50 protein-coding genes and 2 riboswitches (1 of these 52 running past the window's edge) are annotated in these 57671 nt (G+C 34.6%); of the genes, 39 read left to right on the top strand and 11 right to left on the bottom strand.

From position 1 onward, the window contains the following. The 7 genes from NEH74_RS03390 to NEH74_RS03360 all read left to right on the top strand — a co-directional run. Positions 1–56, top strand: the end of a protein-coding gene (locus tag NEH74_RS03390) for a hypothetical protein (protein WP_262941087.1). It extends 1240 nt beyond the left edge of the window; only the last 56 of its 1296 coding nucleotides appear in the window; its start codon lies off the left edge, out of view; the stop codon is at positions 54–56. Continuing rightward, positions 40–702: a DUF6320 domain-containing protein gene (locus NEH74_RS03385; RefSeq protein WP_055306032.1), complete on the top strand. Its 663-nt coding sequence runs from the start codon at positions 40–42 to the stop codon at positions 700–702. Before NEH74_RS03390 ends, NEH74_RS03385 begins: the two co-directional genes overlap by 17 nt. Before the next feature lie 105 nt (positions 703–807). Continuing rightward, a riboswitch (SAM riboswitch) is annotated at positions 808–910 on the top strand. Between the two features lie 84 nt (positions 911–994). Beyond that, positions 995–1096, top strand: a riboswitch (SAM riboswitch). 94 nt (positions 1097–1190) lie between these two features. Continuing rightward, complete coding sequence (locus NEH74_RS03380; protein ID WP_055306031.1) at positions 1191–2234, top strand: methionine ABC transporter ATP-binding protein; 1044 nt, start codon at positions 1191–1193, stop codon at positions 2232–2234. Further along, on the top strand, positions 2218–2898 hold the full coding sequence (locus NEH74_RS03375; protein WP_055275658.1) for a methionine ABC transporter permease: 681 nt from the start codon (positions 2218–2220) through the stop codon (positions 2896–2898). The genes NEH74_RS03380 and NEH74_RS03375 overlap by 17 nt, the downstream gene beginning before the upstream one ends. Before the next feature lie 34 nt (positions 2899–2932). Beyond that, a complete protein-coding gene (locus tag NEH74_RS03370; RefSeq protein WP_055306034.1) occupies positions 2933–3748 on the top strand; it encodes a MetQ/NlpA family ABC transporter substrate-binding protein in 816 nt (271 codons plus the stop codon). Positions 3749–3768: 20 nt separating this feature from the next. Beyond that, a complete protein-coding gene (locus NEH74_RS03365) occupies positions 3769–4956 on the top strand; it encodes a M20 family metallopeptidase (protein WP_055306030.1) in 1188 nt (395 codons plus the stop codon). A gap of 137 nt (positions 4957–5093) precedes the next feature. Next, a complete protein-coding gene (locus tag NEH74_RS03360; RefSeq protein ID WP_055243423.1) occupies positions 5094–5546 on the top strand; it encodes a zinc ribbon domain-containing protein in 453 nt (150 codons plus the stop codon). 126 nt (positions 5547–5672) lie between these two features. On the opposite strand, the gene aspD is transcribed toward NEH74_RS03360, so the two are convergent. Both aspD and aspT read right to left on the bottom strand, forming a co-directional pair. Continuing rightward, positions 5673–7316, bottom strand: coding sequence for an aspartate 4-decarboxylase (aspD, locus tag NEH74_RS03355; protein WP_055305510.1), 1644 nt, complete (start codon positions 7314–7316; stop codon positions 5673–5675). A 37-nt stretch (positions 7317–7353) separates the two neighbouring features. Further along, positions 7354–9039, bottom strand: a complete 1686-nt coding sequence (aspT, locus tag NEH74_RS03350) for an aspartate-alanine antiporter (RefSeq protein ID WP_055305509.1) — start codon at positions 9037–9039, stop codon at positions 7354–7356. Positions 9040–9203: 164 nt separating this feature from the next. Between aspT and amrA the strand changes: the two genes are divergently transcribed. The 3 genes from amrA (at position 9204) to NEH74_RS03335 (ending at position 12093) form a co-directional block, all read left to right on the top strand. After that, positions 9204–10607 carry an AmmeMemoRadiSam system protein A gene (gene amrA, locus NEH74_RS03345; RefSeq protein ID WP_237257923.1) on the top strand — a complete coding sequence of 468 codons (1404 nt, stop codon included), beginning with the start codon at positions 9204–9206 and terminating at the stop codon, positions 10605–10607. After that, positions 10607–11593, top strand: a complete 987-nt coding sequence (amrS, locus tag NEH74_RS03340; RefSeq protein WP_055305508.1) for an AmmeMemoRadiSam system radical SAM enzyme — start codon at positions 10607–10609, stop codon at positions 11591–11593. The genes amrA and amrS overlap by 1 nt, the downstream gene beginning before the upstream one ends. 83 nt (positions 11594–11676) lie before the next feature. Further along, positions 11677–12093 (top strand): DUF2871 domain-containing protein, encoded by a 417-nt coding sequence (locus NEH74_RS03335; RefSeq protein ID WP_055275667.1) that lies wholly within the window; start codon positions 11677–11679, stop codon positions 12091–12093. A 40-nt stretch (positions 12094–12133) separates the two neighbouring features. Here the strand turns inward: NEH74_RS03335 and NEH74_RS03330 are convergent, their stop codons facing one another. The 3 genes from NEH74_RS03330 to NEH74_RS03320 are packed head-to-tail and all read right to left on the bottom strand — an operon-like array spanning position 12134 to position 14978. Further along, positions 12134–13192 carry a YbhN family protein gene (locus tag NEH74_RS03330; RefSeq protein WP_055305507.1) on the bottom strand — a complete coding sequence of 353 codons (1059 nt, stop codon included), beginning with the start codon at positions 13190–13192 and terminating at the stop codon, positions 12134–12136. After that, positions 13192–13878 (bottom strand): polysaccharide deacetylase family protein, encoded by a 687-nt coding sequence (locus tag NEH74_RS03325; RefSeq protein ID WP_055275671.1) that lies wholly within the window; start codon positions 13876–13878, stop codon positions 13192–13194. Before NEH74_RS03325 ends, NEH74_RS03330 begins: the two co-directional genes overlap by 1 nt. 5 nt (positions 13879–13883) lie before the next feature. Continuing rightward, positions 13884–14978 (bottom strand): MGDG synthase family glycosyltransferase, encoded by a 1095-nt coding sequence (locus NEH74_RS03320; RefSeq protein ID WP_055305505.1) that lies wholly within the window; start codon positions 14976–14978, stop codon positions 13884–13886. Between the two features lie 285 nt (positions 14979–15263). On the opposite strand from NEH74_RS03320, the gene NEH74_RS03315 reads away from it, so the two are divergent. After that, positions 15264–16487 carry a M20 family metallopeptidase gene (locus NEH74_RS03315; protein ID WP_237252344.1) on the top strand — a complete coding sequence of 408 codons (1224 nt, stop codon included), beginning with the start codon at positions 15264–15266 and terminating at the stop codon, positions 16485–16487. Between the two features lie 143 nt (positions 16488–16630). Next, positions 16631–17566 (top strand): cysteine synthase A, encoded by a 936-nt coding sequence (cysK, locus tag NEH74_RS03310; protein ID WP_055243430.1) that lies wholly within the window; start codon positions 16631–16633, stop codon positions 17564–17566. Positions 17567–17602: 36 nt separating this feature from the next. Here the strand turns inward: cysK and NEH74_RS03305 are convergent, their stop codons facing one another. Together NEH74_RS03305 and NEH74_RS03300 are read right to left on the bottom strand one after the other, a co-directional pair. After that, positions 17603–17911, bottom strand: coding sequence for an Hsp20/alpha crystallin family protein (locus tag NEH74_RS03305; RefSeq protein WP_262941082.1), 309 nt, complete (start codon positions 17909–17911; stop codon positions 17603–17605). After that, positions 17904–18032: a hypothetical protein gene (locus tag NEH74_RS03300; protein ID WP_262941081.1), complete on the bottom strand. Its 129-nt coding sequence runs from the start codon at positions 18030–18032 to the stop codon at positions 17904–17906. The genes NEH74_RS03305 and NEH74_RS03300 overlap by 8 nt, the downstream gene beginning before the upstream one ends. A 131-nt stretch (positions 18033–18163) precedes the next feature. Here NEH74_RS03300 and NEH74_RS03295 point away from each other — a divergent pair, with 131 nt between their 5' ends. The 5 genes from NEH74_RS03295 to NEH74_RS03275 all read left to right on the top strand — a co-directional run bounded on the left by NEH74_RS03295 (position 18164) and on the right by NEH74_RS03275 (position 23364). Next, on the top strand, positions 18164–19153 hold the full coding sequence (locus NEH74_RS03295; protein ID WP_055305504.1) for a LacI family DNA-binding transcriptional regulator: 990 nt from the start codon (positions 18164–18166) through the stop codon (positions 19151–19153). 331 nt (positions 19154–19484) lie between these two features. After that, positions 19485–19670, top strand: a complete 186-nt coding sequence (locus tag NEH74_RS03290; protein WP_237297073.1) for a PTS transporter subunit EIIB — start codon at positions 19485–19487, stop codon at positions 19668–19670. 39 nt (positions 19671–19709) lie between these two features. Further along, complete coding sequence (locus NEH74_RS03285) at positions 19710–20858, top strand: PTS transporter subunit EIIC (protein ID WP_238580562.1); 1149 nt, start codon at positions 19710–19712, stop codon at positions 20856–20858. Between the two features lie 87 nt (positions 20859–20945). Next, the gene (locus tag NEH74_RS03280; RefSeq protein ID WP_055243434.1) at positions 20946–21914 is read left to right on the top strand and encodes a carbohydrate kinase family protein; all 969 of its coding nucleotides are present in this window, start codon (positions 20946–20948) and stop codon (positions 21912–21914) included. Positions 21915–21933: 19 nt separating this feature from the next. Beyond that, the gene (locus tag NEH74_RS03275) at positions 21934–23364 is read left to right on the top strand and encodes a glycoside hydrolase family 32 protein (protein WP_055305503.1); all 1431 of its coding nucleotides are present in this window, start codon (positions 21934–21936) and stop codon (positions 23362–23364) included. Between the two features lie 128 nt (positions 23365–23492). Here the strand turns inward: NEH74_RS03275 and NEH74_RS03270 are convergent, their stop codons facing one another. Continuing rightward, positions 23493–24620: a DEAD/DEAH box helicase gene (locus tag NEH74_RS03270; RefSeq protein ID WP_055275677.1), complete on the bottom strand. Its 1128-nt coding sequence runs from the start codon at positions 24618–24620 to the stop codon at positions 23493–23495. Between the two features lie 545 nt (positions 24621–25165). Here NEH74_RS03270 and NEH74_RS03265 point away from each other — a divergent pair. Then, complete coding sequence (locus NEH74_RS03265) at positions 25166–27106, top strand: diguanylate cyclase (protein WP_055305502.1); 1941 nt, start codon at positions 25166–25168, stop codon at positions 27104–27106. Positions 27107–27340: 234 nt separating this feature from the next. Continuing rightward, entirely contained in the window at positions 27341–29104 is a 1764-nt protein-coding gene (locus NEH74_RS03260; protein WP_055275681.1) for a helicase-related protein, read from the top strand. A 200-nt stretch (positions 29105–29304) separates the two neighbouring features. Here the strand turns inward: NEH74_RS03260 and NEH74_RS03255 are convergent, their stop codons facing one another. Further along, on the bottom strand, positions 29305–29937 hold the full coding sequence (locus NEH74_RS03255; RefSeq protein ID WP_055275683.1) for a YczE/YyaS/YitT family protein: 633 nt from the start codon (positions 29935–29937) through the stop codon (positions 29305–29307). Between the two features lie 293 nt (positions 29938–30230). On the opposite strand from NEH74_RS03255, the gene pulA reads away from it, so the two are divergent. The 3 genes from pulA (at position 30231) to NEH74_RS03240 (ending at position 34899) form a co-directional block, all read left to right on the top strand. Then, entirely contained in the window at positions 30231–32378 is a 2148-nt protein-coding gene (pulA, locus tag NEH74_RS03250; protein WP_262941079.1) for a type I pullulanase, read from the top strand. A 123-nt stretch (positions 32379–32501) separates the two neighbouring features. Then, positions 32502–33980: a coproporphyrinogen dehydrogenase HemZ gene (gene hemZ / locus NEH74_RS03245; protein WP_055275687.1), complete on the top strand. Its 1479-nt coding sequence runs from the start codon at positions 32502–32504 to the stop codon at positions 33978–33980. Further along, positions 33970–34899, top strand: coding sequence for a 3'-5' exoribonuclease YhaM family protein (locus NEH74_RS03240; protein WP_262941078.1), 930 nt, complete (start codon positions 33970–33972; stop codon positions 34897–34899). The genes hemZ and NEH74_RS03240 overlap by 11 nt, the downstream gene beginning before the upstream one ends. Positions 34900–34938: 39 nt before the next feature. On the opposite strand, the gene NEH74_RS03235 is transcribed toward NEH74_RS03240, so the two are convergent. Continuing rightward, on the bottom strand, positions 34939–36462 hold the full coding sequence (locus NEH74_RS03235; RefSeq protein WP_262941077.1) for a peptidylprolyl isomerase: 1524 nt from the start codon (positions 36460–36462) through the stop codon (positions 34939–34941). Between the two features lie 186 nt (positions 36463–36648). Between NEH74_RS03235 and NEH74_RS03230 the strand changes: the two genes are divergently transcribed. From NEH74_RS03230 to NEH74_RS03185, 11 genes are all read left to right on the top strand, one after another. Beyond that, positions 36649–36741 (top strand): YjcZ family sporulation protein, encoded by a 93-nt coding sequence (locus NEH74_RS03230; protein WP_082411206.1) that lies wholly within the window; start codon positions 36649–36651, stop codon positions 36739–36741. 82 nt (positions 36742–36823) lie between these two features. After that, the gene (locus NEH74_RS13680) at positions 36824–36910 is read left to right on the top strand and encodes a YjcZ family sporulation protein (RefSeq protein ID WP_082427822.1); all 87 of its coding nucleotides are present in this window, start codon (positions 36824–36826) and stop codon (positions 36908–36910) included. A gap of 338 nt (positions 36911–37248) precedes the next feature. After that, positions 37249–37725: a complex I 24 kDa subunit family protein gene (locus NEH74_RS03225; RefSeq protein ID WP_055243151.1), complete on the top strand. Its 477-nt coding sequence runs from the start codon at positions 37249–37251 to the stop codon at positions 37723–37725. Positions 37726–38146: 421 nt separating this feature from the next. Then, positions 38147–38473, top strand: a complete 327-nt coding sequence (locus tag NEH74_RS03220; RefSeq protein ID WP_156343909.1) for a hypothetical protein — start codon at positions 38147–38149, stop codon at positions 38471–38473. A 672-nt stretch (positions 38474–39145) separates the two neighbouring features. Further along, a complete protein-coding gene (locus NEH74_RS03215) occupies positions 39146–39691 on the top strand; it encodes an ATP-binding protein (RefSeq protein ID WP_262941076.1) in 546 nt (181 codons plus the stop codon). Between the two features lie 23 nt (positions 39692–39714). Beyond that, positions 39715–40083: a (2Fe-2S) ferredoxin domain-containing protein gene (locus NEH74_RS03210; RefSeq protein WP_262941074.1), complete on the top strand. Its 369-nt coding sequence runs from the start codon at positions 39715–39717 to the stop codon at positions 40081–40083. Between the two features lie 27 nt (positions 40084–40110). Further along, positions 40111–41931: an NADH-quinone oxidoreductase subunit NuoF gene (nuoF, locus tag NEH74_RS03205; protein ID WP_262941073.1), complete on the top strand. Its 1821-nt coding sequence runs from the start codon at positions 40111–40113 to the stop codon at positions 41929–41931. An 11-nt stretch (positions 41932–41942) separates the two neighbouring features. Then, positions 41943–43700, top strand: a complete 1758-nt coding sequence (locus NEH74_RS03200) for an NADH-dependent [FeFe] hydrogenase, group A6 (RefSeq protein WP_262941072.1) — start codon at positions 41943–41945, stop codon at positions 43698–43700. Positions 43701–44214: 514 nt separating this feature from the next. Further along, a complete protein-coding gene (gene nifJ, locus NEH74_RS03195) occupies positions 44215–47790 on the top strand; it encodes a pyruvate:ferredoxin (flavodoxin) oxidoreductase (protein WP_262941071.1) in 3576 nt (1191 codons plus the stop codon). A 326-nt stretch (positions 47791–48116) separates the two neighbouring features. Further along, the gene (locus tag NEH74_RS03190) at positions 48117–49382 is read left to right on the top strand and encodes a glucose-1-phosphate adenylyltransferase (RefSeq protein WP_055305497.1); all 1266 of its coding nucleotides are present in this window, start codon (positions 48117–48119) and stop codon (positions 49380–49382) included. Between the two features lie 3 nt (positions 49383–49385). Then, positions 49386–50777 (top strand): glycogen synthase, encoded by a 1392-nt coding sequence (locus NEH74_RS03185; RefSeq protein WP_055277641.1) that lies wholly within the window; start codon positions 49386–49388, stop codon positions 50775–50777. Between the two features lie 211 nt (positions 50778–50988). Here NEH74_RS03185 and NEH74_RS03180 read toward each other — a convergent pair whose 3' ends face one another. Beyond that, positions 50989–51144: a hypothetical protein gene (locus tag NEH74_RS03180; protein WP_262941070.1), complete on the bottom strand. Its 156-nt coding sequence runs from the start codon at positions 51142–51144 to the stop codon at positions 50989–50991. Between the two features lie 212 nt (positions 51145–51356). Here NEH74_RS03180 and folE point away from each other — a divergent pair, with 212 nt between their 5' ends. From folE to NEH74_RS03150, 6 genes are all read left to right on the top strand, one after another. Beyond that, positions 51357–51920 (top strand): GTP cyclohydrolase I FolE, encoded by a 564-nt coding sequence (folE, locus tag NEH74_RS03175; RefSeq protein WP_055243131.1) that lies wholly within the window; start codon positions 51357–51359, stop codon positions 51918–51920. An 11-nt stretch (positions 51921–51931) separates the two neighbouring features. Then, positions 51932–53083, top strand: coding sequence for a chorismate synthase (gene aroC / locus NEH74_RS03170; RefSeq protein WP_055305496.1), 1152 nt, complete (start codon positions 51932–51934; stop codon positions 53081–53083). After that, a complete protein-coding gene (gene aroB / locus NEH74_RS03165) occupies positions 53083–54162 on the top strand; it encodes a 3-dehydroquinate synthase (protein ID WP_055243127.1) in 1080 nt (359 codons plus the stop codon). Before aroC ends, aroB begins: the two co-directional genes overlap by 1 nt. Next, positions 54153–55424, top strand: coding sequence for a 3-phosphoshikimate 1-carboxyvinyltransferase (gene aroA / locus NEH74_RS03160; RefSeq protein WP_055305495.1), 1272 nt, complete (start codon positions 54153–54155; stop codon positions 55422–55424). Before aroB ends, aroA begins: the two co-directional genes overlap by 10 nt. A gap of 11 nt (positions 55425–55435) precedes the next feature. Next, positions 55436–56686, top strand: coding sequence for a tetratricopeptide repeat protein (locus NEH74_RS03155; RefSeq protein WP_055243123.1), 1251 nt, complete (start codon positions 55436–55438; stop codon positions 56684–56686). A 101-nt stretch (positions 56687–56787) separates the two neighbouring features. Further along, positions 56788–57516 carry a zinc metallopeptidase gene (locus NEH74_RS03150; RefSeq protein ID WP_055243121.1) on the top strand — a complete coding sequence of 243 codons (729 nt, stop codon included), beginning with the start codon at positions 56788–56790 and terminating at the stop codon, positions 57514–57516. Positions 57517–57671 lie beyond the last annotated feature (155 nt).

Raw genomic sequence — 57671 nt, 5'->3', positions numbered from 1 at the left:
GGATTGATATAACAATCTCTTGTAATGAGGAATTTAATCATGAAATATTGTTCTAAATGTCAGATGAAAGTACAAAATCAATTGAATAACTGTCCACTTTGTGGGCAATCACTGGAGTCGGTTGAATTTGAAATTGAACGAGATTATCCAGAGCAATTTGCAAAAAAACGCCGTTTTTCTATTCGAAAATCCATTATTTTTTTAGCGATGATGATTATCTCCTTCTCATTTATCAGTGGGATTTTTCAAGATTTTCAATGGAATTGGGTATTCATTATTACAGCTGCAACACTTTACTTAACTATTAGTGCTATTTTAGGATCACGTGTGAAAAGAAATATTGGTCCAAATATTTTAACACAGGTTATTGGAATATCGGCTTTATCAATCATTATTGATTATTTTTTGGGATATAGTGGGTGGTCTTTAGAGATTATTTTCCCGCTGGGGTTAATGGCTGGAACAACTATAATTACTGTCATGATTCTTCTTAATTCAAAGCGATTTACGGATTTAGTTATTTATCAATTGATGTTTGGATTGATGGGAATTGTGATTTTGGCGATGATTTATTTCCAAGTCATTCTGTTTCGTCAAATTGCTATTATTGGAAGTTATTATACGATCATTACTTGTGTCGGTTTATTCTTCTTTGCAGATCGTCAGATGATTCATGAGTTGAAGAAAAAATTTCATTATTAATTAATATTTTTGATAAAAAATACAAATTATGTAAGAAATGATTTACAAATAGAAAAATAGATGTTATAGTATCCATAAGTTAAATAATTCCAATTGAATCGTGATTCCTTATAAAGAGAAGTGGAGGGACAGGCCCGATGAAGCTTCAGCAACCAGTACAGATGTACAGTGGTGCTAAATCCGACAGAACTATTCTGAGAGATGAGGAGAACAGGTTAGTATGCTGATTTTAAACTAAGGTGTTCTTCTGATTTCTCAGAAGGAATCCTTAGTTTTTTTAATTAAATAATAATCCTTATCGAGAGAAGTGGAGGGACAGGCCCGATGAAGCTTCAGCAACCAGTACAATGTACAAAGGTGCTAAATCCGACAGAGCTATTCTGAAAGATGAGGGAGTGAGTGAGAATTTATTTAGATTTGAACGGACTTCTTTCATCAGCATAAGGAGTCCGTTTTTATTTTGGAAACAGCAAGAAAGGAGAGTCAATATGATTGAACTGAAGAATGTGAGTAAAACTTTTTCGCTAAAGGGGAAGATTGTTGAAGCGGTTAAAGAGGTTAATTTGACAGTAGAAGCTGGTGAAATTTTTGGGATTATTGGATATAGTGGTGCAGGCAAGAGTACTTTAATTCGATGTTTAAATTTTTTAGAAGTTCCAACTGAAGGTGAAGTGATTGTTAATCGTCAAGTGCTAAATCAATTATCGCCCAAAGAATTAAGATTAGCTCGTCACAAAATTGGGATGATTTTTCAGCACTTCAATTTATTAAAGACACGAACTGTTTTTGATAACGTTGCTTATCCGTTAAAAGGTCAAAAAATTAGTAAAGAAGAAAAGAAGGAAAAAGTACTACGTCTTTTGAATTTAGTGGGTCTAGAGGATAAAGCAGATGTGTATCCTTCCCAATTAAGTGGGGGACAAAAGCAACGTGTGGCCATTGCACGAGCATTGGCTAATGATCCTCAAGTTCTATTATGCGACGAGGCAACATCTGCACTTGATCCACAGACGACAAAGTCGATTTTAAAACTTCTTAAAGAAATTAATAAAGAGTTAGGATTAACGATTGTGTTAATTACGCATCAAATGGAAGTGGTTAAAGAGATTTGTCATAAAGTTGCGGTCATGGAGAAGGGCCGTATTATTGAACAAGGAAATATTGTTAGTGTCTTTTCAAATCCACAATCAGAGATTACAAAAGATTTTGTGTCCTCATTATTCCAAGATGAGAAAATCTTTGAGTTATTAGCAGAAAGAGCACCACTAGAAGAACTGAGTCACTTAGAGAAGCTAGTTAAAATCTCATTTGTTGGTCAGCAAACAGGACATGCCTTTATTTCGAAGTTATCAAAGCAATTTAATGTAGAGGCAAGTATTTTATTTGGAAGCATTGAGATTATTCAAAAGACCCCGATTGGTCATTTGATTGTTAGCTTCCATGGTAACAAAGAAGAAATCTTTAGTGCGATTAACTATTTAGAAAACTCAGATATTCAGGTGGAGGTGTTAAAGAATGAATCAGTTGCTTAATCAAATTTGTCCGAATGTCGTAGCGTATTTTCCAGAGTTAATTCAAGCGCTATGGGATACATTATTGATGGTGGTCATCTCGGGATTGTTTGCTGTGTTAATTGGTTTACCCATTGGAGTTGTTTTAGTCGTGACAAGACCGGGACATTTGTTAGAACAAAAAGCAGTTAATCTGATAGTGGGGAAGTTCATTAATGTTTTTCGCTCGATTCCATTTATTATTTTATTAGCATTTATTATGCCATTAACTCGAGCAATTGTCGGAACATCGATTGGATTAAAAGGGGCAATCGTTCCTTTAGTGGTAGGAACTGCGCCATTTGTTGCTAGACAAGTAGAATCAGCCTTATTAAATGTGGATCCTGGTGTGATTGAAGCTGCAAAGGCAATGGGATCAACGCCATTTGAAATTATTTATCGTGTCCTACTTCGAGAAGGGCTAGGTGGAATTATTTATGGACTAACGATTACGACGGTTAGCTTAATTGGATTTTCGGCCATTGCTGGAAATGTCGGTGGTGGAGGTTTAGGAGACTTCGCTATTCGTTATGGGTATCAGTACTATAAGGGAGATATTATGGTAGTAACGGTCATTATTATTATCATTTTAGTTTCAATCGTTCAAAGTGTTGGGGAAGCACTTGAACGAAAGTTCAGTCATTAATGAACAAAGAAAAAAATCAAAGGGAGAGATAGAAATGAAAAAGAAATTATTAAGTATTGTAACAACGATTTGTTTAGGAATTTTATTAGTAGCATGTGGTGGGCAACCTGAAGATGCTGACAATGTCATTAAATTAGGGATCAATGGAGAAGTGAATCAGATTTGGAAAAGCGTTCAATCACGTTTAGCAGATGAAGGGATTGATTTACAATTTGTAACATTTAGTGATTATAATTTACCGAATCAAGCATTAGCTGATGGCGAAATTGATGCAAACTCTTTCCAAACTATTGCGTTTTTCGAACAATTTATTAACGATCATAATTTAGATTTAACATCAATTGGCTATACGGTTTTAGCTCCAATGGGAATCTATTCATCAAAAATTTCTGACTTAAATGAGTTACCAGATGATTCAACTGTTTTAATTCCAAATGATGCATCAAATGGAGGACGCGCCTTATTATTATTACAAGATGCGGGTTTAATTAAATTAGCGGATGAAGTTGGAATTACACCAACTGTAAAGGATATTGTTGAAAATCCTAAGAATCTTGAAGTTGTTGAATTAGTCGCACAACAATTACCACTTTCATTAGCTGATGCAGAAATTGCAGTTATTAATAATGGAGTTGCCGTACAAGCTAACTTATCACCTTTAAATGATTCTATCTATATTGAAAATACAGAAAGTGAGTCTGTTGTAAATTATTATAATATTATTGCGGCTCGTACGGAGGATAAAGATAATCCAACATTAAAAAGATTAGTGGAAGTTTATCAAACAGAGGAAACGAAAAAAGCAATTGAAGAGGAATATAAAGGGGCAAGTATTCCAGTTTTTGAATAAGAGTATAGGGGGAGATTATCATGGAACAAAAAATTATTAAAGTACAAGATTATTTAAATAAACGTCGAGAAGATTTTATTCAGATTAGTCATCAAATTCATGAACGTCCTGAGAGTTCAAACGAAGAATATTTTGCCTGTGAGTTATTAAGTGAGACATTACGCCAAGCCGGATTCGATGTTACTGTGAATGTGGCAGGTCATGAAACAGGATTTGTGGCTCGTAAAGCATCCTCTAAACTAGGTCCGATTATTGGGATTTTAGCTGAATATGATGCTTTAGCTGGACTTGGTCATGGATGCGGACATAATATTATCGGGGCTAGTAGTGTAGCAGCCGGTTGTGCATTAGCTCAAGTGATTGAAGAAACGGGTGGGGAAGTCGTTGTATTTGGAACGCCTGCTGAAGAAGGGGGAGATAACGGAAGTGCAAAAGGATCATTTGTTCGCGAAGGATTATTTAAGGACGTTGATGTTTGTATGATGATTCATCCAGGTAGCAAGACGACTATTACTGGACCTTCTCTTGCTAATCATCCAATTGAGTTTGAATTCTTTGGACGACCAGCTCATGCAGCGGGATGTCCAGAGAAAGGAATTAATGCCTTAGATGCGATGATTGTGTTCTACAATGCAGTAAATGCACTTCGTCAACAATTGACACCAGATGTTCGTATTCATGGAATTATTACACATGGTGGGGATGCACCAAATATTATTCCTGAATATACAAAAGCAAGATTCTATATTCGTGCTAATACGATTCAAGTTTGCGAAGAAGTGACTGAACGTGTGATTAAAGCAGCAGAAGGAGCAGCTTTATCGACGGGATGTGAATTAAAATATACGACTTATCAAAATATTGTGGAAGATTTAATTGTTTATCCAAAGTTTAATGAATTATTTACAAAAGTGGCGACTGACCTTGGACTAGAAGTAGAGGAACTTGATCCGAATGCTTCACGTGGTTCAACAGATGCAGGAAATGTGAGTCAAGTGGTTCCAACGATTCATCCATCACTTAAAATTTGTGAACCTCATGTTGCTGGTCATACTAAAGAGTTCAAAGAGGCGGCGGCTTCTAAAAGAGGTGATCAAGCGGTTTTAGATAGTGCTGAAATTTTAGCACGTATTAGTTTAGAGTTACTGTTAGATTCTCAAAAATTAAAAGAAATTAAAGATGAGTTTGCATTGTTAAAAGCTGAATAGTCAAAGACAAACGCATAGAGCAATCTATGTGTTTTCTTGTTTTTATCATTGTTATTTTGCGGAATAAAACATAAAGTGATGATTAGTGAATATAATGAAGTAATTTAATCAAAGCTGTTGGGATAGGAGGAGAAGAAATGAATTCATTTTTTGAAGGACTTGGAAAGAAAGTTTCTCAAACAGGACAAGATGCGATGAAAAAAACGAAAGAACTAGCTGAGATGACAAAAATTAATTCGCAAATCGCTGAGGAAGAGAAGAAACTGAATAAATTATATATGAAGTTGGGACAACTTTATTATCAGATGCATAAGAATAATCCGGAGTTAGTATATACGGATATTTGCCAAGGAATAGGTGGATGTTTACAGACTATTGATCGATATGAAGTGATGTTAAACGAGTTAAAAGGGATTAAGCGATGTGAGAAGTGTAAAACGGAAATGCCGATTTCATCAACGTTTTGTCAAACGTGTGGAAGTAAATTAAATGATGAACGAGAAACCATTGTTTCGACCATTTGCCCGGAATGCGGAATGGAAAATGGAGGGCATGCAACGACATGTATTAAATGTGGAAAGTTACTATAAGAAAAAGCTGTTGATGTTTAAATCAACAGCTTTTTTATAATTATCTATCTAGAGGGAGATAAGTTTTTACATAATGAAAACCTTTGGTTTATAAAAGCAACTTTAGAAATCAGTTCTGTATAGTGATTACCATTTAAATGCGTTCCAATCTTCTGCGTATTTAGCGAATAATTCATTAATAGCTTTACCGATTTCAGCATATTCTTCATCTTTTAAGTTAGCTAATGAAACACGAATTGACCAAGATGGTCCTTCAAATCCACTACCATTTAATAAGACAATACTGTAACGATCAGCTAATTCAAATAAGAACTCTAATGAATTTCGTTCCTCTTTAAGGTATTCAACGAATTCCTCACCATATTTAAGTTTTGCCCAAACCAGTAAATCAATTTCGTCATAGTATGACGTACTATAAGGATTTTCTTCTAAGGTCAGTTCATCAAGGTAAGTATGTAATAACTGTTTACGACGACGACAAATTTCTTTTGTTTGATTTTTATACGTATCATTTTTATCTAGTAAAGCAAAGATTGAGAAAAATGCCATCTGTACTTGTTGTGGGGTCGATAATCCGGCCGTATGGTTAAGTGCGACTTGACGGCTATCTGCTACAATACGGTCGATAAATGGAATATGATCTGGATCAGTTGTTAAAGCACCATAACGTTCTCTTAAAATATCTTTTGCGTCCTCGGGTAATTGCTCGATTAAATGATTGTAGACATTATCTTTTGCTAAGGCAATGACGCCAAGACGCCAACCTGTTACACCAAAGTATTTTGAGTAAGAATAAACGCCTAGTGTATTGTAAGGCATTGAACACATTAAAGATTGAAACTTATCTGCGAATGTCCCATAAACATCGTCGGTAACAATCATTAAATCTGGATTTTTAGATTCAACAATATGTTTCAAGTAGAACATAGACTCTTCATTGATTGCCACTGAGGGTGGATTACTTGGATTAACGACGCAGGCTAATTTAATTTTAGTATCTGCTAATTTATCTAGCTGTTCTTTAGGATATTGCCACGTATGGCGTCCACTTTCATTAACCTCAGAAGCATAGATTTTAACAATGTCGAAATGATAGCGAGGTAAGTTTGCAATTTCGACATAAGGTGTAAAGATTGGAACAAACAGAGCAATTTTATCACCTGGTGATAAAATACGGTTGGCGATTAATGAATCAAAGATATAGCACATAGCAGCAGTTCCACCTTCAACTGCATATAAATCATGAGTTGCTGTTTTAGGGTCACCTCCCATCTCTTTAATGACATAGTCCTTAACTACTTTTTCAGTATGAATTAGCATACGATCAGGAACTGGATAATTGTCACCAATAATAGCATCTGTTAATTCGAATACCCAACTATCAGGGTCAAAATCATGCTCCTTAATTCCATAGTCAATAATATCTTTTAATAACTCAATACCAGGAGCATTGGAATTATGCTTTGTATATACTAAGAAACGTTCATAAATTCCTGCTTTCTCTGGCATTCCCGCTAAATCTTTATCAGACCATGTTCGTTGGGTTTCTTCCACGGCGAATTGTCCAAAGGTAAAGAATGCCTGACGAGGAGTAGCAGCTGTCCAGTTTGGATTACCACGTCCAGCATTTAACATCATGCGGACACCCTTTTGTTCTGATTTTTTAGCCATTTTAATCAGTTCATCTTTTAATTCGAATGGACTTAAGCTTTCAACTTTCTTAATCATATCTTGAATTTTTCTACGTCTATTTTCTTCGTGTGTTGTCATATAAAACTTCCTTTCAAATGTTCAAGCTATTTTCAAATTAGGAGAAGAAGATAATGACGATGGAACCCCAAACGGTTAATAAAATGTTACCAACCGCGTATGGGACAGTGTATCCAAGTACAGGGGCATTACTTTTCGCCTTTTCACAGATAGCTCCAATAGCAGCAGTTGTTGTTAACGCTCCTGCAGTAGCACCAAGTGTAATGGGTGCCTTGAACTTAAAGACGTATTTCCCTAATAAAATTCCTGCCAATGTTGGAATGATAGTTACAATGACACCAGCTAAAAAGAAACTAATTCCAGATGTTTTTAATCCAGAAACAAAACCAGGTCCAGCATTAATTCCAACGACAGCAACGAATGCTGCTAGCCCTACATTACTTAAGAACCAGGCAGTACTTGAGGGAATACGACCAATGGTTGGACGACGTGAGTGAAGTAGTCCAAAGATTAATCCCATAATCAGTGCCCCACCACTTGTTGATAAACTGATTCCTACTTTTCCAATCATTAAAGCTGGAATCCCGATTAATCCACCAAGTAGAATCCCAAGGCCTACAAAAATCATATCTGTCTCATCAGAATTACGCGCTGGACGACCTAATTGATAAGCCAGTACTTCAACTTCATCTACCGGTCCAGTTAAGGTAAGAACATCATGATTTTGGACGATTGTATCATTTTGGTAAGGTACTTCTTCACCAGTACTTTGAAGTTTAGAAATAAATACTCCTCGAGTAAGTGTATGATGACGAATTTCTTTAATTGATTTACCAATAACCTTATCACTTTTAACGTAAACAGCTAGTGATTCTGTTGGGAAGTTAATTAAGTGATAATCTGAGATTTCTTGTCCAATATCTAATAAGTTAATTTTTTCAACATCTCGTTCTTTAAAGGCGAAAGCGACATGATCATTTTTTTGAATGACCTCATCACCGGCTGGCTTGAACACTTTATTTTCGCGTTTAATTCGAACAAGGAATAAACGAATACTATCTCGTGCCAGTTTTTTTTCAATCGTTGAAACTGATTGTCCAACATATTTGTCACTAATAATATATGCACGATAGTCTAAGTCACCCGCCCGTGAATTTTCTAAGCTATTTTCAAGTTTATCTTTTGAGATATTGTCAAGCTTTTTACTTTCTTCTTCAAGATCAACACCAAGTATTTTTGGTCCAACAGTGGCTAAAATAAAAGCACAACCAATCGTTCCAAAGATATATGTTACGGCATAACCTACAGGCACAAAATCCATCATTGATTTTTTATCACTAGCAGCTATACTTAAGTTTGATATAGCATCTTGTGCAACACCAATAACTGCGGATTGAGTTAAAGCGCCTGCAGCTAAACCAGAGGCCTGACCAGCGTTGTATCCGAGAATTTTTCCGACTATAATCGTAGAAATTAAACCAATGACACAGACGATAACAGAAAAAATTACTTGAGGAATTCCTTCTTTTTTTAATCCTTTAAAAAATTGAGGTCCGGCATTATACCCTAATGCAAATAAGAAAAGAAGGAAAAACACAGACTTAACAGTGTCGTCAATCGTAATATTTAATTGTCCAATAATAACACCTGTAATAAGTACACCAGTGACGGATCCGACTTTAAATGATCCGATTTGAATTTTTCCAACTGCATATCCAATGGCCAATGTTAAAAATAAGGCAAGCTCTGGATGTGATTGGAGAGCATGTACGAACCATGTCATAATAATTACCTCATTTTTTTAAATTTTTTAGCATCACTTTCTTATTTTAAACATTTGTTTTTATCCTATACTTTTTAAAAGTGCACTTTATCTTGCTTAGATAAGAATATGAATAGTAAAAGGATATAAACTACTAAAGATAAAAAAAGAAATGAGGTGGAGATTTGGAAGGTTACTATTTAATGCCGCATCCTCCAATAATTGTTCCCAATATAGGTAAAGGAGAAGAATTAAAGTTATATCAAACAAGTTTAGCTTGTTATGATATTGCACAAGAAATTGCAACTAAAGAACCTGAGACAATTATCATTGTAACTCCGCATGGACCGATGTTTTCAGATGCTATTTCCATTTCCGATGGAGAGGATATTAGTGGTGATTTTAGACGATTTCAATGTTTTGATATAAAGGTGGATGTAAAGCTTGATATGGAATTTAATGAGGTTTTACTTAAACTATCCCAAGATGAACAAGTTCCTGTTGTCTCTGTTGATCGAGAATTATTACGAGCCTATGGACGTCCCTTTGAACTGGATCATGGAACATTGGTTCCTTTATATTTTGTGAATAAATATTATCAAAATTATAAATTAGTTCATATTACTTATGCTCCTTTAAGTGATCGAATGCTTTATAAATTTGGGATGCTTCTTCAACAAGTAGCTCAAAACCTTAATCGTAAATCGATACTGATTGCAAGTGGAGATTTATCTCATAAGTTAAGTACAAGTGGACCTTATGCTTATTCTCCGTACGGAGAACAATTTGATCGTCAGTTTTTAGCCAAGCTTTCATCCTCTCAACCATTAGATATTTTTGAGTTAGATTGTGAAATGATTGAAGAGGCTGCAGAGTGCGGTTTAAGATCGACGAAAATATTAATGGGAGCACTAGATGGAAAAGAGATAAAAGGAGAAGTGCTCGCTTATCAAAGTCCATTTGGTGTCGGCTATGGAGTGGTTAAATTTAACGAAGTCGGTGTTGGAACCAAAGCACTAAAATATATTGGACGGAGGGAGCAAGGTATGACAGAAGTGTTACCGAAAGGAAGTAATCCGTATGTCCGATTAGCTAGAAAATGTTTAGAGGATTATTTCACACAAACTAAGACAATGATTGCGAAGGAAGAATTACCAGAAATTATGGTGGCTCATCGTCACGGCGTCTTTGTCTCCTTAAAGAAAGACGGACAATTACGTGGATGCATTGGAACCATCTTTCCAACAACGGATTGTGTTGCATCAGAAATTATTAGAAATGCGATTGCAGCAGCTACGGAAGATCCGCGATTTATTCCTGTTCGATTTGAAGAATTAAAACAGATTCAAATCTCCGTAGATGTCCTTATGACACCAACATCAGCAAGTATTGAGGAACTCGACCCAAAACGTTATGGTGTGATTGTAAGTAAAGGCATGCGTAAAGGGGTACTTTTACCTAATTTAGAAGGAGTCGAATCGGTAGATGATCAATTAGCGATTGCTTGTCAAAAAGCTGGCATTAATCCCGATGGAGATTTTGATATTGAAAAATTTGAAGTGATTCGTTATAAAGAAGGTGAGCGATAGTGGATTATCCCGTTCCGTTTTTTGAACGAAAACAAGATCGTATTCAATGTTTAATATGTCCACATAAATGTCTGATTTCAGAAGGAAAAACAGGAATATGCCGAGTTCGAACTGTACAAAATAATCAGCTAATGGTTATCAACTATGGCGAAGTTACCTCAGCAGCAGTTGATCCCATTGAGAAAAAGCCACTGTATCACTTTAAACCAGGAAAAAATATTTTATCACTTGGGAGTTTTGGTTGTAATATGACTTGTAGTTTTTGTCAGAACTATGAGATTTCTCAACATCGTCCTAAAACAGACACACTATCGATTGATGAATTAAGCGAGGCCTTAGCTTCGGTTGAGAATAATGCAGGAATAGCTTACACGTATAATGAGCCGCTAATGTGGTATGAATACGTTTATGATACGGCAAAAGAGTTAAAGCGTCGTAATCCTGACACGAGTGTTGTTATTGTCACAAATGGTTACGTTAATGAAGAACCTTTAATGAAATTATTATCCTATGTTGATGCAATGAATATTGATTTAAAGGGGTACTCAAATCGTTACTATCAAAAGATTTGCGGCGCTCAACTAGATCCAGTTCTAGAGACGATTAGACGTGCTAATGACTATATTCATATTGAAATTACCACGTTATTAGTCACAGATGAATTTGATGCTTTAGAAGAAGTAGAACAAATTGCCCAGTTTTTAGCGTCCATTAATCCAGATATCCCGCTACATTTAAGTCGTTATTTCCCCCGTTATAAAATGAAAAATGAAGCTACAAATGTTGATATCATGGCTCAAGCTGTGGCGGTTGCTAAGAAATATCTAAATTATGTCTATATCGGCAACGTTGCGGGTGCTGATACGAACACTTATTGTCCGAATTGTCATGAACGTTTAATTGAACGACATCAATATGAGACACGTTGTTTAATTCATGAGTCAAAATGCCCAACTTGTCACATACCAATTCCCATTAAGCTATGATGTTAAAAGCAATGCATGAAATTTGACTTTAATTAAGAGTCCATGTACAATATCTCCTGTTGAAAAAGAGGAGATGAATGAGAATGAAAAAAATATCAAATACGGCATTTGTTTATACAATTGTTGCATTAGTAGCGGGTGTGGTGTATCGAGAGTATACGAAAGTTGTTGGTTTCTCAGGTAAAACGAATTTATCGTTATTACACACTCATTTATTTACTTTAGGTATGTTATTTTTTTTAGTTGTGTTAGCATTAGAAACAACATTAAAGTTAAGTGAACAAAAAATCTTTAATGGATTTTTTATGACTTATAATGCGGGTTTAATTTTAACATCACTAATGATGGCAGTTCGTGGATTTTTACAAATTCAAGATGCTGAACTTTCTAAAGCAGTTAATGCCTCAGTTTCAGGAATATCTGGTGTTGGTCATATTTTATTAGGAGTAGGACTTATCTTATTCTTTATGAATCTTAGACGTACCATTGCAACAAAATAATCAAAAGACGTATTGAGTGATGGGGCTCAATACGTCTTTTTTATATTGAAATCATAGATTTTGATGGGGGAGTTGTCGATTGCTCTTTTGTTAAAAGGAAATGAACAATCATTGAGATAATTCCACTAATAATTAAAAAGGCATAAAAACTAATTCCACGACATAACAACATCGCTGGGACGATAAGGTTACTTGCAAAGAATAGTTTAAAAGCACTCATAAATGCATTTTCTGAAGCACCAACTGCCCCAGGAAGTGGGATGGATGAAACAGCTAATGAGACTAATGACTGAAGCGAGATAATTTGTAATAAAGTAAAGTCGTTAAGGTGGAATGCTTTATAAACAAAATAGGGCACTAGATAAGTAGAAGTTAATTGAATGGTTGTTGTAAAAACGACACGTAGTAATAAAAGAGGTCGTGTTTTAAGGTAATCTGCTCCTATGGTATACTCTTTTACTAGTGATTCTAGTTTAAATCGTGTCGCGGGTACATCTTTTATGATTCGAATAGCGCCTAACCATTTAGTAACTAAGTAGATTAATTGATAGATAAATTTTTTTGAAAACATCGCTAATAAAATACCAATCGTTAATAAAAGGTTAATTGTTACACTAAACATTAAGAAGTATTGAATTCCATGAAGATTAGTCATAATAAATTCATGGTTCAGAAGGAACATAATTCCAGCGTATGCCATCATGACCATTTGATAGACAACGGTAATAATTAATAAATTTAAGGAAGAATAAGAAAGATTGATGTTAGCTTTGTTCATATAAAACATTTGAGCGGGTTGCCCACCAGAGGAAGAGGGAGTAATTGAACTAAAATAGAAACCGATAAATGCAAATCCTAGACATTTTATGTAGGAAATCTTTTGTCCGAGGGCACGCATAATTGAGAATGTATTCATGGCTTCACACCCAACGAAGATAAACATCATACAAAGGCCTAATATAATATAGAATAAATTAACATCTTTTAATGTTTGAAGTAACGTAGGTAAAGATTGATCTTTAAAAATAAAATAGCTTGTAATTATGATTAGAGAAATCATAAATAAAAGGCTTACTGATGATTTTAGCTTATTATTCATTACTGGCTCCTTTCTAGAGAAATGAATTTCAATCCTTTTATTTTTAATTGTGGGATGGCTAGTTCTAAGGCACCGATGGTATTTAAAGGGGCCCCGTAATCAGCGCCGCAATCATGACTAGAATCATGTAAACAGATTATTGAATTTGAATGACACTGTTTAATCAATCGTTCTTTTAAGAGAGATTTAGATTGATTTTTCCAGTCTTGAATCATGACATTCCAAAGACAAAGTTTTAATTGATGTTTTTTCATGAAGTGATAAGTAAATAAATTCATATGTCCCCAGGGTGGACGATAAAGGTGACACGTTACATTTAATTGATTCATAATGTCGAGGCTTTGTTGAAAGTCTTTTTTTGTATAGAAATAACTATGTAACCATGCATTTTTATGTTCGAGTGAATGAAGACCGATTTCATGTCCTTCATCTATCATACGTTTGATGAGATGAGGATATTTTTTAGCGTTCTTTGCAACAACAAAAAAGATAGCTTTTATATCGTGTTTGTTTAGGAGATCGAGAAGCTTCTCAGTATAGATTTCATCAGGTCCATCATCAAAGGTGAGAAGTATTCCTTGTTGTTGAGTATCGGTGATTGCATTTGAATTAAAGTGTTTATGGTAATAGGTTGGTAAAATTGAGTGGATGATAAACACACTTAGTGGTAATAATAAAAAAATCATTATTGTTAGGCTCCTAACTGACAGTTTTGATAAGACAGGATAATGGTATCAAGTGTCGCATGATTGAGCTGCTGCTTAAGTGACTTCATATTTTGTCGTATTTCATAGAGATTTGTTTCGTCATTTAAAATTTGAGAGAGATAGTGAATATTTATCAGTTGCTGTTTTGATATAATTCGACCGAGTCGATGGTAATTAATGAATTGAGCATTTTTCATTTCTTGTTGTAAAAAAGGTTCGATAATTAACATCGGTAGTTCGGAATGAATCGCTTCAAATATAGTGATTCCCCCTGGTTTAGAGATGATTAAATCAGCTTGTTGCATGTAGTTATAGACTTGATTAGTAAAACCAATGACATCGATGTTTTCATATTTTCCATGTAATTTCTGAAAAAGTTTTTTATTACCTCCTGTAATCAGCGTTGTTTTTATATTTTTTAAGTTATTTAACTCTTTATAGAACTTTTTTGATTTTGGTAATAAACCTAGACCACCACCCATGATTAAAAGGTGTTTATTTTCTTGATGTAACTGAGGTAATACATGATGGGATTTAAAGGCTAATTTGACTGGAATTCCAATTACATGAAGTTTATTTCGAGGAATTCCTTTTTCGATTAATTCTGACTGAAGAGAAGGACTTCCTACTAAGTAACAGTCTGTTTGATCATTAATCCATTCTGAATGACTACTAATATCTGTAATACAAGTAATCAGTGGAATTTGACAACTAGATTTAGTTTTATAATGAGAAACTAACTGAGAACAATAAGGAATGGTTGAAATAATCACTGTTGGTTTTGTAATTAAAAGTAATTGTTGTAGTGATTTATAGAAGTAATCGCCTAATATAGGTTTTGAAGTTTCGTTGCCATTTTCTGTATAGTTATAAAATATATTATAGCATATAGATGCTCGATTGATAAGGAGACTAAAGCTTCGGTAAATGAGTTTTGAGATATGTGGCAGTGTATAGTCGAATATATCGACAATCGTAACATCTGAATTTTCAATGGTAGATTTAAGTTGTTCCTCTATTGAATAGGATGCTGAGTAATGCCCCATTCCAAATTTCCCTGTTAAAATTAGAACTTTCATATTATTTCCTCCTGTTTCCTATAGGTTTATTATAGAAATTAAATCTTTAGATTTGTTCTATAAAAATCTTAAGATTTTTTAAAGATTCTCTGAATAATACGTTAAGAAAATAATGGTATTTTAACTAACAAGGGAGTGTAAGTTTAAACAATAACTGTTTTCTTACCCTGAATAATGAATATATTTGGATTAGGAGTATAACCGTGTCGATTAGGATAAATTAACATAATGTAGTAACAGCTAGAGTTTAGGAAAAATTATGGATCAGAAAAGGGGATTTAGATGATGAATCAAGTAGAAAATTATTTTGAACGAGTGGCAAATGATATTAAAGAAAAAGCGCCATTATATTTGAAGATGAGTCATCAAATTCATGAAAAACCTGAATTAGGCAATGAGGAACAATTTGCGTGTCAATTACTGACTAATTTATTAAAAGAGGAAGGATTTGAGGTTGAGATTGATATTGCTACCCATCCAACAGGTTTTATTGCGCGTAAGAAAAGTCAGAAGGAAGGACCCTCAATTGGAATACTCGTTGAATATGATGCATTAAGAGGCTTAGGGCATGCGTGTGGTCATAATATTATTGCTATGATGAGTATAGGTGCGTCTTTAGCTATTTCTTCAGTCCTTGATGAGTTAGGTGGAAAGGTAGTTGTTTACGGAACACCTGCTGAAGAGGGAGGACCACACGGGAATGCAAAGGAGAGTTATGTACAAGAGCATCTATTTGATGAAGTTGATGTCTGTATGATGATTCATCCGTTTCATACAACAGCCCCTACTCAACCAACCCTTGCGATTGTTAAACCTGAATTTGAGTTTTTTGGTCGTCCTTCTCACGCGGGAGCAGCACCTGAAAAAGGGATTAATGCCTTAGATGCTATGCTTCTATTTTATAGTGGGATTAATGCCATGCGGCAGCAAATGCCACCAAGGGTTTTAATTCATGGAATTATTACAAATGGTGGTGAGGCGCCAAATATTATACCTGCATATACGAAAGCTAGCTTTTATATTCGAGCTCCTAAATCTGATTTATGTGATATTTATAAAGAAAAAATTTTAAAAATTGGTCAAGGTGCTGCATTAGCAACAGGATGTAGGTTTAAATATGATGATTCACTTAACCGAGTGAGGGAAATGTTCATTATCCCAAGTTTCGAAAATCTTTTTATTGAGGAAGCCAATCGATTAGGGTTAGAGGTTAAAACGAAAGATTGTAAAAGCATTGGTTCAACCGATGCAGGAAATGTGAGCCAGGTGGTTCCAACGATTCATCCAACGATTAAAATTTGTAATGATTCTATTACGATTCATACGGAGGAATTTAAACAGGCAGCTAAATCAGAAGCAGGTGATCAAGCTATTATTGATGGCGCAATCATTTTAGCGCGTATTGCAGTTCGCTTATTGACGGATGATGATTGTTTGAAAATGATTAAAGAAGAATTCCAAAAAATAAAAGAAGCTCATTTATCTGAAGTAATTGAAGAGAGGGGTTAAAGAAGCCCTCTTTTTATATGTTCTTCAACTAAGAGATACATAAAGGGGCAAAAATATACATTAATGTATAATTTTTTAATGAACGGAAGAATATTTGAAGCGTACGAATAAATATAATGATTAATATAAAAGGAGGGGAATAGATGAGTTACATTGTGGATAGTTTAGTTGAACTAATCGGGAATACACCTTTATTGCGTTTAAACAAATATAGTCAGCAAGTAGGAGCAAAGGCAGAGTTAATTGCTAAGCTAGAGTATTTTAATCCAGCGGGAAGTGTAAAAGATCGAATTGCTTGTGCCATGATTAAAGCAGCTGAAAGCCAAGGGGTTTTAACGAAAGAATCGATGATTGTTGAACCGACGAGTGGAAATACGGGGATTGGCTTAGCCTTTGTTGCGGCAGCTAAAGGTTATCAATTAACGTTAGTGATGCCAGACACGATGAGTATCGAGCGTCGAAAGTTATTAAAAGCTCTTGGTGCCAACCTTGTTTTAACAGAAGGGGCGAAAGGGATGAAAGGTGCCATTGCTAAAGCTGAGGAACTTTGTCAAGAAATTCCGGGGGCGATAATGCTTCAGCAATTTGAGAACCCGGCTAATCCAGCTATTCATCGTTTGACGACAGCTGTTGAAATTTGGAATGATACAGATGGATTAGTTGATATCTTTGTTGCTGGCGTTGGGACAGGTGGAACAATCACAGGAGTAGGAGAAGTATTAAAGGAATATAACCAAAATGTGAAAGTAGTTGCAGTTGAACCAGCAACTTCACCCGTTTTATCAAAAGGGGTAGCCGGCCCTCATAAAATTCAAGGAATTGGTGCTGGATTTGTTCCGAATGTTTTAAATTGCAATATTATTGATGAGATTATCTCTGTATCAAATGAAGATGCCTTTCAAACATCACGTCTATTAGCGGATGCAGAAGGTTTATTAGTGGGCATTTCTTCTGGAGCAGCGGTCTATGCTGCAACTGAGTTAGCTAAACGTGAAGAAAATGTAGGGAAACGAATTGTTGTGATTTGTCCAGATACAGGTGAACGCTATTTATCAACTGGATTATATAATGAAGACTAATGAAAAGGTGAGCATTTTAGCTCACCTTTAGTATTTTTATAAAATATTAATTAGTCGACGATTGATGACCATTGATTCTTTTTTTGGAAGAACAATGGTAAGTGTATCATTAGTTAAGTTGGCTGTAATTTTATCGGCATCAACGTCGTATAGACTGAAGCTTTGTGAAAAAGAACTACTTTGGTAAGCTTGTCCTGTTTCTTCATTTGCTTGAACAACTTGTTTTACTGTTAGGATTAAATTTTGATTTTCAACAGCTAACTGGATATTTTCCCGTTTTAAATTTGGAAGTGTCAACGTGAAAATATATTCTGTTCCTTGATCATTAAAGGTTGTATTATTCATTGGTGTAAAAGCAGATTTGAAAAGTGTTTAACATCATCGTTTCCATATGATTAAAAATATCAAAAAAATTAACGGGTGCTAATGATTCATTTTTTCCGCCAAAGGGTGTTAAATTTGACATCCTATCTCCTCCTTATCTGAGATAAAAGTTATACAACATATCATATGCGATTGTCATATTTGAGTGTCTATTTTGGAGAGATTGCATGAATGAAATGGGTATGATAAACTGATAATGAGAGGTGTGATACAATGAATATAATTGAAATTGCGAAACTGGCAGGAGTATCAAAGTCAACCGTCTCTAGATATTTAAATGATGGATATGTCAGCGAGGAAGCTAGCGAGAAAATAAAAGAAGTAATTGAACAAACGGGGTTTGTTCCAAGACGACAAGCTCAGGCTATGCGTTCACAAAAAACAAATTTAATTGGTATTATTGTTCCAAAAATTAGTACAGAAACAGCTGCTCATGTCATTGAAGGAATTACTAATGAATTAAGTAACGCTGGGTATGAAGTACTAATCGGAAATACAAGTCAATCGATTGAAAAAGAATTCGATTACTTAAAAGTCTTTAAAAACCAAGTAGACGGAATTATTTTTATGGCTACTGAAATTACACCTAAACATTATGAGTTATTTGAGCAGTTACATATTCCGATTGTTGTTGTTGCTCAAAAAGTAAAGGATTATCCATGTATTGTTCATGATGATTATCATGCATCTAAAGATGCCATTAACTATTTAATTGATAAAGGTCATCGTTCAATAGGATTTATTGGCGTTGGTGAATATGATGTTGCGGTTGGAATTGAGCGTAAAAAAGGGTATTTAGATGCTTTAGAAGAACAGAAAATTGAAGCTCAATCAGAGTATATTCAAATTGGGGATTTTAGTCATGAAAGTGGATTTAACTTGACTAAGCATTTAATGTCGTTACCAAAACCACCAAGTGCAATTTTTGCCGTGACTGATAACTTAGCTATTGGATGTATGGAATATTTAAAAGAAAATGGATATAAGATCCCTGACGATATTGCAGTCATGGGGCTAGGTGATATAAAAATCGCTGCTTATATGACACCAGGGCTTACAACTGTTCATTATCATTTTCAGACGATGGGAGCTAAAAGTGCTAATCTTTTAATGCAGTTAATTCAATCAGGAAAAGAAAGCTCTAAAAATTATGAAAGCAATTTTATTTTTAATTATAGACTTATAGAACGTGATAGTGTATAATAATCTTCGTGATGAAGGTTATTATTTTTTTGAACCTGATGGGAACGTTCCTGCAAAAATCTCATTAAGTAACCATAAAAACCAATTATAAATACAGTCCAAAAAGAAAGCGTTAATTTATTTTTTTAGGACTTTGTGGGAACGTTCCCTCAAAGAAACTCAAAGTAGTAAACATTGAAGTGAGAAAAATGGAAAACAATAATGGCGTTTAGAAGAAATAATAAGTCGTCAGCTCAATGAAACAATGTATCATCTTCAACTATATATTAGTCATCCTAAAATGATTAGTATATTTACTTGTAGACAGGATACTTAGGAAGAGTAAAAAGTTATGACAAACCCAAATTATGCCGAAGTCGCTAAGGTTATTCTTGAAGCAATCGGTGGAAAAGATAATGTTGCTAGTGCTGCGCATTGTGCGACACGCTTACGTTTAGTTTTAAACGATGAGTCAAAAGTAAATAAAGCAGAAATTGAAAAAATGGATATTGTTAAAGGTGTATTTTCAACAGCGTGACAGTTCCAAATTATTATTGGACAAGGAACAGTTAATCGCGTGTATGCTGAATTAGCAGCACTTGCTGGAATTCAAGAGATGAGTACAGCAGATGTTAAAGATGCAGCAATGGAAAAATTAAATCCATTCCAACGCTTCTGTCGTATGCTATCAAACATCTTTGTACCAATTATTCCTGCAATCGTTGCAGCAGGTTTATTAATGGGGATTTTAGGAATCGTTGATAAAGTTGGTTTAGGACACTTAACTGATACTTGGTGGTTTATGTTATTAGATATGTTCTCATCTGCGGCATTTAATTTCTTACCAATCTTAATCGCAATTTCAGCTGCAAAGCAATTCAAATGTAATCCTTACTTAGCAGCCACAATTGGGGGAATTATGATTCACCCTGCATTACAAAATGCTTGGACATCAGGAACTGGTTATGAAACAGTTAATGTATTAGGAATCATTGATATGCCTTTACTTGGATATCAAGGAACAGTATTACCAATTTTAATCGTTATCTTTGTAATGTCATACATTGAAAAATATACACGTAAATATATGCCTAAAATGTTAGATATTTTATTAACGCCATTAATCACTGTATTAGTGACAGGATTCTTAGCGTTAGTTGTTATTGGACCAATTGCTAATACAGTAGGTTCAGCAATTTCAACATTCTTTACATATGCCTTAAATAACTTCGGTATCTTCGCGGGATTATTATTAGGTGGATCTTATTCATCAATCGTAATCACTGGTATTCATCATAGTTTCCATGCTGTTGAGTTAGAGTTAATTGGAAATACCGGATTTAACTCATTATTACCAATTTGGTCAATGGCAAATGTAGCACAAGGTGGGGCAGCATTCGCTGTTTACTTCTTAGCTAAAAATAAAAAAACAAAAGCAATTGCTTTACCATCTGCCATTAGTTGTTTATTTGGTGTAACTGAAGCAGCAATTTTTGGGGTAAACATGAAGTATGGTCGTCCATTCATCGGAGCTGCAATTGGTGGGGCTTTAGGTGGAGCTTACATTGTATTCTCTAAAGTTGTATTTACAGCTGTTGGAGTAACTGGACTTCCAGCCTTAGCAATTTCTGCACCTGGAACAACATTAAACTATTTAATTGCAATGGGAATTGCAGTTGTAGGAGCTTTCATTGCGACATGGATTCTTGGAATTAAAGAAGACTAATTAAATAAATTCATAGATAGAAAATGGATAATGGGGGACTCTCCGTTATTCATTTTTCTGTATTATAGCAAAAAGGAGAACGGTATCATGAAAAAAGTTATTTCAATTGGAGAAGCATTAATCGATTTCATTCCACAACAAAAAGGAGTAGCACTTAAAGATGTAGAAGGATTTCTACGTGTGCCAGGTGGAGCCCCATTAAACGTTGCAGCAGCTGTCGCTAAATTAGGTGGAAAAGCACAAATGTTAACAAAATTAGGGATCGATGGATTTGGAGATGCAATCTTAGAAGAAGTTAAGCCATTAGGTGTAGATGTTTCACGTGTAGGACGTACAAATCAAGCTAATACAGCCTTAGCATTCGTTTCTTTAAAAGAAGATGGAGAGCGTGATTTCTCATTCTATCGTAATCCAAGTGCTGATATGTTATTAAGTGAAGATGAAATTCATGAAGAAGATTTTGAAAATGGATCAATCTTACACTTCTGTTCTGTTAGCTTGATTGATGCACCAATTAAACAAGCTCATAAAAAAGCTATTGAGTATGCAACAAAATATAACGGAATCATCAGCTTTGATCCTAACGTTCGTTTACCATTATGGGAGTCACCAGAAGCTTGCCGTCAAGCTATTTTAGAATTTTTACCTTTATCAAATATTGTTAAAATTAGTGATGAAGAATTAGAATTCATTACTGGAATTAAAGATGAGCAAGAAGCATTAAAATCATTATTCGTTGGAAATGTAGAAGTTGTTATTTATACAAAAGGGACAAATGGATCAGACTTCATCACAAAAGAACGAAAAGTGACTGTTCCATCGTTTACAGTAAAAGCTGAAGATACAACAGGAGCAGGAGATTCATATATCGGATCGTTCTTATATCAAGTTGCTCAAACAGTTAATACGTTAGAAGAGTTAGTTCAATTAGATGAAGTAAAAGTGACTGAAATCATGACATTTAGCGCAGCAACTGCAGCATTAACTGTTTCTAAAAAAGGTGCCATTGCAGCATTACCTACAAAAGAAGCAGTGATTGAAATGATGAATCGATAATTTTTAGGAGGATGTGAGGATGATGACAAAACAACAGTTTATTAACCAAATTGCTGCAGAAAAAGCGAATCAGTTACCCATAGTTAATGGGGATGAGTGGCGTAATAAATTTCATCTCATGGCACCTATTGGTTGGATTAATGATCCAAACGGATTATGTTATTTTAAAGGATTATATCATGTGTTTTATCAATATTCACCCCTAGATGCGAAAGGTGGATTAAAGTTCTGGGGACATTATACATCACCAGATATGGTAAACTGGACAGAGCATGAAGTAGCCTTATTCCCAGACATCGCTTCAGATGTAGATGGGGTTTATTCAGGATCTGCTTTAGTTCATAATGATGAAATGTATTTATTCTATACTGGAAATGTTAAACATAAAGGTGATCATGATTACATTTTAACGGGACGAGAGCAAAATGTAATTATGGTTAAATCGACAGATGGGTTTAATTTCTCTGAAAAGCAAGTTTTATTAACGAATGAAGATTATCCTAAAAATATGGGATTACATGTTCGTGATCCAAAAGTGTGGGAAGAAGATGGAGTCTTCTATATGGTTTTAGGTGCACGTTCAATTGATGATAAAGGATATGTCTTACTGTATAAATCAACAAACTTAACAGATTGGGAATTATTAAGTGTTCCAGCTGGTGGATTAGATGATATGGGATACATGTGGGAGTGTCCAGATACATTCAAATTAGAAGGAAAGGACATCTTCATGTTCTCTCCACAAGGAATGGATGCTAAAGGATTAAAGTATCATAATGTTTATCAAAGTGGATATGCTGTTGGATCATTTGATGAAAATAAACAAATATTATCATTAGGTGCTTTTGATGAATTAGATCGTGGCTTCGACTTTTATGCACCGCAAACTTTTAAAAACCATGATGGACGTATTATTATGTATGGATGGGCTGGTGTACCAGATGCCGTTGAACACAGTAATCCAACTATTGAAAAAGGATGGCAACATTGTTTAACATTACCACGTGAATTAGTTTTAAAAGGTGAAAAATTATATCAAGTGCCAGTAGAAGAGCTAAAAGCACTGCGTAAAGATGAAACAATTATTAAAGAGATTAATTTAGGTCAATCACAAGTATTCAAATTATTTGAAAATAATACATACGAATTAAACCTAGACTTCAAAAATACAACTTCATTTGAATTAGATTTTCGTGAAGATTGTCAATTAACATTTAAAGATGGAATTTTTACATTATCATTAGGTCGAAGTGGATACGGACGTGATTACCGTCGTGTTGAGATTAAAGCTATCTCAAATGTACGTATCTACTCTGATAACTCAATTTTAGAGATTTATTTAAATGAGGGGGCTGAAGTTTTTACTTCACGTATTTATAATAAAAAATTAGATGAAACATTAACTTTATCAGGAACAGGTGACGTTACGTTAACTAAATGGTCATTGTAGTGTTAATGAAGGGGTAATCATTTTAGGTTATCCCTTTTTTGATGAAAGATATGGCGTTATAATTGTTGAAAAGATATAGGATTGAGAAGAAAAGCGATAAATAAAAACACAGCATGGCTGTGTTTTTGTTATTTTGTTTTGCGTAATTCTTCCTTTAATTGACGCTTTGGTAAGTTGCGACGTAGTTTACGTTCAATCATATTAAATTCGAGATTATCTTTTGGTGCGACAAACATACATGTGTATCCATCTTCACCTGCACGACCTGTACGCCCAATACGATGAATATAAATCTCAGGTGTTTCTGGAACATCATAGTTATAAATATGAGTCACACCACTAATATCAAGTCCACGTGAAGCAACATCTGTTGCAATTAAGTATTGTAAATCTGCATCACGGAAGGATTTCAAGATACGTTCACGCTTATTTTGTGCAATATCACTATGAATGACTTGAACGTTAAATCCACGTTTTTTCATTTTAGCAAATAATTCATCGGCGCGACGCTTAGTACGAGCAAAGATAATGGCTAAGAATGGATTATCTTCTTCAAGAACTTGGCAAAGTGTATCTGCCTTCCAACGATCCGTTGTTTCAATTACTTCTTGACGAATCGTATCAATCGTCACCTTCTTAGGTTCAATCGTTACCATTGTTGGTGAGTAAGTATAGTGGTAAGCAAGTTTTTTAACATTTGGTGCCATTGTTGCAGAAAAGCATAGTGTTTGACGATTACGAGGAGTTGCTCTTAAAATTTGATCAACTTCATTTCTAAATCCCATTAATAACATTTGATCTGCTTCATCAATGACGACTGTTTTAACTTTATTTAAATCTATTGTTCCACGTTCAATATGGTCAATTAATCGTCCAGGAGTTGCAATGATTAAATGAATAGTACCTTTTAATTTATTTAGCTGAGAACCGATATTGCGTCCTCCGTAAGCTGCTAACACATTAATAGCTTTTCCTTTAGCTAATTGATTAGCTTCTTCTGTAATTTGTAAAGCTAACTCTCGAGTAGGCGTGATAATTAATGCTTGAGTTGCACAGACATCAGGTGAAATATTTTCAAATAATGGTAATAAGAAAGCTAATGTTTTTCCGGTTCCTGTTTGAGCCTGAGCAATTACATCTTTATAGTCTTTAATTAATGGAATACACTCTTCTTGAATTGAAGTAGGAGTTGTAATTCCTGATTTTTTTAAAACTTGAACCAATGGTTCACTAATCCCTAAATCTTTAAAATTCATAATGACATACCTTTCGTTCTTGTATTCAATTAATCATACCATAGTCTATGCAAAAATACATGAGTAATTAATTTATAGTGATTTATAATTGATATACTGTGTTTACAATTAAGATTGAAGTGACGTAATCCGTTGATTATAGTAATAAAATACTTGGTGATAAAAAGTAAAGGGGGAATTCTTTAGCAAAAGGAAACTAACAAAATATTATTGTTAATAATGCTTTGCAGAAAAAAAGAACATATAGTGTATTTTTGTATTAAAAACTATATGAAAAGTCGATACATTTAATCTGTTATATGTTAGAATTTAACTGACATAGGTAAAAACTGGGAAGGTGATGGAGGCTGAAACTGAATAACGTAAGTCCAAAAGTTAAATGTTTATACGATAAATTTTTTGAAACTGAATCAGATATAGAGAAGGTATTAACATTTGTTGCTGAACAGAGAAGGTGCAATGAAGTCTCTACAAGTGAGATTAAGCAATTAATTTCAATAATGAGAAGTCAGCAATTTAATCTTATTGCGGCTAAGTTGCTTAATATGTTAGGATATTTATTGCTTAATCAAGGGGAGACACAGGCGGCTATTGATTTGTGGGATGAGGCTATATCAATTTTTGAAAAAAATGAAGATGAAGCTGGGATAGTCCAAAGTTACAGTGGTTTAATGTGTGGTTATTTTAACCTTGGCCTATATGATGAGAGTATTGATTTTGGAGTGAAGGGACTAAGACTGGCACAGGAATCAGGGGATGATCAATTATTACTATTAACGTTAGGAAATATTGCATTTAATTATTATGCATTAGAAAAATATGAGGAAGCAAAAGAAGCAGTAAAATTGATAAGATGTTTAAAAGAACCAGTCGTGGAGGGGAATAAAGTATCTTTAGATCAGTTAGAAGCTGGCATTTGTTTAGTCGATAATAATCTTGAGGAAGCTAAGTATTTGATTGATCGTGCTTATGAACGAGTACTTAACCTTAATCATCCGGCATTATTGTCAGAAACTTTACGTATGAGAGGAAAAGTTTATTATCAACTTGGTGATGATAAAGTATATGAGGAAAGCTTTGAAGAATCAATTCATCTAGCACAGGAAGGAAATTTTTTAGAATACCTGGCACAAACGTATTATGAGTGGGGGAAAATCGAGTTAGCGAAGGATAATAAATTAAGAGGAGAGCTATTTCTGTTAGAAGCTGATCATTACGTTAAGCGTCTTGGAAGTCCATTACTATCTGTTAATATATGTAGGGTTTTAATTGAATTTTATAAATCATTAAATATTTTTGAACTTGCCTTGCATTATTATGAAAAATGTTCGGAAGTAGAAAGAAAGGCTCACCTAAAGCGTTCTGAGCTTTGGGAGAAGCGAATTAATCGAGAGAAATATATTAGTGAAGCAAAGATTTTTAAGTCACTCTATGATGAATTAGAAACTATTTCTCATATCGGTCGTTCGTTTACAGAAACATTAAGTTTGGAAAAATTAATCATTCATGTTCATGAACAACTTTCTAAAATGATGGATACGACTGTATTAGCTATTACAGAGGTTAACGAAGAGAAAAATTGCTTAGACTATTTAATATATTTAGAATCAGGTAATCGATTGAACTCTGGATATGTTAGCTTAGACGATGAGAATAGTTTAGGCGTTTATTGTATTAAACAAAAGGAAAATTTAATTATTAATAATTTAGATGAAGAATATGAACTATATCAGTTAAAAAAGGATGAAACGATTTTATTTCAAAAAGGTATTAAATCCATACTTTGTTGTCCTTTAATCATTCGTAATGAACTTAAAGGGTATATTACTGTTCAATCTTATGAAATTAACTCATACACTCAACGCGATTTAACTAAGTTAAGTGTTTTAGCTTCTTATATTATTATTGCTTTAGAAAATGCTAAGTTATATCGTCAAACAGCTTATTTGGCTCGCTATGATGGATTAACAAGTTTATATAATCGAGTAGAGGCACTAAAAAAAGGAGAAAAATTATATCGGCTAGCTAAACATAAAAATCCAATGAGTGTTATCATGATTGATATTGATCATTTTAAACTTATTAATGATACATATGGTCATCAAATAGGTGATCAAGTTATTCAACTATTTAGTAATTTATTGAAGACCAAGCGTAATCGTGATACGGTAATTGGGAGATATGGAGGAGAAGAGTTTATCATCTTTTTAAATCATCGGAATATTGATCAAGCTTGTGAATTTGCAGAACAATTAAGAGAAGAATTGAAGGAGCTTAGTTTTAGATTTAATCAATTAGGAATAAAAGAAGTGACAGCAAGTTTAGGCGTTCACGAGTATCGATTTAATGAAGATTTGTTAGACGATGGAATTTATGCAGCGGATCAAGCAATGTATCATTCAAAAACCAATGGACGTGATCAAGTGACAAGCTACAGGAGATTAATATTAGAAAAATTAGCTCCCTCAAAAGTAAGTGAAAATTAAAGAATTAAAAAACCTGAGATAATCGACCAAGTTGGTGTTATTTAATCAGGTTTTTCTTTTTGGGAAATGATTTTTAAGAGATTAATTTAAGGGTAGAGATTTTTTTATGACTCGTCTGTTTAAAAGGCTATTTTTTATTTGAATGAAATGATATTACGCTAAGATGAAACATACTATTTATTAGAAACCTTAAAGCTTGATGAGCAATATGGCAAAGAGTGAAAGAGGTGTCTTATGAAGAAAATACAAGGGATTGATAAAGAAATTAAAAAACTTAAGGCGCACCTTACTCAACTAAAACTAAATGTTAAGACTAGGTCGATGGGAGTATTATTAAATCAAGAAGCAACTATTCGGAAAAAAATGAAAGTTGTTCAATATTTATTGAATCAACTAGAAGAAACGAATGAGCAACAAATCTATCAAGACTATTTAAGGTTACTAAATGACGCATCAGAACAAATTTTAAATTTATATAATGAGGAGAATGAAACTGAATATCGACTGGAAGAAGTGATTGAGGGATTTGAAGAAGAATACATGCAAAATGGAGTATTATATATTTTACTTAGTCGTTATTTACCAGGATTAATGAATTCTCCTCATTTTGCTATTTTACCGTCACATCCGAAAGATGAGTACCCTATAGCACGTCAGATGAAACGTAAGTTTTATTTACATTTAGGAGAGACGAATACAGGAAAAACCTATCATGCGATGAAGAAACTTGAATTAGGAGAGGATGGAATCTATTTAGCTCCACTTCGTTTATTGGCACTTGAAAATTACGAGAAAATGAACCAAGATGGCGTTAAGTGTCATTTGTTAACAGGAGAAGAGGAGGTACTGATTGAAGGGGCTCATCATATTAGTTGTACGATCGAAAAGTTGGATTTAGAAAAAGAGTATCATGTCGCAGTCATTGATGAGGTTCAATTGATTCAAGATAGTATTAGGGGGGCATCTTGGACACGTGCTATTTTAGGGATTTTAAGTCCAGAAATTCATTTATGTGGCGCACTTAATGTGAAGTCATTATTAATCCAAATGATTACTGAATGTGGGGATGAATACGAGTGTATCGAGTATTTCCGTAATATTCCCTTACAGTTTGAGTCTACTGCTTATCAATTAAATAAACCGATTAAAGGGGATGCTCTGATTGCATTTTCTAAAAAGAAAGTTTTAGAACTATCCAGATATTATCAAGATCGAGGGTTTAAGACGAGTATTATTTATGGAGATTTACCACCAGAAGTACGTCGAATTCAATATCAATCCTTTAGTGAGGGACAAAGTGAGTTACTCATTTCAACTGATGCCATTGGGATGGGAGTTAATTTACCAATTCGAAGAATTGTATTTGTTAGTGCTAAAAAGTTTGATGGGGAAGTCGTTCGTGAATTGACGTCACAAGAGGTAAAACAAATTGCTGGACGAGCAGGACGCAAAGGGATTTATGAAATCGGCTATGTCACAGGCTTAGATGAGCATTTGGCATTTGTAAAAGAAAAGCTAGAATGTAAAGATGAAGTCATTCAGCAGGCTATTATTGGTCCACATGAATCGATGCTTGAAATTAAAGGGATTCCTTTGATTGAGAAACTAATGATTTGGGAAAATCATTATCAAGATATTCACCATTATAAAAAGATGGATATCGAGCGGTATTTGTTTGTATTGACTCAAATTAAACACTATAAGCTCTCGCAATGGGTACAATGGAAAATTATGAAACTACCTGTAAATTTCATGCAAATGGATTTATTGAATTTATTATTACTCTATATCGAGGAACACTTTATCAATGGAAATAGTGAATTAACGAAACCTCGTCTACATGCTGAAGATCTTGAAATACTTGAAATTCACTATCAAGAAGTTAATTTATATTACTCTTTTTCAAAAGTGTTCCATCTCGAATTTGATATAAATTGGGTTTATCGTGAACGCTCTAAGGTTAGTAAAAAATTGAATTATTTATTACTGCGCCTCTAAATGAAAGTTTTTAAATATAATGCAGTAAATATGTTTCTGTATATCCAAAATAAAAAAAAGCAACTTTTTAAAAGTTGCTTTTTTTTACTTATTAGGGATCTTGTGAATAAGCTGATATTAATAAATTAATAGTTAATCTTTTTTCATTAGTATCATCCAAATAATAGCTGGATTACTTATTCAACTGAATATAATTTTAATTAATTTGGAATAATTTTTTCTGCTTTTTTCTCGATAATTGGTAAGAAGTATTGGATACATGGTCCAATTAAAAGTGTTGTGATAATTGTTCCAAGTCCTAAAACTCCTCCTAAAGAGAAACCAACTACAATGAAGATAACGTCCATTGTGATACGAACCCATTTGTATTGCCAGCTTGTTTTATCAACAATAATTAATGGTAATTGGTCAGTTGGAGCAACACTTAATTCAGCTGATTTTAAAATTGAGAATCCAATTGCGATAACAACACAGCTAATAGCTACAATTAATAAACGAACAATTAATGGTAAAGCATCAATACCTACGTTATTTAATAAGTTATTAATTAAATCTAAGAATGGTCCTGCTGTAATAACAGCTAAGAATGTTCCTAAACGGATGTATTCACGAGTGAAGATTAACATACCAATAAATACAATTCCCATAACTAAAATATTAGCTTGGCCAACAGTAATGTGTAATAAATTTGCTAAACCTTGCATAAAGATTGTAAAAGAATCAACCCCAGTATTTGATTTAATAAAGAATGCTACCCCCAACTGGATAATGAAACATCCTACTAAAAAGAACATGATTCGAACGATATAGTTTTTAATATTAAATTTACTCATTATAATCCTCCTATGAGACTGTAAAATAAATAGCCCTTACATTTGAAACTGTATACATAATATAAAAAATATGATAAAAAGTCAACTACTATATGTTATTTTGTCGTATTTATTTTTTTATATTCCATTAAAAGTCAGTTAAACTACTAAATGGAAAAAGCATATAATATAATTAGAATGAAATATTAGGGATTTATTGTATGATAATGATTATTTTATCTAAGAAAAATCAATAATAGTAGGTGAAATACATAGAGAGATCACAAGAAGTTGAAGTGGGGAGGAGGTGTCTGATGTTAATAACACAAGGTAGATATTCATCTTATTTAGATGAATATAATAAAATTACAATACTTGTTCCAAAAAGTTATTATAATGGAGAAATTGCTCCATTTAAGCTTATCAATATGACGACATCAGAGGCTTATGAGTTAAAGGTAGAAGAGAAGTTTGATTTTGGTAACGAGTTAAAATATAGCTTATCTATCCAAGGATTTGTCACAGTAGGAACTGAATATCAAGTCATGGATTGTTATAAAAATACAAGCTATTTATTTTTAGGTTATATTGCGAGAACTGAAGAATTTGATAAACGGTTTTATTATAATGGTGATGATTTGGGGCCAAGTTACAGTAAGAACATGACAAGATTTAAACTATGGGCACCAACTGCTACACAAGTTCAATTAATTTTATATGAAAATGATGTAACCCATTTTAGACGTATGAAGCGACTATCTAAGGGAATATGGGAACTGACTATTTATCAAGATTTAGAAGGGTGTCGTTATCGATATGAGATTGTTAATAATTTAGTACGCCAAGAAACGATTGATCCTTATGCTATAGCTTCTACTGTAAATGCAGAATATAGTGTCGTTGTGGATCCGTTGAAATGTGTTAAAGTTAAACATGAGTTGAGACCTAAACTAAATAAGCCGACTGACGCCATTATTTACGAATTAAGTATTCGAGATTTTACGATTCATCCATCTTCACGAGTTAAAAATCGTGGGAAATTTTTAGGGATAACAGAAGAGATAATAGATGAAAAAACAGGATATCACTATGGTCTGTCTTATTTAAAGGAATTAGGTGTGACACATATTCAATTACTGCCTATTTTCGATTTTGCTGGTGTCGATGAAAACTTTCCAGAGCAATCTTATAACTGGGGATATAACCCAGTCCAGTATAATATTCCAGAAGGAAGCTATGCTTTAAATCCGAAAGATCCTTATTCACGTATTAATGAATTAAGAACGATGGTTAACATCCTACATGAGCATGGGTTTGGTGTGATTATGGATGTGGTTTATAATCATGTTTATGAACGACGGACCTTCCCGTTTGATGCAATGGTTCCAACTTATTTTTATCGTTATGATTATCAAGGAATGCCATCAGATGGAACAGGGTGTGGTAATGATTTGGCAACAGAACGACTCATGGTTCGTAAATATATTTTAGATTCAGTTAAGTTCTGGGTAGAAGAGTATGGAATCGATGGATTTCGCTTTGATTTGATGGGAATTATTGACGTTGATACGATGAATGAAATTCGTCAACTTTGTGAGGAACTTTATCCAAGTATTCTTCTTTATGGTGAGGGGTGGGATATGAATACCCCATTACCACAAGCTCAAAAGGCTGCTAAGTTTAATGCTTTTAAGCTACCACGAATTGGCCATTTTAATGATGCGTTCCGGGATAATATTAAAGGACATACCTTTAATCATCAGGATCGAGGATTAGCGCTTGGAAATTTCGGATATGCGAATGCTGGAAAACAGTTGCTAGCAGGTAGTTCAGGTTTGATCGAAGGCGAAACATATATGTTTTATGATCCTTCTCAAAGTATTAATTATGTCGAGTGTCATGATAATCATACATTATGGGATCGGATGAAATTATCGAATAGTGATGAAAATGATGAAACGCGTGAAAAACGTCAAATCTTAGCGGCAGCGATGGTGATTTTCGCTCAAGGAATTCCGTTTATTCATTGTGGACAGGAATTTTTTAGAAGTAAGAATGGAATTGAAAATAGCTATAATGTCTCAGATGAAATTAATGCTATTCATTGGGATGAAGTTTATGAACATGAAAAGGGTATTAATTTGATTAAAGGCTACATCAAAATCCGTAAAGCTCACGGTGCTTTTCGTTTTTCAAATGCAATTCTTGTAAAAAAACATCTACGCATTTTTCAACATCATCATTCTGTGATAGAATATACATTGAAAAATGTTAAAGACTATGGGTGTTGGGACGAAATCCATATTTTCTTTAATACACAAAATCGTGAAGTAAATATTCCAATCGTCACAAATGATTTTATATTGATTGCTGATGAGCATCAAAGTGGAACGGAAGGTATTAAATCGATTGAAGGTGAATTGAAAATGGCACCGCTCAGTACGATAATTCTAGTGAAATGATTTGATCTTTGAATCAGTCGTCTCTTTCATTTGGTGATGAATGAAAGCAAAAAAGATAAAAGTAGATAGTGAAAACTCCTTAGCACTGCTAAGGAGTTTTTGTTGAGAAATGGAGTGCACATCATGACAGAAGTAGTGAATATTAAAGTAGAAGGCGTTGTTGATGAATTAATTCTCAATTCAATGCAAGTTTTAAACCAAGCATTCTATCAAGCTTCTGCAATCAACCAAGCAGAGGAGTATGCATTAGTGTTTGAATTTCAAGAAGAGGTTGATGGTGACTATCTTGTGGTGACGGGAACCTTGAAAGATGATACGCAGACGATTAAGCGACAATTTGAAGTGAATGAATCAAAGACACGTAAATATGCTTATTTAGCTGTTTATTTATTGTTATTACAACGTGAAACTGGACGTGTTCAATCATGGGGATTATTAAATGGGATGCGCCCAACAAAACTGGTTCATGGAATGAAAAAGCGTGGATTTACCGACCAAGAAATTAAAGATTATATGCAGGAAGAATATTTAGTTTCAGATGAGAAAATTAATTTATTGCTAGAGGTTGCGAATCATCAATTAAAAGTGATTCCTGACCTACATACGATTCAAAATGAAGTGAGTATTTATATTGGGATTCCATTTTGTCCCACACGTTGTGCATACTGTACATTCCCAGCTTATGCTCATGGACCATTCAAAAAGTGGGTAGATCCATTTTTAGAAGCATTACTTGAAGAAATTAAAATCGTGGGTGCTTTTATTAAAGAACGTCAATTAGCTGTCACTTCAATTTATTTTGGAGGAGGAACAGCAACGACGTTAACCGCAGAGCAGTTTGAAAAGTTATTAATTACAGTTTATGAAAACATTGCAAATTCACAAGAGGTTCGTGAAATTACAGTCGAAGCGGGGCGTCCAGATACGATTACACCTGAGAAATTAGAGTTGTTAAAGCGATATAATATTCATCGTATTAGTATTAATCCGCAATCATTCCAACAAAAAACATTAGATGAAATTGGTCGTCACCATACAGTAGAAGATGTCATTGAGAAATATTACATGGCTAAAGAACATGGATTTGATAATATTAATATGGATTTAATTGTCGGACTACCAAATGAAGGAAAAGAAGATTTAGCGTATAGTTTAGAGCAGATTGAAAAGCTACAACCTGAATCATTGACTGTTCATATGTTAGCCTTTAAACGAAGCTCGAAAATTACTCAAAATCGTGGATTGTATACAACAGCCTCAAAAGAGGAATTACAAGAAATGGGGCAAATGACATATGATTTTGCTGCTGCTCATGATTATATCCCTTATTATTTATATCGACAAAAAAATATTTCAGGTAATATGGAGAATATCGGTTATTCAAAGGTGGGACAGGAAAGTATTTATAATATTTTAATCATGGAAGAAGCTCAAAATATTTTAGGACTTGGGGTCGGGGCTTCAAGTAAATATTTAATTGGAACATCGGTTCATAATCCAAAAGATTTAAAAACATATATTGATTCATATGAGACTTATGCACAAAAGAAAGTAGAAACACTCATTGAAAGTTTAGAAATAGGTGATACACATGCAAATTAAAGATTTAAAGGTTAAAGAAGTTTCAACGTTAACAGTTATGATTAAATCAGTCAATGTCGGGCGTACAACAGCTCAAAAGCCTTATTTAAAGTTTGAGTTTGTTGATCAAAGTGGTTCTATTTTCGCGAATAAATGGAGTTTAAAACCTGAAGAGTTAAATGCCTTTGAAGCAGGGCAAGTTGTAACTGTTAAAGGACTAGTACAGCTTTATAATGCTCAGAAGCAAATTAATATTGAGTCTGTCTCATTGGTTGAAGGAGAGGTTGATTATTCTCAGTATGTAGAGTCTTCAAAATTTACAGTAGAGAATTTGAAGTCAGATATTACAGGATTTTTAGATGAAATGAAACCTGGCTATTATAAAGATATTCTTAATTATTTTTTAATAAAATATGAGCAAGAGTTTTATCTTCATCCCGCTGCAAGTCGTATGCATCATGCTTTTATGTCAGGACTCGCCCAACATGTTTATGAAATGTTAAAAATGGGGTCAGCCTATTGTGATTTATATCCGTTAGTTAACCGAGACCTTTTATATGCAGGGGTTATATTACACGATCTTGGAAAATTATTTGAGATGAGCTATGAGCAATGTATTAAAACTGAGTATACACTTGAAGGATTAATGATTGGGCATATTAATATGATGGTATCGATGATTGATGAGGCGTCAAAAGAATTAGGATATGATGGAGAAGAAGTGTTATTCTTAAAACATATGGTAATTGCTCATCATGGAAAATTAGAATGGGGTTCACCAAAAGAGCCAATGATTATCGAAGCTGAACTGTTACATTATCTAGATGTTGTTTCAGCCAAAATGACAGCCATTGAGGTTGCCCTTAGACATTGTGAAGAAGGGCAAATGAGTGACCGTATTCCAATGCTTGATAATCGTCGTTTTTATCATCATAAATAAAAAGAGTTAACGGCTCAACTGAGTCGTTAACTCTTTTTATTATTTTGCAGCTTCTTCTTGAGCAGCTGATTCTTCGATGTTTGCTACGATTGTTTCATAGCGTTTTTGTAAAAATTCATCTGTAAATTTGAAATTAGCTTCTGAACGGAATTTAATTAATAGTGTTTCTAAACGTAATTGAGTATACTCTTGTTTCTTAGCAGTTTGTTCTAACTCTTCCTTCATGTCTTCAAATGATGCTTTTTCATTTTCAGCATATTTATAGATAACGTGGTAACCAAATTTTGTTTTTACAGGTTCCGTAGAGTAGTGTCCGACTTCTAAGGCGTAAGCTGCATTTTCAAACTCAGCAACCATTTCTCCTTGACCGAATGTTCCTAAATCTCCACCATTTTCTTTTGTTCCATCTGTTCCATATTCACCTGCTAATTCCTTGAATGTTGCTTCTTTATCTTCTGCAGCATCTAATTTAGCAATGATTTCTTTTGCAGTTTCTTCATCAGCAACTAAAATGTGGCGAGCGCTAATTTTAGGTAATGTTTCATCATATAATTTTTGTAACATTTCATCCGTAATAGGATATGCTTCAGCTAAAGCTGCATCTTGTAATTGTGCTAATTTGAAGTAATTATAAATTTCTTCATCTGTTTTTAATCCAGCAGATTCCATGGCTTGATAATAGTTAGTTCCGTAAGCAACTTTGAATTGATCAATTAATTCTTTAACTTCTTTTTTATCAACTGGATATTTTTTCTCTAAAATTTGCTCATCAACTAATGAAATTCCATCTGATAATCCATATGCAGGAACTAATTCATCATATAGTTGTTCAACTGTATATTCATGGTCAGTGATTTTAGCGATGATTGAAGAATTTGTTTCTTTTGATTCTTCGTATGTTGTTGAGATTTCCTTATATTGTGTTTCTAAGAAATCATTTGTTAAAACAAATCCATCAGCTTCACGTTCAGTTGCTAGTGTAGCCACAATGAATTCATCTGTTAATTTATTTTGAATTAATGTTTCTGTTAATTCATCTTTTACTTCTTCAAGTGTTGGGATTTCCTTTGTTTCCTCACTGTTAGTTGACTCTGATTCTTCAGTTGATTCTGCTTCTTCATCTTTTTTGTATTTTTCATCATAAGCTGTTTGGATTTCTTCATCAGTTACTGTAACAGCAGCGCGTGCAGCAGCTTCACGATATAAGTTTAATTCTAAATATTGACGTAATGCCTCTTCATTTTTGAATCCTTGAGCTAATAAGAAATCTTCAAATTCAGGATACATTTGTTTATACATATCGATCGCGCTATCTACTTTAGCTGTATCGATTTCATATTTTGTTGATAAGACGTCATAGTCTACTAAATCTAATAATGCAGATAACCCAGCATCGGTAACCATTTCATCAAATACTTGTTGTTTAGTTATGTTGGCCACATCAGATGTAATAAAATTGTCGTTTCCATTTGGTAATTTCATACCGATTTCATCTTTATTTGAACAGGCACCAAGTAGTAGTGTTGTAGCAAGTGCAGCTGTTACTAGGAAGTACTTTTTCATCACTTTCACATCCTCTTTTTTGTTTGATTTAACGTTTTTAATCATATCATTTTTCAAATTTTGTAACAACATATTTTTGGTAGGTTTTTGTGGAATTTAAGTAAAAACATAAACCAAATCGTGAAAAACTCATAGGATATATTAGCTCAGGAAACTGTGTGGAAAAGCTGGAAAGGAGTTGAGATTATGTTCGGAAATAATTGTGCATTTATCTTAGTCTTATTTATCTTATTAGTCATTATCGGATGCTGCTGGGGATGCGGATCTAGTGCATGGTAGGAAATGAATTGATTGGATATAGAAGAAAAATCTTATGCTCTGAAAAGAGCCTAAATAATAGTTAGTTAAGGAGCGAATTATTATGTGTGGAAATAATTGTGCATTTATCTTAGTATTATTCATTTTATTAGTAATCATCAGCTGCTGCTGTGGTGGATTTAGTTTCTAAAAATAACTTGAGTGATACGAGGAATCTTAGGTAATTGAACTCATGAGTGAATGTTTCAAAATATATTGCTCAAAATATGCTCGATTAAAAAGGACCGTTAGGTCCTTTTTTGTGATTTAAGTCTAAATTTATAAGAATAGACATATATTTAAAAGGATGTGAAGAGATTAGAGTGGCGAAAAAGATCTTTTATTGTCTTTTATGTCAATATTTAATCAGGGTTATAAATCAAATAAAAATGTCAATAAAATGAGAATAAAAGATGAAAATATACATATTATTCCAGGGTTAACTCGCATATAATCTCTTTGACTTTAATAATTAAGGGGGAGGTCACGATGGGACATTCAAGCTTAACTCCAAAGAATTTTGAGAAGTTATTGTTGTTTATTGAGAATCATTCAGATAAGACGGATGGATTAATGCCTATTTTACATGAAGCACAAGATATTTTTGGTTATATTCCATTAGAAGTTCAAAAGTTTATTTCTGATAAAACAGGAGTTTCAGTTGCACGCATTCATGGTGTCGTTACATTTTATTCTCAGTTTTCTACAGAACCAAAAGGAGAACATGTTGTTGGAGTGTGCTTAGGAACAGCGTGCTATGTTAAAGGAGCACAAGCGATTTTACAGAAACTTAAAGAAGAGTTAGGAATTGAACCCGATCAAACTACATCAGATGGAAAATACTCATTAGTTGCAACCCGTTGTATTGGGGCGTGTGGATTAGCACCAGTCATTACAATTGATGACGATGTGTATGGGAAAGTCGATCCTACACAAGTATCATCAATTTTAAATAAGTACAATTAGTATATCTATGTGTGTAAGCGTTATTCGAACGATAGTGATTATCAACTTTCCTGATTGAGATTGAGGGGGACGTTGAAGATATCAACCATTATTCATTTTTTAATCAGAATGTTTTATATTACGATCTGCTGATCAATTAGAATATGCATTGAAAGTGCGTTTGCCTGTGATTTGATGAGCGATGTGTTAGCTTACGTTAACTAAGAAGTGGTATTGCATACACGATTAGCACATGTTAAATCGTTACGAACCACAGAAATATTAGATATTAATTATTTACTTTTGTTGAGCGGGAAACCACCAAGTCCAATCATGTTAGAGTTAGCGGGAAAAATAAGACGTTGCTAGAGGGTTAATACATGATACATCAAGTATTTGAGCCATTACATGGTCTTAAATCATGCAGAAAGAGATGATGAGTGTGAAGTTTAATGAAATCTTATATGACTCACGATTTCGAGTCCTAAGTAAGGGAGTTAATTTACATTCGGTAACGGTATCGGGCTTATATGTGGGGGATTTATTGAGCTTTGTCATGGCTAAAGCGAAACCAGGCCAAATATGGTTAACGATTCAAGCCCATCCTAATGTGATTGCTGTTGCTTCTTTAATTAATTTGAGTGCTGTCATTGTCGTTGAAGGGGTAGACATTCCACAGGAAACAATCGATGTGGCAAATGAAAGAGGAGTTATTTTAATTTCATCCATTCTAGATGCGGTTGACCTCGTCAAGTTAATCGAGGTATGAGCATTTATTATACTTACATATTTACTTTATCTTATCAACTTGTGCTGATGATTTTATGGTACCTAATGATATTGTTTTAATGTGAAGTTTGAAACAGCTAGATTTAATCGCGTTGACTCATCATAATAGCACAAGGAATTGACGAGTAGTTTCAAAGGTAGATGAAGAGGTTGGGGTCCTATTTATTCCTGGGATTGAAATTGAAACGATAGAAGGTGTTGATTTATTGAGCTATTTTAAGTCATTAGAGATAGCTGATTATTTTGGAATATTGATTGAATCCCATTTAAATTTAATGAAAAGTAATGAAGAGTTATTTGGATATCAGTGGTGAATCGATCATCAGAATGAGGTAATTGAGAGTTTCCATGGTTACTCATTTAATTAATGAATTTGACTTGTGAAGATGTCATTTTCTAGGTTCACCGATTAGGTGGTATGGTTGTTGGAGCACATCTCAATAAGTTAGCTTATAATAGTTTAATTAAGTTAGGATTTATTCCAGGAGCATTAAGGATTGATGAAATTTAATTAATTTCTTAATTTATGAATAGGGAGATAGGCAACTTTCACCAGAGCTTTCGGATTATCCTTGTCTAATGAACCCCTTTATTATTTGGAAGTTTCAAAGAATAACCGATTATTTTCCAATAATTTAAAGGGGGAGACCAAATGAGGGACTTATCGTTATATATTCTGGATTTAACGATGAACTCGATACGAGCCCAGGCTACATTGGTTGAAATGAATGTGATTGAGTTTAAACAAAAAAATCTCCTGATGATAAAGGTTAAAGATAATGGTCAGGGGATGTCAGAAGAAATGATCGGTCGGGTCAGAGATCCCTTTTTTACAACGCGGGCGACTCGTAAGGTTGGGTTGGGCATTCCTCTACTTACGGCAATGGCTAGTCGATGTGAGGGGGATGTTTTCATTGATTCGAAGTTAGGTGTGGGAACAACGGTAACGTTGAAAATAAGATTAGATCATATTGATCGACCACCCTTTGGCGATATTCATAACACATTAATTTCGCTAATCTATTTAGAACCCATCATTGATTTTAATTACACTCATCGAAGTGAGGAGTGTGAATATCAATTTAAGACACAGTCTATTAAGCAAGTAATTGGAGAAGTTCCAATTAATCATTCAGCTATTATAGAGTGGATGAAAAAAGAGTTAGAAGCGGGAGATTTTTCTTTTACATCTTATTAAAAATGATTAGGAGGGGGTTTACTTTGAAGACGTTAAAAGAGTTAGAACAGATTCGTGAACAAACTTTAAAAAATTTACAGTTAAGAAATCAAGAGGATTCAAAGTTAAGAGTTGTCGTCGGGATGGGAACATGCGGAATTTCGGCTGGTGCACGATCTGTCTTAAATACATTAATTCAAGAGGTGAATAACTGTCATTTAGAAGAGGTAATGATCACTCAAACGGGCTGTGTTGGCATGTGTGCGTATGAACCAATATTTGAGGTATATGATGAATCGGAGAAAACGACCTATGTTCATATGACGCCTGAAAAAACGAGACGTGTCGTATTAGAACATTTAGTGAATGGAAATGTCGTATCTGAATTTACTATTGATGCAAGCTTAAATTAATACTTTTAAACAAAAGGAGGGGGATTCATGTCATATTATCGTTCACACGTCTTGATTTGTGGGGGAACGGGCTGTACATCTTCTAAATCAAGAGAAATTAAAAAGGAATTGGAGTTACAGTTAGAGCGACTAGGGCTTGAGCAGGAAGTTCAAGTGGTGATGACTGGATGTTTTGGCTTATGTGAAGCGGGACCGATTATGATTGTCTATCCAGAAGGAACTTTTTACTCAAAAGTTCAAGTAAGTGATGCGAAGAGAATTGCAGAGGAACATCTTTTAAAAGGACGAATCATTAAAGACTTATTATTTAAAGAAGCCATTGAAGATGGGGAGATTAAATCAGTTAATGAAGTAGAGTTTTATGCTAAACAAACGCGATTAGCTTTACGAAATTGTGGAAAAATTAATCCTGAAAACATTGATGAATATATTGCGCATGATGGATATATGGCATTAGCTAAAGTCTTAACTGAAATGAAACCTGAAGAGGTCATTTCCGAAGTGAAAAAGTCCGGACTTCGTGGTCGCGGAGGCGGAGGTTTTACAACCGGATTAAAGTGGGAGTTTACGTATAAGTCAAAGAGTGATAAAAAATATGTCGCTTGTAATGCGGATGAGGGAGATCCAGGTGCGTTTATGGATCGTTCGATTCTTGAAGGAGATCCTCATGCTGTTTTAGAAGCTATGACAATTGCTGGTTATGCTATTGGGGCAGATACAGGATATATTTATGTTCGTGCAGAATACCCGATTGCTGTTAAGCGTTTGAGTATTGCCATTAAGCAAGCTCATGACTATGGATTGTTAGGAGAAAATATCTTTAATACAGGATTTAATTTTGATATTGAATTACGTTTAGGAGCAGGAGCTTTTGTCTGTGGAGAAGAAACAGCTTTAATTGAGTCGATTGAAGGGAAACGAGGGATGCCACGTCCACGTCCACCATTTCCAGCTGTTAAAGGGGTATGGGAAAAACCGACTTTATTAAATAATGTTGAAACGTATGCTAATATCCCACAAATTATCTTAAAAGGTGGAGATTGGTTTTCTAGTATTGGGACTGAGCGTTCAAAAGGAACGAAAGTATTTGCCTTAGGTGGGAAAATTAATAATACTGGATTAGTTGAGATTCCGATGGGAACGACTCTAAAAGAAGTGATTTATGGTATTGGTGGAGGAATTCCAAATGGTAAGAAATTTAAAGCTGCTCAAACTGGAGGACCTTCAGGTGGTTGTTTAACAGAAGAATATTTAGATACAGAAATTGATTTCGATAATCTAGTGGCACTTGGTTCAATGATGGGATCAGGTGGAATGATTATTATGGATGAAGATAACTGCATGGTTGATATTGCACGCTTTTATTTAGATTTTACATGTGATGAATCATGTGGGAAATGTACACCTTGTCGTGAAGGAACAAAGCGTATGATGGGAATTTTGAATAAGATTACAGAAGGAAAAGGTGAACTTTCGGACTTAGATGAATTAGAACAATTGGCAGATTACATTAAAGCTAATTCATTATGTGGTTTAGGTCAGACAGCACCCAATCCAGTTTTATCAACAATGCATCATTTTAAAGATGAATACTTGGCCCATGTTATTGATAAACGTTGTCCAGCTGGTGTTTGTTCAAAGTTATTAGAGTACTATATCACTGAAAAATGTATTGGGTGTGGAATGTGTGCTAAATCTTGTCCGGCTGCATGTATTAAGCCAATTGGAGAAGTCGTAAATGCCAAAACCGGCCGACGTCGTCATGTGATTAATAAAGTCGATTGTATTAAGTGTGGGGCATGTATGGCAACTTGTCCGACTAAAATTAGTGCGATTATTAAGCGATAGGAGGAGGAAAGATGGGAGTAGTTCATATTACTTTAAATGGGATGCCATATGTTGTTCCAGATACATATACGATTTTAGAAGCAGCACGGGAAGTGGGAATTAAAATTCCAACACTTTGCTTTTTAAAAGATTTAAATGAGACGGGAGCATGTCGTGTTTGTGTTGTGGAAGTCAAAGGTGCTCGGTCATTAGTTACAGCATGTAATATGAAAGTTAGTGAGGGAATGGAAATCTTAACTCATTCTAAGCGAATTTTAAATGCGAGAAAGACAACGGTTGAATTATTACTTGCGAACCATAATATTGAATGTACAACGTGTAATCGTAATCATAATTGTGAATTGAAACAACTTTCAAATGATTTAAACTGTAAGAGTGATCGATTTGAAGGAGAGCGTCGTGAGACAATTTATCGTGATGATTCTTACTCAATTGTACGTGATACATCAAAGTGTATTTTATGTGGACGTTGTATCGCTGCTTGTCGTGAAAAAGCAGGAGTTGAAGTGTTAGCATTTAATCAACGCGGATTTAAGACATATATTGGGCCAGCATTTGAAATGGGTATGGATCAGGCTGGATGTATCCATTGTGGACAATGTGTGAATGCTTGTCCAACAGCTGCTTTATCGGAACATTCAAATATTGAAGAAGTCATTCAAGCGATTAATGACCCAAATAAAATTGTCGTCTTTCAGGTGGCGCCTGCTGTACGTGCAGCACTTGGTGAAGAATTTGGATTACCATTTGGGACACCAGTAAATGGTAAAATCGCAGCTTCACTTCGACGTATTGGTGGGCCAACGTGTAAAGTGTTTGATACGAACTTTGGTGCAGATTTAACTATTATGGAAGAAGCTTATGAGTTGATTGAACGTATTAATAAGGATGGAGTACTTCCGATGATCACCTCTTGCTCACCAGGTTGGATTCGATTAGTGGAGCAATATCGACCAGAAATAATTCCGAATTTATCGTCATGTAAATCTCCTCAGCAAATGTTTGGTGCAATTTTAAAATCTTACTGGGCAGAGAAAAATAGTGTTAATCCAACTACTATTTACTGTGTGTCAGTTATGCCTTGTATTGCCAAAAAATCAGAGTTAAAACGAGAAGAGATGAACGTGAATGGCATTCAAGATGTAGATGCTTCAATTACAACACGTGAATTGGCAAGAATGATTCGGATGTATGGGTTAGATTTTGTTAATTTACCAGATGAAGACTTTGATCATCCATTGGGTGAATATAGTGGAGCAGGAACTATTTTTGGTGCAACAGGCGGTGTAATGGAAGCTGCCTTGAGAACCGCTGCAGATGTTTTAAGTGGCCAATCGCTGGATGCAATTGAATATGAAGCTGTTCGAGGTGTAGCTGGTTTAAAAGAAGCAACGATTCAAATAGGTGAGTTAAGTTTGAACGTTGCGGTCGTTCATGGAGGAAAACAAGCGCTTGATATTGTGGATGAAATTTTAAGTGGTGAAAAAAAATATCATTTTGTCGAAGTGATGGGATGTAGTGGTGGTTGTGTTGCAGGTGGTGGACAACCTCATGTTCCCGCTTATTTATATAATTCAGGTTTAGATATTCGTGTTGAACGTGCTAAAGCTCTTTATGAAGATGATGAAGCAAGACAAATTCGTAAATCTCATGAAAATCCTGTCATTAAAGCTATGTATGAAGAGTATCTTGGTACGCCAAATAGTCATAAAGCTCATCAATTATTACATACAACCTATCATAAAAAAGACGTGTATAGCTCACAATAATACTTGAATCTTCTTCATTAAAAAATTAGGCTCATCACCAAAATAGTTTCTTGATTTTTTTAAAATATTTTCTCATTTAAAATGATGTTTAAATTATACGGGGACTAGTTAATTTTAAGAATTGAGTGAATAGTTTCAATAGAAAGAAATTGTCAAACCCCATTTCTTTTGAAGATTCAAAAATTAAGAATAAAGATAAAATGGTTATAATGTTTAAAAATAAAAGCAAATGTCTTTGAGACTTTAAAAAGATTAGGTATACTGATAAAGTAGCAATCAAAAATGACCTAATTTAATAAGTTTAAATTAAAAGATTATAAAGTTAGGCTAATTGATATTAAGATTATCTATACCTTTTAATAGAAGGGATAGGGGTAAAATTACAATTTGATTATAATGTTAAAAATTGCTAAAAATAGTTATAAAAGCATTTTACTATTATTGTTCCAATGAATGAGGTATAGTATAATGAAGATATTTCTATTTATACGATTTAATTAGGGAGGTTAATGTTATGTCTAAAGTGTTCCAGTCAATGGACGGATGTCAGGCAGCAGCGTATGTTTCTTACGCATTTACAGAAGTAGCAGGGATTTATCCAATTACGCCTTCGACTCCGATGGCAGAATATACAGACTTATGGGCTTCACAAGGTAAGAAAAATTTATTTGGAGCACCAGTAAAATTAGTTGAGATGCAATCTGAAGCAGGAGCTGCTGGGACAGTTCACGGTTCTTTACAAGCGGGTGCATTAACAACAACTTATACTGCATCACAAGGGTTATTATTAAAAGTACCTAACATGTATAAAATTGCTGGAGAATTATTACCAGGTGTTATTCACGTATCTGCACGTGCGCTTGCGGCACAATCATTATCAATCTTTGGTGATCACCAAGATATTTATGCAGCACGTCAAACTGGATTTGCTATGTTAGCAACGAGCTCAGTACAAGAAGTTATGGACTTAGGTGGGGTAGCTCACTTAGCTGCAATTAAATCAAGTGTTCCATTCTTACACTTCTTCGATGGATTCCGTACATCACATGAAATTCAAAAAGTAGAAGTAATGGATTATGAAGATTTAGGAAAATTATTAGATTACGATAAAGTACGTGAGTTCCGTGCACGTGCAATTAATCCAAATCACCCAGTAACAAAAGGGTCAGCACAAAATGATGATGTTTACTTCCAAACACGCGAAGTTCAAAATAAATACTTTGATGCAGTACCTGCAATTGTAGCAGACTACATGGAAAAAATTGCTGAAATCACAGGGCGTGAATACAAACCATTCATGTACTATGGTGCAGAAGATGCAACTGAAATCATCGTTGCAATGGGATCAATCACAGAAACAATTAAAGAAACCGTTGATTATTTAATTAAAAATGAAGGACGTAAAGTAGGGGTTATCACTGTTCACTTATATCGTCCATTCAGCTCAGAATACTTCTTCAACGTATTACCATCAACAGTAGAACGTATCGCTGTATTAGACCGTACAAAAGAACCAGGAGCAACTAGTGAGCCATTATGCTTAGATATTCGCTCTATCTTCCACGGTCGTGAAAATGCACCGAAAATCATAGGTGGACGCTTCGGATTATCATCAAAAGATACAACACCATCTCATATTGTTGCTGTTTATGATAACTTAGCTGGGGAAATGAAAGATGACTTTACAGTAGGTATCGTCGATGACGTAACATTCAAATCATTACCTGTAAATAATGAGGTAATGGTTTTAGGAGATGATGTAACAGAAGCATTATTCTTCGGATTAGGATCTGATGGAACAATCGGAGCTAATAAAAACACAATCAAAATCATCGGTGAAAATACTGATTTATATGCACAAGCTTACTTTGCATACGATTCTAAAAAATCAGGTGGTTTAACACGTTCTAACTTACGTTTCGGTAAGGATGTTATCCGTGCACCATACTTAGTATCAACACCAAGCTTCGTATCATGTTCAATGGATACATATATTGGTAAATACGATATGATTAGCGGTTTACGTCAAGGAGGAACATTCTTATTAAATACTGTTCACTCAGCAGAGGAAATTGTTAACCATATGCCAAATAGCTTCAAAAAGCAATTAGCAGAGAAAAATGCTAAGTTCTATATCATTGATGCCGTAACTTTAGCTAAAGAAATTGGATTAGGACGTCGTACTAATACAATTATGCAATCTGCATTCTTCAAATTAAATGAGCAAATCATGCCATATGAACGTGCTCAAGAATTAATGAAAAAATACGTGGAGAAATTATATTCACGTAAAGGAGAAGCAATTATCGCAATGAACTTTGCTGCTATTGATAAAGGAGCTGAAGGTTTAATTGAGGTAACTGTTGATCCAGCATGGGCCAACTTAACACCAGAAGAAGCACATGTTAAAGAAGGCCGCCCTCACTTTGTTGAAACAATCGCTGATGTAATCAACCATAGTAAAGGTGACACATTACCAGTATCAGCATTCGTAGACTATGCAGATGGAACAATGCCAAATGGTACGGCTGCGTATGAAAAACGTGGAATTGCTAACTTTGTACCAAAATGGATTGAAGAAAACTGTATCCAATGTAACCAATGTGCTTACGTATGTCCTCATGCAGTTATCCGTCCATTCTTAGTAACAGAAGCTGAGAAGGAGCAAGCTCCAGAAGGAACACGTACATTAAAAGCAATTGGTAAAGGATTAGATGGATTAGAATATTGTATCCAAGTATCAACATTAGACTGTACAGGATGTGAAGTATGTGCGCATATCTGTCCAGGTAAAAAAGGAAACAAAGCATTAGTTATGGTTCCAATTAGTGAAGAATTAGAAGCAGGACAAGTCGATCGTGCTGAATACTTCTTCAACAACGTCACATACAAAGATGATTTAATGCCAAAAACAACAGTTAAAGGTTCACAATTTGCTCAACCATTATTCGAATTCTCAGGAGCATGTGCTGGATGTGGGGAAACTCCATACATCACATTATTAACTCGTTTATTTGGAGATCGTATGACAATTGCCAATGCAACTGGATGTTCATCAATCTATGGGGCATCATTCCCAGCTACACCTTATACAAAAAATGCTGAAGGAAATGGACCAGCATGGGCAAACTCATTATTCGAAGATAATGCTGAGTTTGGATTCGGTATGCATATTGCAGCTGAAACATTACGTAACCGTATTGGATTATTAATGGAAGAAAATATGGATAAAGTTGAGGCTGAATTATCTGAATTATTCACTAAATGGTTACAAAACCGTCATAGTGGAGAAGTAACAAAAGCATTAGCACCTCAATTAGAAGTTGCCATTGCAAATTCTTCAAATGAAGCAGTTAAAGAAATTTTGGACTTAAAAGATTACATCGTTAAACAGTCTAACTGGATTATCGGTGGAGACGGATGGGCTTATGACATCGGATATGGTGGATTAGACCACGTTATCGCTAATAATGAAGATGTTAATATCTTAGTATTAGATACTGAGGTTTACTCAAATACAGGTGGACAATCATCTAAATCTTCACGTGCTGCATCAATCGCTAAGTTTACAGCAGCAGGTAAGAGTGGTAAGAAGAAAGACTTAGCAGCAATCGCAATGTCTTATGGACACGTCTATGTTGCTCAAGTTTCTCATGGTGCAAATCAAGCTCAAGTTATTAAAGCAATGATGGAAGCTGAAAAACACCAAGGTCCATCTATCGTTATCGCATACTCACCATGTATCGCTCACGGTATTAAAGGTGGATTAGCAAACTCAATGAGCCAAGCTAAATTAGCGACTGAATGTGGATACTGGCCAACATACCGCTTCGATCCTAAATTATTAGAAGAAGGTAAAAACCCATTACAAATGGATTCTAAAGCACCAAACTGGGATAAATACCGAGACTTCTTAATGAGTGAAGCTCGTTATGCTCAAGTTACAAAAATTAACCCAGAGCATGCTGAAGAATTATTAGAAGCAAATCGTCGTGACTCACAACGTCGTTTCCGTCAATTACAACGTATGGCTGCATTAGATTTCTCTGATGAAGTAGAAGTTGTAGAAGAAAAAGAATCAGCAGAATAATTTTTAAAAAAGCTTATCGGATAAATCCGATAAGCTTTTTTTATTGATATGTGATGTGAAATGGCTTGAAAAAACAACTAATAACAACTCGACACAACATAACAAAAAGTGTCGAATCGTTTTAGAAATAATAGAAACTGGGATTAAATAACGCTTACACTCGGGGTGTTGTGTAACGGGTTACGATAAATCATAATTTTTGTGAACTATATGACAAAAGATGATAAAAATACCAAATATCGCGTGATAGTATTAGAGTGTTCAAAAAAGTGTTGAATAAAATAAATCAATATACAGCTTAAAAGATAGAAGTGGGGGATTTTAGGATGAAAACTTTAGCTATGATTTTAGCAGGTGGACGTGGATCACGTCTAGACATTTTATCACTTGGAAGAGCCAAGCCGAGTGTGCCTTTCGCAGGGAAATTTAGAATTATCGATTTCGTATTGAGTAATTGCTCAAATTCAGGAATATACGATATTGGAATTTTAACCCAATATTTACCATTATCATTAAATGAACACATCGGATTAGGTCAAGCATGGGATTTTGATCGTAAAAATACGGGAGTAACGTTATTACAACCATGTGAAGGTCATTCATCAGATCAATGGTATACAGGAACAGCAGATGCGATTTTACAAAATATTAGTTATATTAAACGTAAGAATCCGGACAACGTTTTAATTTTATCAGGGGATCATATTTATAAAATGGATTATCGTCCATTAATCCAACAACATATTGAGAAAGGTGCAGATGTAACAGTTTGTGCTCAAGAAGTTGAGTGGAGTGAAGCGTCTCGCTTTGGAATTTTAACAGATGATGAAAATGGACGTATTGTAGAGTTCGCTGAGAAACCAGCAGAGCCTAAGAGTAATCTAGCATCGATGGGGATTTATGTGTTTAAAACGGATGTATTAATTAATACGTTACAACATCTTAAAAAGGTTGGTTTAGATTTTGGAAGTGACGTTATTCCTCATTTAATTGAGAATGGACATGTTTATTCTTACCGCTTCCGTGATTACTGGAAAGATGTTGGAACATACGAGTCGTATTTAGAGGCTAATTTAGAATTAACAACAACAGTCGATAAAATTCAATTAGATATGTATGATAAAGATTGGGTTATTCATACAAAGAGTGAAGAAAAACCAACTGCTAAATTTGGTTCAAAGGCTCAAGTTTGTCAAAGCTTGATTTCAAATGGTTCAATTATTGCCGGATCTGTGACTAAATGCGTAGTAAGTCCAGGTGTTCATATTCATCCAAATGCTATTGTTCGTAATAGTATTATTATGAATGATACCATCATTGAAGAGGGATGTGTCATTGATGGAGCTATTATTGATAAAAACTGTGTTATTGGTAAAGGAAGTATCATTGGGCGTGGATCTAATGTTTGTCCAAATCAAGAAAAACCAAAAGTATTATCAAGTGGCTTAAATGTTATTGGTAAAGGGGTACATATTCCTGAGGGAACAATTATTGAACGTAATGTTCGTATTTTTCCGCATGTTGCTGAGACAGACTTTAGTGACAAAATTATAGCTTGTGGTAGCACGGTTTATCCTGCAAAGGAGGCTTAAACCGTGAAGATTGCATTTGTTTCATCTGAAGTTTATCCATTTATTAAAACAGGAGGGCTAGCTGATGTAGCTTATGCCCTTCCAAAAGCACTAGTTAAACAAGGCCATGATGTTCGTGTTATTTTACCAGGTTATAAACAAATCCCTGAGGGAATGTTAAAAGGTGCATATTGGGTAACCAATGTTGAGGTTATGGGCAAACTATTTTGGATTAATTGTGTTGAGTTAGAGGGGGTTAAATATTACTTAATATTTGAACCACTTTTTTCAAACCGACATTCTATTTATGAGTGTGAAGATCGCGATTATCAATTTGCTATGTTCTGTGAAGTTACCCTGCGCTTATTAAAGAATATTAATTTTCAGCCAAATATTATTCATACGAATGATTGGCAGACGGGGTTAATTCCATTTTTTATGGATCAGCGTTATTATGCCGATCCGTTTTATTACAATACTAAAACAGTTTATACGATTCATAACTTACGTTTCCAAGGACAATTCACTTCACATGCCGTTCGCCATTTAGGCTATCGATTTGATGATATAAATATTAACTATATGCAGTTAGGGATTCAATATGCAAATAAGGTGACAACGGTTAGTGAGACATATGCTAAAGAAATTTTAACGGATTTCTATGGGGAAAATTTAAATCATATTTTAAGTATGCGTCAATCTGATTTGAGTGGAATTGTTAATGGAATTGATACTGATATCTTTAATCCAGCGGTTGACACAGCACTTGTTTCACCTTACACCGAAGAGACATTAGAATTGAAACTTAAAAATAAAGAAGAATTACAGAGACGTTTTAATTTAGAAATCAATGCTGATATTCCGTTGATTGGAATTGTCACACGATTAGATTCACAAAAAGGATTAGACTTAATTACTTGTGTTTTAGAAGAGTTATTAATTTACGATAATATTCAATTTTTCTTGCTCGGATCTGGAGAGGCAAAGTATGAACAGTATTTCCAATGGATTCGAGATAAGTATCCGAAACAGGTGGGGATTTATTTAGGATATAATGGAAAACTTGCAAACTTAGTTTATGGTGCAAGTGATATGTTCTTAATGCCATCATTATATGAGCCATGTGGTTTATCACAGTTAATATCACTGCGATACGGAACAGTTCCGATTGTTCGTGAAACAGGTGGATTAAATGATACGGTTCATTCCTATAATGAAGCTACTGGTGAAGGAAATGGATTTAGCTTTACCAATTATAATGCGCATGATATGTTATATACCATTCGTCGAGCATTAGATTATTATCATCATAACAAAGAAGTTTGGCATCAATTAATGGTGACAGGAATGACTGGAGATTACTCTTGGGAGCATTCGGCTCATCGTTATGTTGAACTCTACCAATCTATGTTTTAATACGACATTAAAAGCATAAAAGCAATCTATCTTGCTTTTATGCTTTTTTGTTACTTTTTTGATAACTTTAGGCATTTAGCAAAAACTAAAAAGTGGATGTGAAATATCTGTTTTTGCTTCTATATAAATAGCGAAATATATTTCATATTCTAACAATCAGGCTTAGTACGCAAGTCTTTTTGATAGAAAGGCGAACTAGGGTAGCGATGGGTCACCTAGCGATTTCTGAAGAAATCCATTCCTTTACTGCTAGGACTGGGTCATCTGCCATTTTCGCAGAAAATGTATCCTCCATTGGCAGGGCTGGGTCACCTGCCATTTTCGCAGAAAATGTATCCTCCATTGGCAGGGCTGGGTCACCTGCCATTTTCGCAGAAAATGTATCCTCCATTGGCAGGGCTTTATTTTTTACGTTATGAAAAACTTATTGGGGTTTATATATAGTTGGTCAGAATTAATGAAATTTTAAGGGGTGAAGTCTGATACTCTAAATGTAAAATATTAATCATTTTCAATATAGATTATGGTAAAATAGCATATATACTTAAATGTCGAATGATTATGTAAAAAGGTGATAATATGTCAGTGGATAAAAATAAAATTGAAACGGCCGTAAGAATGATTTTAGAAGCCGTTGGAGAAAATCCAGATCGAGAAGGAATAGTTGATACACCAGCACGTGTAGCACGTATGTATGAGGAAGTTTTCGGTGGATTACATGAAGATCCTTCAAAACATTTACAAGTTTATTTCAGTGAAGAATATGATCAATATGTCTTAGTACAAGATATTGTCTTCCACTCAATGTGTGAACATCATTTATTACCGTTCTTTGGGAAAGTTCATGTGGCGTATTATCCTGAGAATAATGAGGTAGTGGGATTAAGTAAGATTGCTCGTGTAACAGATGTTGTTTCACGTCGACCACAACTTCAGGAGCGTATGGGAAAACAAATTGGGGATACGATTGCTAATGCGATTAAATCAAAAGGTGTGATGGTTGTTATTGAAGCCGAGCATATGTGCATGGTAATGCGTGGCATTAAAAAACCGGGAGCTATGACCAAAACAATCTATAGCACTGGAATTTTTAAAGAAGATTTAGCAATGAGACAGGAAGTATTAAATTTAATTAAAGGATAGGAGTCATCGATATGCGTTATTTAAGTAGTGGAGAATCACATGGACCACAGCTAACAGCAATTATTGAAGGAGTCCCTGCAGGACTTACTTTAACAGCAGAGATGATTAATCAAGATTTAAGGATCCGTCAACAAGGATATGGACGTGGCGACCGTATGAAAATTGAAAGTGACCAAGTGCAGATTACAAGTGGTGTCCGTCATGGGGTTACGCTTGGATCCCCAATTACACTTGTCATTAAAAATAAGGATAATAAAAATTGGGGTCATGTCATGGCGATTGAGCCGATTGATGAGCATGATTATGAAATTAAAAAAGTGCCACGACCAGGCCATGCTGATTTAGTTGGGGCAATGAAATACGGGCATCGAGATTTAAGAAATGTTTTAGAACGTTCATCTGCACGCGAAACAGCGATTCGTGTTGCAGTTGGAGCCGTTGCTAAACAGATTTTAAAAGCGTTAGATATTGAGGTTATTTCTCATGTTTTACAAATTGGGAAAGTATCAGTAACGAATTATCCAACAACAATTTCAACTATTCAAGCTGCGATTGCTAATTCGCCTGTTCGTTGTGTTGATTCAGACCTTTCGATTCAAATGTGTCAACATATTGATGAAGCGAAACAGCAAGGTGATTCAGTCGGAGGGATTGTTCAAGTATTAGCTGAAAATGTACCGGCAGGTCTTGGTAGTTATGTTCAATTTGATCGAAAATTAGACGCTAAAATTGCCGCAGCCTTTATGGGGGTACAATCAGTTAAGGGGGTTTATTTTGGTGATGCGATGATGGCGAGTTCTCATTTTGGAAGTGAAGTCCATGATCAAATCTCATATGATCAAGGATTTACGCGAATGAGTAATCATTATGGTGGATTTGAAGGGGGTATGACGAATGGAATGCCAGTTGTGGTGCAGGCGATGATCAAACCAATTCCAACGTTATATCAGCCATTAAACTCGATTCATATTGATACGAAAGAAGTGGAGGAAAGTATGATTGAGCGCTCAGATAGTTGCGTGGTTCCCGCTGCGGGTGTCGTTTTAGAATCAGTTTTAGCCTTTGAACTAGCAAAGGAGATATTAGAAGAATTCCAATCTAACCAAATGTCACCTTTAATTAAAGCTGTAAAATGTCACCGTGAAGCAATGAGGGATTTTTAATGAAACAATTACAAGTTAAAACGCATCAAGGGGAGTATCCTATTTATATTGGTGATGGTTGTTTAAATGAGTTAACGCCATTCATCCAAAAAGCGACACAAGTAGTTGTCATTACAGATGAAACTGTCTATGAGTTACATTATCAAACGTTAGCGCATGTTTTATCAAAAGAGGCCTTAGTATATGTCATCAAACCAGGAGAAGCATCAAAAAGTTTCGAGGTGTATCATGCGATTCAAACGTTTCTGATTCAAAATCAAGTTGATCGTAAGGCGTTAATATTAGCCTTTGGTGGTGGAGTCGTCGGTGATCTAGCTGGATTTGTTGCCGCAACGTATATGCGTGGAATTGATTTTATTCAAGTTCCGACCACCTTACTGGCGCATGATAGTGCGGTCGGTGGAAAGGTCGCGATTAATCATGAGCTTGGAAAGAATTTAATTGGTGCCTTTTATCCACCGAAAGCTGTCATCTACGAATTGCCATTGTTAGCAACGTTATCGGATAAAGAGTGGAGAAGTGGGTTAGCAGAGATGGTGAAGCATGGTTTCATTTCAGATGAGGTACTATTGAAGACGTTAATGTCGTTTCATACATTAGACCCACTGCAGGAAGAAATCTTTGCTGCTTTACTAATGCAAAGTCTGATGGTTAAAAAGAATGTGGTTGAAATGGATGAGTTTGAAAAAGGAAGTCGTGCTTTTTTAAACTTTGGCCATACGTTTGGCCATGCGATTGAACTCGATGAGAAAAGCTTATCACACGGTGAAGCTGTCGCTATTGGGATTATATTTGCGCTATATTTAAGTAAGAAAACATTTAAGATTGATTTAGCGATAGATGATTACATATCTTATTTAAAACAGCTTAACTTTCCCCTATTCTTAAAAGCAGATCGTGCAACACAATATATGAACTACATGTTACATGATAAAAAGAATGAACAACATCAGATCCGTTTTGTTTTATTAAAAGAGGTAGGCAATCCTGTTTTAGTAACATTTAGCGAAGAAGAATTAAAGCCAATGTTACAACAATTTTTAAATGAAATGACAAAAGAGGTGAGAGTATGTCATTAAAGGGAAGCATTAAAGTAGCAGGAGATAAATCAATTACTCATCGTGCCATTATTTTTAGTAGTTTATCCAAAGGGACGACAAGAATTCACGAGCCATTACTAGGAGCAGACTGTATTAGTACGCTAGAAATTTTTAAACAATTTGGTGTGAAGTCTGAATTAAGCAAGGATTGTTTAATAATCACGAGCCCGGGGTTAGAGAGTTTTTGTTATGATCAGTCAATTTTAGATGCCGGAAATTCTGGAACAACCGCACGCTTATTGATGGGCGTACTATCCAACTTACCTGCTACATTAACGTTAATTGGTGATGAATCATTATCGAAGCGCCCAATGAAACGAGTGACTCTCCCTCTTTCACAAATGGGGGCTAATATTACGCTAGAAAATGATGCTACATTACCTGCTACAATTACTGGTCATCAGTTGACGGGAATTTCTTATGAGCTTCCCGTTGCAAGTGCCCAAGTGAAGTCTGCCATTATGTTAGCTGGGATGTTAGCTCAAGGTGTGACGACGATTCATGAACCAATTCCGACGCGTGATCATACGGAAAAAATGTTTGAGGATTTCCAAATTGCCTATAATAAAGTGAATCGAATGATTACGGTTCAAGGACCACAGATGCCGATCACACCAGGGGAAGTCTTTGTACCGGGTGATATTTCCTCTGCAGCGTTCTTTATCGTAGCGGCATTAATGGTTCCAGGTAGTGATGTAATGATTGAAAATGTCGGAATTAATGAGACACGTTCAGGAATTATTGATGTGATTCGAGCGATGAATGGAAAGATTACATTAGTCAATGAACGTTATTTTGGTGGTGAACCAGTCGCTGATCTTCATATTCAATACACGAAAGACTTAGTTGCCACGACGATTGAAGGCGATATGATTCCACGCTTAATTGATGAAATCCCTATTTTAGCGTTACTTGCCACACGTGCAAAAGGGATAACAGTCATTAAAGATGCTGAGGAGTTGAAGGTTAAAGAAACGAACCGTATTGATGTGACCGTCAACCAGCTAAAAGCAATTGGCGCCGAAATAAAAAGTACTGATGATGGAATGATAATCACAGGACAGCCGGAAGGTTCGTTTAATCAGGCGTCAGTCTCAAGTCATAAAGATCATCGAATTGCGATGATGCTCTGTGTGGCTTCGTTATTAATCGATGAACCACTCATTATTGAAGATGTTGAGTCAATGGAGATTTCATATCCAGACTTCTTAAAACATCTAAATGTGTTATTAGGAAATTAGAGGTGTTATAAATGTCAATTGAATATTTTATTGAGTTATATGAGAAAGGGCAACTGACAGAAGAGGCGATTGAGCAGATGCAACATTTTGCGTTTGATGCTAATGATGATGAAATCTTCATTATTGCTCAAATTTTCGCGGCGATTGCTCATGTCTCAAAAGCGATTGAGTTAGTTGAACCATTGTTAGTAAAATATCCAAATGAAGTCAACTTAAAAACATTCTTAGCGGATTTATATTTAGATTTAGCTGAGGATGAAAAAGCACTTGACTTATTAGCGGGTAGCGATGAAGAAACGAATGCGAGTGTTCTTTTACTCGAAGCAGATATGTACATCGCTCAAGGATTATTTGAAGTCGCTGAAGATAAGTTAAAGAAAGCTATATCACTCGAACCTCATAACGATTTAATTAAACTAGCTTATGCTGAGTTTTATCATCACATTGGAGAATTTGAAAAAGCATTAGATTTATACTTAGATTTAATTGAATGTGGATTAAACGCTGACATTAATGTGTATGACCGTTTAGCAACGTGCTACAGCCATATTGGAGAATTTGAGAAAGCATTAGAACAATTCGATTTATCAGAAAAATATTTTGGTAAGTTGAATACGGATCAACTTTTTAATAAAGGATTCCTTGCTTATCAAGTCGACGATTACTCATTAGCTAAGCGCGTGTTTCATGATTTAAAAGAATTAGATTCAAGCTATGATACAATTTATCCATTGTTAGCAAAAATCTATCTAAAAGAAGAAGATTATGAAAAAGCACTTGAAATGATTCAAGAAGGGATAACACATAATGAATTCAATGCCGAGTTACACTACTTAAAAGGATTGGCTTTAGAGAAATTAAAAGATTTAGAAGGGGCGCGCGATGCTTATTATGAGGCCTTAAACTTAGATCCAGAAGATTTAGAAGCAGCACTTCGTAGTAACCGTATTTGCTTAGTGTTAGAAGACTTTGAAGAAGTCGTTCAAAATATTCAACATTATGAAGAAAACGGATTATTTGATGACCGATTTGATTGGGATTTAGCGATTGCTTTCTTAGAATTAGAGGAGTATGATGAAGCGGCTTCATACTTTGAGAAAGCATTCGTCAACTATGGAGAAAATGTTGATTTCTTATTTGATTATGCGCAATTCTTAATGGAAGAAGGACGTCGTGAAGAGGCAGCGAAACAACTTGAGAAAATTTTAAATATTGATCCAAGTTTAACACCGGCTCGAGAGTTACTAGAGAATTTAATGTAAGAATTGTATAAAACTCAAAAAATGGTTTTTACAATCTGATGACAAAACCTTAAATGGTGTATAATACATCTTAAAGAAATTCTAGTAGAGGTGATTGAACAATGTTCTTATATTATGGTGGATATTACGGTGGATATGGGATGCGTTTCGATTCATCGTATTTAATTTATTTATTGATAGCATTAATCGTCCCGATGTTAGCCCAAGGTTATTTATCATCGACGTTTAACCAATACTTACGTGTTCGCGCTTCATCAGGTTTAACTGGAGCGGACGTGGCACGTCGTATCCTAGATCGAAATGGATTACAACATGTTCATTTGACAGAGGTTGGTGGTCGTTTGAGTGACCATTATGATCCAAGTCGTAAAACAGTTCGTTTATCACGTGATATTTATCATGGAACATCGATTGCTGCTTTAGCAGTTGCTGCTCATGAATGTGGACATGCGATTCAACATGCGAATGCCTATGCACCACTTCAATTCCGTTCAGCAATGTTTCCAGTCGTAAATTTTGCCAATAAGTTTGGTTACTTAGCCATTCTTTTAGGATTTATTTTTGGTGGTTCATCATTTTTATTACTTGGGATTATTTTAGTTGGCGTAACCGTGTTATTCCAAATTGTGACTTTACCTGTTGAGTTTAATGCATCAACTCGTGCAGTTGCTCAGTTATCAGAAATGAATATTTTATATGGTAACGAAGAAAAAGCAGGGGCACGTAAAGTGTTAACGGCGGCAGCATTAACGTATGTAGCGGGAGCTGTGGTGGCCATTGCCGAATTATTACGTTTAATCATGATTTTTAATTCACGCAATAACGATTAATTAAAAAGTCATCAAACTTAACGTTTGATGACTTTTTTTATGTTGTAGTAAAATAAAAGTAACTATTCAGCCACCAAGTAAACGAATTCCGTTTCTTGGTGTTTTTGTTAATGATATGTAGCTCTCGTGAATAACTTACCTATTTGTAAGATTTA

It is taken from the genome of Turicibacter sp. GALT-G1, assembly GCF_025594995.1.
Lineage (GTDB): Bacteria > Bacillota_I > Bacilli_A > MOL361 > Turicibacteraceae > Turicibacter > Turicibacter bilis.
This window is presented reverse-complemented; position numbering and strand designations above follow the sequence as displayed.

Bases quoted from the DNA above. Each gene is read 5' to 3' on its own strand.
- NEH74_RS03380 (WP_055306031.1), top strand. From the start codon at position 1,191: ATGATTGAACTGAAGAATGTGAGTAAAACTTTTTCGCTAAAGGGGAAG.
- NEH74_RS03270 (WP_055275677.1), bottom strand. From the start codon at position 24,620: ATGAATTTTAAAGATTTAGGGATTAGTGAACCATTGGTTCAAGTTTTA.
- NEH74_RS03360 (WP_055243423.1), top strand. From the start codon at position 5,094: ATGAATTCATTTTTTGAAGGACTTGGAAAGAAAGTTTCTCAAACAGGA.
- NEH74_RS03315 (WP_237252344.1), top strand. From the start codon at position 15,264: ATGAATCAAGTAGAAAATTATTTTGAACGAGTGGCAAATGATATTAAA.
- NEH74_RS03230 (WP_082411206.1), top strand. From the start codon at position 36,649: ATGTTCGGAAATAATTGTGCATTTATCTTAGTCTTATTTATCTTATTA.
- NEH74_RS03150 (WP_055243121.1), top strand. From the start codon at position 56,788: ATGTTCTTATATTATGGTGGATATTACGGTGGATATGGGATGCGTTTC.
- NEH74_RS03155 (WP_055243123.1), top strand. From the start codon at position 55,436: ATGTCAATTGAATATTTTATTGAGTTATATGAGAAAGGGCAACTGACA.
- aroB (WP_055243127.1), top strand. From the start codon at position 53,083: ATGAAACAATTACAAGTTAAAACGCATCAAGGGGAGTATCCTATTTAT.
- NEH74_RS03265 (WP_055305502.1), top strand. From the start codon at position 25,166: ATGTTAGGATATTTATTGCTTAATCAAGGGGAGACACAGGCGGCTATT.
- NEH74_RS13680 (WP_082427822.1), top strand. From the start codon at position 36,824: ATGTGTGGAAATAATTGTGCATTTATCTTAGTATTATTCATTTTATTA.
- folE (WP_055243131.1), top strand. From the start codon at position 51,357: ATGTCAGTGGATAAAAATAAAATTGAAACGGCCGTAAGAATGATTTTA.
- hemZ (WP_055275687.1), top strand. From the start codon at position 32,502: ATGACAGAAGTAGTGAATATTAAAGTAGAAGGCGTTGTTGATGAATTA.
- NEH74_RS03370 (WP_055306034.1), top strand. From the start codon at position 2,933: ATGAAAAAGAAATTATTAAGTATTGTAACAACGATTTGTTTAGGAATT.
- NEH74_RS03335 (WP_055275667.1), top strand. From the start codon at position 11,677: ATGAAAAAAATATCAAATACGGCATTTGTTTATACAATTGTTGCATTA.
- NEH74_RS03320 (WP_055305505.1), bottom strand. From the start codon at position 14,978: ATGAAAGTTCTAATTTTAACAGGGAAATTTGGAATGGGGCATTACTCA.
- NEH74_RS03240 (WP_262941078.1), top strand. From the start codon at position 33,970: ATGCAAATTAAAGATTTAAAGGTTAAAGAAGTTTCAACGTTAACAGTT.
- NEH74_RS03215 (WP_262941076.1), top strand. From the start codon at position 39,146: ATGAGGGACTTATCGTTATATATTCTGGATTTAACGATGAACTCGATA.
- aspD (WP_055305510.1), bottom strand. From the start codon at position 7,316: ATGACAACACACGAAGAAAATAGACGTAGAAAAATTCAAGATATGATT.
- aroA (WP_055305495.1), top strand. From the start codon at position 54,153: ATGTCATTAAAGGGAAGCATTAAAGTAGCAGGAGATAAATCAATTACT.
- NEH74_RS03255 (WP_055275683.1), bottom strand. From the start codon at position 29,937: ATGAGTAAATTTAATATTAAAAACTATATCGTTCGAATCATGTTCTTT.
- NEH74_RS03305 (WP_262941082.1), bottom strand. From the start codon at position 17,911: ATGAATAATACAACCTTTAATGATCAAGGAACAGAATATATTTTCACG.
- NEH74_RS03385 (WP_055306032.1), top strand. From the start codon at position 40: ATGAAATATTGTTCTAAATGTCAGATGAAAGTACAAAATCAATTGAAT.
- aroC (WP_055305496.1), top strand. From the start codon at position 51,932: ATGCGTTATTTAAGTAGTGGAGAATCACATGGACCACAGCTAACAGCA.
- NEH74_RS03365 (WP_055306030.1), top strand. From the start codon at position 3,769: ATGGAACAAAAAATTATTAAAGTACAAGATTATTTAAATAAACGTCGA.
- NEH74_RS03190 (WP_055305497.1), top strand. From the start codon at position 48,117: ATGAAAACTTTAGCTATGATTTTAGCAGGTGGACGTGGATCACGTCTA.
- NEH74_RS03275 (WP_055305503.1), top strand. From the start codon at position 21,934: ATGATGACAAAACAACAGTTTATTAACCAAATTGCTGCAGAAAAAGCG.
- NEH74_RS03295 (WP_055305504.1), top strand. From the start codon at position 18,164: ATGAATATAATTGAAATTGCGAAACTGGCAGGAGTATCAAAGTCAACC.
- NEH74_RS03225 (WP_055243151.1), top strand. From the start codon at position 37,249: ATGGGACATTCAAGCTTAACTCCAAAGAATTTTGAGAAGTTATTGTTG.
- NEH74_RS03235 (WP_262941077.1), bottom strand. From the start codon at position 36,462: ATGAAAAAGTACTTCCTAGTAACAGCTGCACTTGCTACAACACTACTA.
- NEH74_RS03180 (WP_262941070.1), bottom strand. From the start codon at position 51,144: ATGGCAGGTGACCCAGCCCTGCCAATGGAGGATACATTTTCTGCGAAA.
- NEH74_RS03330 (WP_055305507.1), bottom strand. From the start codon at position 13,192: ATGAATAATAAGCTAAAATCATCAGTAAGCCTTTTATTTATGATTTCT.
- NEH74_RS03325 (WP_055275671.1), bottom strand. From the start codon at position 13,878: ATGATTTTTTTATTATTACCACTAAGTGTGTTTATCATCCACTCAATT.
- pulA (WP_262941079.1), top strand. From the start codon at position 30,231: ATGTTAATAACACAAGGTAGATATTCATCTTATTTAGATGAATATAAT.
- aspT (WP_055305509.1), bottom strand. From the start codon at position 9,039: ATGACATGGTTCGTACATGCTCTCCAATCACATCCAGAGCTTGCCTTA.
- cysK (WP_055243430.1), top strand. From the start codon at position 16,631: ATGAGTTACATTGTGGATAGTTTAGTTGAACTAATCGGGAATACACCT.
- NEH74_RS03300 (WP_262941081.1), bottom strand. From the start codon at position 18,032: ATGTCAAATTTAACACCCTTTGGCGGAAAAAATGAATCATTAGCACCC.
- NEH74_RS03260 (WP_055275681.1), top strand. From the start codon at position 27,341: ATGAAGAAAATACAAGGGATTGATAAAGAAATTAAAAAACTTAAGGCG.
- NEH74_RS03375 (WP_055275658.1), top strand. From the start codon at position 2,218: ATGAATCAGTTGCTTAATCAAATTTGTCCGAATGTCGTAGCGTATTTT.
- NEH74_RS03280 (WP_055243434.1), top strand. From the start codon at position 20,946: ATGAAAAAAGTTATTTCAATTGGAGAAGCATTAATCGATTTCATTCCA.
- NEH74_RS03200 (WP_262941072.1), top strand. From the start codon at position 41,943: ATGGGAGTAGTTCATATTACTTTAAATGGGATGCCATATGTTGTTCCA.
- nifJ (WP_262941071.1), top strand. From the start codon at position 44,215: ATGTCTAAAGTGTTCCAGTCAATGGACGGATGTCAGGCAGCAGCGTAT.
- NEH74_RS03290 (WP_237297073.1), top strand. From the start codon at position 19,485: ATGACAAACCCAAATTATGCCGAAGTCGCTAAGGTTATTCTTGAAGCA.
- nuoF (WP_262941073.1), top strand. From the start codon at position 40,111: ATGTCATATTATCGTTCACACGTCTTGATTTGTGGGGGAACGGGCTGT.